Below are 56,501 nucleotides of genomic sequence, written 5' to 3'. Positions count from 1 at the left end.
CCCTTCCATTATTTATTCTGAATTTCATCCTTGACTTTTCATAGTTGGTCTTTCACTTTATAAATAGGGTGTAAATATCATGTTTTGGCGTGAAATTTTTTCTTTTTTTTGGTACTCTTAAAAGACTAAGAGAGGGGTTTTCGGGAGAATGAATCGTAAATGGTTATTTTGGATTCCTGTATTACTATGGATGGGGATTATTTTCTATTCTTCAGCACAGCCATATAAAAAACAAGATATGCGCTCGGATATTGAGCAATATATAAATGTTGAGTTTGTGAAAGAGCATTTTTCATGGGTATCTATCGATTATGGGGGAGGTACACCTGTTAGTATCGCAAATAAAGGTGTAGGTGGATTTGTTGAGTTTTTCCTTCGTAAAGGTGCTCATTTTATGGTGTTCTTTATGCTCGGTTCATTGACGTATTATGCTTTTCATCGATCGGGTTATTCGAGAAAAAGGTGCTTTGCATACGCCCTCCTTTTCGTTGCGGGGTATGCAACATTTGATGAAATTCATCAATGGTTTACGGGAGACCGTACACCGATGTGGCAAGATTCATTGCTTGATACGTGCGGCGGGTTAACAGGAATTATAATAAGCAATTGGTTTTGGCATAGAAAAAGGAGCTAATCTCAGTTAGAGATTTGCTCCTTTTTCATTTATCCCGCTATTTGTGGGAATAGAAACATCCACCTTATCCCGCATTAACTGCCCGTAAAAGCCCGATTGGTGAAGGCTAATAATCAGTGGGGGATGAACAAAACCCCACTGATTAAAGTTTCACTTTATACGCCAAGTAATTCTTTTAGTTCGTCGGTTGATAGTTCGGTCATCCAACTATCGCTTGTAATGACGGCGTTGTTTAATGATTGTTTTCGTTCTAACATTTCATCAATCTTCTCTTCAAGTGTTCCCGTTGTAATAAGCTTATGAACGTGAACGAAGCGTTTTTGACCGATGCGATAAGCACGGTCTGTTGCTTGGTTTTCTACAGCTGGATTCCACCAACGGTCATAGTGAATAACATGGTTGGCGGCAGTTAAGTTTAATCCTGTTCCGCCGGCCTTTAACGATAAGATGAAGATGTCATACGTTCCGTTTTGGAACTGCTCAATCATCTTGTCACGCTCTTTCTTCGGTACGCTCCCGTTTAAGAAGAGGACGCGCTGACCAAATGTTTCTTCTAACATACTTTTTAGCATGTTCCCCATGCCAATGTACTGAGTGAAGATTAAGCAACTTTCATTTTGGTCTTTTATATTTTCGATGAGCTCCATTACCGTTTTTGTTTTCATAGAGCGCTCGACGATATTTTGTGGTTCTTCTTCTTTCAAATAAAGGGCTGGGTGATTACAAATTTGTTTTAGCTTGTTCAGCATAAGTAATATAAATCCGCGTCTTTCAATTCCGCTTAATCCTTCTACATTTTGTAATGTATCTTGAACAAGTTGTTCATATAAGGAAGCTTGTTCGCCAGTTAGTGGACAATAAGCTTTCTGTTCTTGTTTATCTGGTAAGTTTAATGCGACCGTTTGATCTTTCTTCGTACGACGCAGTAAAAACGGCGAGATAAACCGCTGAACTTGCTGGATTTTTCCTTCATCGCGGTCCTTTTCAATCGGTGTGACGAAGCGGCGCTGGAATTGTCCTAAGCTTCCGAGATACCCATGATTGATAAAGTCGAAAATAGACCAAAGCTCAGCAAGTCGGTTTTCCATCGGTGTACCGGTTAAAGCAATTTTGTGATTTGCTTGTAGGTTTCTTACTGCTTTCGACTGTTTCGTATGTGGGTTTTTTATATTTTGTGCTTCGTCTAAAATAACAGCGTCCCAGCATAACGTACTAAGTTCTTCTTCATCAAGCTGAGCTAATGCATAAGAAGTTAATATAACATCTGCTGATTGAAGAAAATCTTTAAATGACTCATCCTTAGATCGGTTACTTCCATAGTGTAACTGAACACGTAAGCTTGGTGCGAAACGCTCAAATTCTTTTTGCCAATTTCCAAGGACTGATGTTGGTGCCACAATTAATGCAGGACCTGTTTGGAGATTGTTTTCTTTAGCGTATAGTAAGTAAGTTATCGTTTGAATACTTTTTCCGAGTCCCATATCATCGGCTAATAATGCTCCAAATCCAAGCTTTCGTAAGTATAGCAACCACTCAACACCGTGTTGTTGATACGGGCGGAGTGTTGCTTGTAGCGAAGATGGTACATCTACTTTTGGAATATCTCCAATGTGTAGAAGTTTTTGGAAAAGCTCTTCGTAATATCCATCTAGCTCGATTTCAATATCGGTAAACGGACTATCGTCTTCTACAATTTCTGTTTCTGCCGTATTAGATAAATGTTGCTGCAACACATCTTTCATTTCAAGTCCATATTTATCGGCACGGTGCATTAGTTTTTTTACTTCTTCAATAAAGGCAGGATCAAGTCTCATCCATTGACCATTTAAATTGAAAAGACGTTTGTTTTGTTCAACGAGTTCGAAAAATTCGCTTTCTGATAAATCAATTCCGTCCGTTGAAATGCGCCAGTCGAAATTAACGAGCGTATTCATGCCGAAGAAAGACTGTGTTTGTGCTGTACTTTGCTTCAGCTGTACACGCAACCTCGGTTTTGTTGCTTTTAAATTTTGCCACCATGATGGTAGTAAAATTGTAATACCTGCTGCCAGTAATTCATTACTTGCTTCGGTTAAGAAGTTCCAAGCTTCCGTTTCAAAGAGTTCTTCTCGGAACTTGTCGTCCTCTTTTAGCCACGGTACGAGCTTACTGAATCCTTCTTGTGTTTCAAGGATACGTTCTTCGTAATCGTGCCATCGTTTTGGTAAGGAATCGATACTTTCATATACATATATGCGATGTGCACCACGTTTTGGTGTAACGATTGTTTCAAGCTTCCACATTTCAAGTTCTTCTTGCGGTTCTTGTAGTCTTAAGCCGACTGTAAATGGAAGATCATCTTCAATGTAACCAATTTTTCGAAGCCAATCTTCTTCATGTAGTGCTGCTTCCAATTGCCTTTTCGTAAAGTCGTAATGTTCGTATAGTCTCTTTGCATCTTCCCATCCGTCATTTGAGCGAGCATCTTGCAAAATACTTTCGTTCACAGCGGCAGAGAAAAGAGATGCTAACATGTCATCTTCAATTGAAATATTCTGAACTTTCCAAGATGGCTGCTGAGACCAATGCTTCATGTCAGGTGCGAAGCTGCCGCTGACGAAAGCGTCCCATAATTCACTTGCGTCCTTTGTAAGTGCCGTAATAGGACCGTTCATTTGCATATTTGCAAATGAATTCATCGGTTTATTTGCGATGTATTCAAATGCCTGTGCATTCGTTAACATAACGCCTTGTTTTCCTTCATACGTTGCTTCTTTTAAAAACGTTCCGTAGAAAGAAGTAGAGTGCCATGCGAATGCATTTTTTTTCCAAGTTGCTACGGATAAGAGCGTACCGCTATCATCTTCTCCCCAAAGGAACCAACCTTGACTAACGTGCTGGAGCCTAATTGTTACTTCAGTTTGTATGATCATCGATTAATTTTCCTCTCCGTAATTCCTCTTGTAGTGCACGCAGACGTGAATGTAAGTTAGCGATATGAATAATGAAAGCATCCCATTCATCAGTTCGCTTCAGTCGTTTATAAAGCATACGTAATTTCTTTAAGTAACGAACGGCACGTTTATATGATTTGCGATTTCGCTCTTCAATTGCTTCAATTGCGGCATGGTGATAAAGAGGAAGTGCTGCTTCGGGCGCTTCTTTTTCAATATCTTTCAATGGTTCTTTCAAAAGTTCGATTACTTCGAATCCATATAAGAGCTGAAGTTCCGTCCATGCATGGTATTGTTTCTTCGCAAGTACATATTGTTCATAATTTGTGAAACTATACGGTAATAGTTCTTGTAAAATCATTTCTAATCCCGCTTGTTCATTCGTATGCGTTGCATATGTCTCATACATCATCACAAATAATCGAACGATATCTTGTATGAAGACGGTATTCTCTTGTTCCGTTATCGTTTCTTTTACTTGTTTATAAGTAAAGGAAAGCCAATCTTTAGCACGGTCCCACTCCATCGCACTTAATAACTCTTCTAACCAATAGAAGTAAAGGCTCACAACAGAAGAAGGCTGTTTTTCCAGTAATTCCATTGCCGATACATCTTCACCGTTTAAAAAGAGCAGGTGAGAAGATGCTAATGCTTTGGAAAGTGGATTGATTTTAGTATCGATTCGTTTTTTTTCTTCTTGTAGCTGCTCTTCTGTTCTTAACAGTTCACCCCATACGTGACGATAAATGAAGAATCGCTCTTGTGTATAGGCATCGGTAGAGAAGAATGCTTCATGTATGAGCCGCGCTGTTTCTTCTAAAATCGGTTTGGATTCTTCTGGAATCGCCTCTGTTTTTAGGTCCCTAACGGTAGATTCAACTTTATCAACGAATAGGCGAACGACGTTAACTGGTTGGTGATAAGAATATAGTTTGTTTGCTTCAAATTCTTGAATTTCTTCTAATAATTTTTGAAAGCAATAAAGTGCCGCGTGCAACTTAAATAATTCATGAATAGCAACGATGCGCGGAGCTTTCCGTTCTAATTTTGTATAGAAGTCTGTAAAAAGACTCATAAGAAAATACATTTGTTTATAAGTGAGCCGCGCTTGTTCTTTTTTAAATGATTCATATTCATTTTCAAAGTATGTTTGCCAACTTTTATAATCCATTTCTTCAAAAGCTGATGATTGCAATACTTGTCGTGCAGTTCGAATAGGAGGAAGAGAAGGTTTTGTATTATTTTTGAATAAAGTTAATACATCTCCTACTTGCCCAAAACTAGAAGCTGCAGATAGTAACACAGCAAGCATATGCTGACATTGCGTTGGTGCGAAGCAATCGCAATAGCTTTCAGTGACATTACGAATCGGGATGTGAACGCTATATACACTGCCTTCAGCATTTACAGTTCCGGATAGCGTATAGCCATCAAAGTCAACGTTATAGACAACACCACTACGATATAGTTGCCGAGCTGTAGCGACATGCTCTTGATCAGCAACTTGCTGTGGATCAAGCCCTTGAACGAACTCATTCGCAATCATCATAATTTCATCTTTCGTAATTGAGTCTTGCAGCATAATATTCCTCCGTACACAGATTTCTTTCCTTTACCATTATAAACAAAAAATGCTCAAAACAGAAAAAATGAAATTCTAATTACACAATTAGAATTTCATGGTAATATATATAATGTTAATTTTGTATATTACTATGTAATTAAAAGGAGAGAATTTGTTTGTCAGATTTACAATCGAAGTTTGGTAATGGCATGAATAAGTTGCAAGAGGGAATTGAGCAAGGAAAGATGAAGTTGCAAGTAGCACAGGAAATGGCGCAATTAAAGAAGATTACACAAGAGAAGTTACAAGAAAAAACTGAAATTTTACTTGAACTTGGTCAAACGGTATATATGCAACTTCGTGATGATGAAGTTCGAGTAGATTTGTTGAAAGCTATTGTAGCACCAGTGCAAGAGCTTGATGTTGCTATTTATAACACGCGCAGACAAATTTCTAATTTACAGAGACAAGAACAAAAAGGACAGTGTAGTTGCGGTGGTCCATTATCATTAAATGATAAATTTTGCGGGCAGTGCGGTAAAGAAAATGAGTTACTCCTTCAATCAAAAAATATTGAAAAAGAAGCATGTTCTTCATGTGGTGAACAAATTGCAACGGAAGCTACATTCTGTCCAGCATGTGGTATGAAGCAAAGTAAGGAGTGAGGAACATGTATTGTAAAATTTGCGGTTTAGAACAGCCTGAGGCAGTAAACTATTGTACACATGACGGCTCAAGTACGGATAGTATAGATAGCCATGTTATGTTAGTCCCGCAATCTTCGAAGTATTGCCGAACATGTGGACAGGAAAGTAAAGAATATGCTACATATTGTGAGAAATGCGGTGATTCTTTATTAGGAGTCGCCCAAAAAGAATCGAACATGAAATTACCAAATGCAGGAGCGCAATTACATGTAAATGCATCAGGAAGTATGCTGAAAAAAGGATTATTCGGTGGTGCTTTTGCAATTGTATGTATGTTCATTGCAGGTTGGATTGGCAGTTTAATAATAGATTCTGCTATAAATGATGTAGTGGAGACAGCGGTTAGAAATACGGATGGTATGTTGAATATGAATACCATTAATCAATCATTTATTGGTATAGCACCATTAATTTTAATGTGTCATTTAATAGGTATTGAAATTAGCGGGAGCGGGGCATACACGATGTCATTCCTTCTTCATATCCCATTATTCATCTTGGTAACTATTCCGGCACTTATATTAGGTGGAAGTGGATTTTTTGTTGAAAGAAAAAACCTTCAATTAGTTGGCGAGAGAAGTTCATGACATCATGTGTAATTGGCATGATATACGGTATTTTCTTATGTATTGTAAGCTTTATGGCAAGTTCTTCTACATCTATTTCTTATTTCTATCAAACGATGACTATTGATGTTGTATATTCTCATGTTGTTAGTTTATTGTTTGGTATTATATTTGGCCTATTATTCAGCTTTATTGGTATGAGTATTGAAGCAGGACCGCATCGTATGCTTTCTTCTACTAGTCAGTTTGTCCCGTATGTAACGTCTATTTATTATAGTATAGTGACTGTTTTGAAAGGACTACTTATTACATTTGGTATTATACTTATTACGATTTTATTTAGTAGTTCAAAATCAATGGGTCCAATTGATTTTCCAGAGAAGGCGTATAAAGTATTACTTTCTTTAGAAGCAACACCTTTCATGTGGAATATGGCCCACCTTTCTCCAACTGAAATTGAGTGGGGGAATATGGAGAGAGAAATGCATAGATATTCAGTCGAAAAAGGGCCGCTGCATGTATCGTATATGTCAGGCATATCAATACAGGGTACGTCTTTAAAAGACCTGGAAATCGCTAATGGTGCTAGTGCTGATCGTATAAAAGATATTGATGATTTTAATTCATATTTACATTGGTGGGGATTATTAATTCTTCTACCATGTATTCTACTAGTTAGGGCTGGAATGAAATTGGCTCAATATCGTATGCGAAATATGTACGTAACTATAGCAGTGTTTAGCGCTGTTTATACAGTGATGATGCTTTGTGTAAATGGATTAGCAAAAATTCATATTACAGCTTCAGGAAGTAAGGAAATTATGAAGGAGTTCGCTGGAATTTCTGGACCGATATTATCTATTCAAAGTAACACGCTATATTTAATAGTAGGTAGTTTTCTTATTTCTTACGTATTAAATTAGTAAAAAAATAAGGGGGAGAAATACTTGAAGTTTTGTGGAACATGCAATAAATAAGTTGCGGATCATTTGAACTTTTGTCCTGATTGCGGAAGTAAAGTAGAAGAAATTGCTGATCAAACAGCTTCTTCTCACTCAGAAATGCGGAGAGAAACAAAGTCAGTGAAAAGTAAGAAGAACATGTTTTTACTTATAGGTTTTGTCATTGTTTTTGCTATTTTGTTTGGCGCATATAAATTCGGTGCTAGCAAGTTTTCGAAGGAAAAGCAAGTAAATGCAATGATTGAAGCATTCCAAAATAAAGATGTGAATGCAATCGATGAGATTTTGAAAGTAGACGATCCAACCTTCAAGGTTAAGACAGAAGATATTAAGGCGTATATCCGTTATTTAAAAGAGAATCCTTCTTATAATAAAGAACTGTTATCATATTTGCAAAGAGAGACAGTAGATCAAAAGTTAGCAAGTGATAAAGCATCTTTTAAAGATGGGAAAATTATAGAAGACGGGAAAGAATGGTTCTTGTATCCGAAGTATAAGTTCAGCATGAAGTCGTATTACATGAATGTTAGCACAACTGCAAAGAATGCTGAAATATATGTGAATGATAAAAAAGAAACAGAGCGTTCTAGTGACAAAACTTCGAAAGAATTAGGTCCATACTTCCCGGGTGCTTATGTTGTAAAGGCAAAGGCGAAGACGGAACTTGCTGAATTAGAGACAGAAAAAGAAGTGGATTTAGCAGATGAAAAGAATGGGACAGTAGAAGTGAATTTATCACTTGAAGGAAATTATGTAACCATTTCGTCTGATGAAAACGATGCAACTGTATTTGTTAATGGCAAGAAACGCGGAAAGTTAAATTACGGAAGTTATAAACTTGGTCCTGTACCGACGGATGAAAAGGTAGAAGTACATTTGGAGAAAAACGCTGAATTTGGTGTGATGAAATCTGAAAGTATTAAAGTTGGAGATCAAAGTACATATTACTTAAAGTTCCCAAAAGAAGCTTCTAGTTCAGCGGTTGGAGATTTTGTACAAAATCATATTTATAATAACGTACGTGCAATTGCATTAAACGATTTTAGTTTAATTGAAAATGATTATGATAAGAGCGGGAAATCGTATAAGGAAGACCGTGATTACTTACAATATCTACACAAAAAAGGAATTACAGAAGATTTATTGACAATGAATATTCGCAATGTAGAACGTCAAAGTGCGACGAAATATAAAGTAACGACATATGAAGAATATCATATTCGTTACGGTGACGGCTCTGTAAAATTCAAGAGCTTTAATAATGACCATATCGTTACTGTTAACGGAAATGGAAAGATATTGTACCATTCTCTTGGAGCGAATAATACGCTGAAATCAGAGGAAGTATCTGGTCCGAATCGTTAATATAAGAAAGAGGCTGTTCAATTTTGAACAGCCTCTTTCTTTAGGTAGCTTGCCGTTATTGTCAATCTTTGTCGGTAAATCGATATTCCATGTTGAACCGTTGATATAATTTTCTCTACTCGTGTTCATGAAGGGAAAGTAAAAAGGATATCACCTAATTGGAAAATCCTACTAGGTGATATCCTTTTTTGCAATTAGAAGCGGGCTTCCTTTAATATCGCTTGTACATATGGATCATTTAATATTTGCTTTATGAGCGGTAGCATTTCTTGCTCGAATGGAATATCAATAGGGAATGGCTTTTGAGAGCCTGGTTTTATTCCGTATTGTACGAGTTTGTAATGTGTATTTTCTTCAGACTTGAGCACAATTAATTTATAGCGATTGTCATCGTTTGTTAGTGAGAAGTCAATTGCGATTGCATCATATGTTATATCATCTTTATATATGTACGGCTTTGGTGTACCGACCCAGTCTACTTTCGCTTGTACATTCATGGACATAGCCTCCTTATAGCTATTATAAAAAAATAAAAGCCAGCTCTCAATAAAGAGAACCGGCTGTAATTTAGCAGTCATTGGTTATTTTAAAATTTTCACTTTAACAGTTTTGCGTCCCCATTTGTTAGCAGCGCTATCTGATCCAAGTAGAATGTCGATACGGTTACCTTTAATTGCACCGCCAGTATCACCAGCGATTGCTTCTCCATAACCTTCTACCCATACTTTAGATCCTAATGGGATTACTTTCGGGTCAACAGCGATCATTTTCATGTTTGGGTTCGCTGTTAGGTCATGACCCATTGCAGTTAATACACGGCCGCCGTATGTGCCACCGTTTTCGCTCGGATGAGCTGTATATGCTGTAGCTACAACTGTTAACTCACGACCATTAGAAGGTTCGCTGGTTTCAGCAGCTTTCACAGCAGGCTTAGCAGCTGTTTTTACTGGTGCAGGTGTTTCCTGTTTCTCAATAACAGGTGCTGTACCTGTTAAGAAAGGAACATGAACATAAGCTGTTTTCCCGTTATATTCAAATTGTAACCACTCATTTTGTACTTGGTTCGTTGTTTCGATCATATCGTCTTTCTTAAGCGTTCCAAGAATTTCTGAGTTTGTGTTCGCTTCAGCACGTACATTTAATACGTTAGCTGTTACATAGTAAGAGTTCTTTGTAAACTCTGCACTTACGAATGCGTCTTTACCATCTAATTTGATTTGTGACCATCCGTTTTCTGTATTTAGAACATCTAATTTATGACCATTCTGTAATTTACCGACAACTTTTGATTCAGTAGTAGGGTTTTCTCGTACGTTTAGTACGTCTGTTGTTACAACAGTTTCTGCATTAGCAGATGCGGTGAAAATCCCAAGACCAAAAACTGCTGCTGTTGCTATTCCAATTAATTTTTTCATGATAGCCTCCATTGCGTTTGTTTTCGTGTCCTCATTATAGCAACAGATTTTTTCGGATTTTGGGAAAACACACAATTACAAACCATTCGTAATAAGTCGTTAACACTTTGTAATATAGCTAGAATGAGAGGAAAGCGTTTTTCATTCCATATAATTAGTAGGTTTCTAGTTATATTCAAAATATTTAATACAACATATTTTTTTCGGTGCAAATAAAAACATTACAGGAGTGTTACATAATGATTACTATACAGTTACATTCCTTGAGTATTTTAACGTTTTATGGGTAATATAGTTATATAAACATAAACATCTCGTTTGTGAAGTTATAAACACGCGCTATATACTAGCAAAAAACCGCATAATTGTTACAAGAAGAAAGGGTTGTAAAGAATAAATCTGCCCTTTTTTAAAACTGTAACACATCCTTTTTTGGGAAAATCTCTTCCCATCCGCATTTTTCTCACACAATTTGACAGTAGTATTCCAATCTTGTAGCTCTTGCAGAGTGGAAAGGTTGTACGGAAGGTAAGGCTGTCCATAAGAACTCTAATTGGTGAAGGCAAACTTGAGAGAGCCGAAAGAAAATCACCACAAAAAACTATGGTTTTCTATCCGATTTAACATATCGGAATTTATGATTTTTACAAGAAATGAAACATACGAAGGGGGATTTGATGAGGAAACTGACGAAAACATTTATTGTCTCATTAACATTATGTATTGCATTTACACTTTGGGGGATTATTCCCGAATCTATTATTGGAAAAGGTAGCTTAGGAAATGTAACGACTGTAATTCAAGCTGCGTTAGTTAGTAAGTTTGGATGGTTCTATATTATTTCCGTTTCTATTTTCTTAGGAATTGCTATTTTCTTAATTGTTTCTAAGTACGGTTCGATTCGTTTAGGTAAAGATGATGATGAACCTGATTATAGTTATATGACATGGTTTGCTATGTTATTTAGTGCCGGTATGGGAATCGGTTTGGTTTTCTGGGGCGTCGCAGAACCGTTGAACCATTTATACACACCTCCGTTTGGAGAGGGTGCGACTGAAGAGAGTGCACGTCTTGCACTTCGTTTCTCATTTTTCCATTGGGGATTACATCCGTGGGGATTATATGCACTTGTAGCATTATGTATTGCGTATTTTACATTTAGAAAAGGAAGAGCAAGTACAATTAGTGCGACAGTGGGTCCGCTATTTAAAGGCGGTGAACATGGCCGTATTGCCCATATGTTTGATGTTCTAGCTGTATTTGCGACAGTGTTTGGTGTGGCGACATCATTAGGACTTGGGGCAAAGCAAATTGCGGGTGGTGTTAGTTATTTAACATCCATTCCAAACTCATTACCGACACAGCTAGTAATCATCGGAATTGTAACTGTTCTTTATATGCTATCTGCGCAAACGGGACTCGATAAAGGAATTAAATATTTAAGTAATGCGAATATTATTTTAGCGTTTGCACTTATGATAATTGTATTATTTGCAGGTCCAACAAACTTTATTATGAATTATTTCACTTCAACAATCGGTTCATACATTCAAGAATTGCCAAGTATGAGTTTCCGTTTAAGTCCATTAAATGAAGGTGGAAATCAATGGATTCAGTCATGGACAATTTTCTACTGGGCATGGTGGATTGCATGGTCACCATTCGTAGGTACGTTTATTGCTCGTGTGTCACGCGGGCGTACAATTCGTGAATTTGTTGTTGGTGTGTTACTCGTACCAACAGTAATTGGTGCGCTTTGGTTCTCTGTTTTCGGAGGAACAGGTATTCACATGGAGCTATTTGATGGTGCAAATATATATGGACAAATTAAAGAAATGGGCACAGAAGTAGGATTGTTTGCTATGTTAGACCAGATGGGTAGTATAGGACCGGCTTTATGTGTGTTAGCTATTTTACTTATTTCAACATTCTTTATTACATCGGCAGACTCTGCTACGTTTGTTCTAGCGATGTTAACGACACATGGTAGCTTAAACCCACCAAACCGTATTAAAATGGTTTGGGGTATTGTTCTAGCGGCGTTAGCTTCGATCTTATTGTATGTCGGAGGATTAGAGGCGCTGCAAACTGCGTCGATTATTGCGGCCTTCCCGTTCGTATTTGTTATTTTCTTTATGATTGCAGCACTATTTAAAGAGTTGCAAAAAGAAGGACGTATGAAACAACATTAATAATAGAAGAAAAAAATTCTGTATATATAAATAGTATTAGGACTGTCGAATGTCGGCAGTCCTTTTTCACTGTTCTATACTATTGTAGGAAAAGCATTACTTTGTTACGGAATACTATAGATATCGGTAATTCAAAAAGAAAAATCGATATAGTTCGACAATATCCGATATTTTACACATTATATTCATATTTTTGACAAAAATATGTCGGAAATGTGTTGTTACTTTTATGTATATGTGCTATATTATTTCCTGTAAGCGATTTCAAATAGTTTTAAAGCGCATTCAAGGGGGACAACTAGAATAATGAAACGTTACGAAAGAAAGTGGAAGCATATTTGTTTGAAACGTGTGGCACATCGAAATGCCCAAGAAAGCACGGAACCAAAGACCGAAACTCGTAAAGAGCATCAAGAGAAGCAATTGGTTCTACAAAAATAGCAATCACTTTTTCGTATATAAATGAAGGTCGATCGTTCGTTGGGGGATGGACGTGAAATAACTTTCAGCTAAGGGGTATTGTCTGATATATATAGTATTACGGTAAAAAATAAGCACAGAGCATACGGCGCTCTGTGCTTATTTTTTAATGAAATCTATTTTTCTTTTTTAAATCGTACTGTTTTATCCCAACCAATTACTTGTTTCTTGCTCTTTGCACGTAAGTAAAGAATGAGACTGCGAATAAACAAATACGTAAAGAGCTGTGCGTACGTAAAGTACATAATGACGCTTATGAAAATATTGGTCGGTGTAAAGGTTCGTTCGACGCTCTGGGCACTAAATAATTGAGAAACATATGTAATATATGCGACATACCACATAAATAGTAATGGAATGCTATATTGAATTTGGAATATCCCGAGCAGTCCAATTATAAACCAAACGTTTGAAATGATTAGGAATAGCCAAAATACGACATACACTAAAACTTGTTGTAAGGAATGGACGAGAAGTTTCCCTTTAAAAAAGCTTAATGAAGAAAACATTTTTTCTAAAATGTATAAGTTTCCTTGAAGCCAACGTGTCCGCTGTTTAATAAGAATTTTTAAATGCTCAGGTTCTTGTTCCCATGTAATCATTCCGGGACGATTGGTAAGAGATAGCCCTTTTGGGTAATCCTTAATGTTAATTCGGCATCCTCTGCAATTGCATAAGGATCATAGCCGCCAAGCTCTTCTAATGCAGAACGACGAAGAAGCATGTTTGTTCCGGTCAGTGAACCTGTTTGGAATAATAGCCAGCGTCCAGATTGCATAAGGAGCTGGAAAATCTGAAATTCTAATGAAATCATTCGTGTAAGCCAATTTCTTTTCTCATTTACTGTACGAACGTGTCCAACTGCTCCAACGGCATCCTGGGTTGTTTCAGCATGTTCTACGAGCATTCGCAGTGCATGTGGTTCAGGTTGATTATCTGCATCGTAAACACAGAAATATTCACCATCCGAAATGCTAAGGCCGTAGTTTAATACACGAGATTTTCCTTTCGGTTCGCCAGGTGGTACACGAATGTGATGAATATGAGCATAAGCTTTGTCGAAATCATCGCCAATTTCAGGTGTTTCATCTTGAGAGTTATCGTTTAATAAATAAACGTTTAGTTTGCCTGGGTATTCAATCTTTGCCATTGCTTCTAATGTATCTTTAATAACGACGCCTTCATTATGGGCAGGTATTAAAATATCTACACTTGGATAATGTTCTAGCGTACGATTTTTTCGTTTACTATTTCGATGAATTAAGCCCGCAATTGTTAAGAAAGAGTAATAAACGAGTAAAGCAGAGAATAGAAAGGCGGTAAAAATCAATACATATTTAATTGAAAATGTGATGCTGATCCAGAAAACAAGTACACAAAACAAAATAAATAAAAGAAGCATAACGAGTGTCATCATAATGTGATATGTCCCTTTGCATTGATTTGTTCTCGTTTTATTTTAATATCTTGAATTGCTTCAGCAGCAAGCCATTGCTCCATTTTTGGATGTAGACGGTTCATTACAATTTCAGCACCGGCTTCATTTGTGTTTTGTAATAAAATGACTAATGTGTTACTGTCATATTCAGCAGCAAGGTCAAAGTCAGTTCTGACTGTATTAACTAATAATGAAGCTACACGATCCATGACACTTTCCTTCGTATATTTACTAAAGGAAGTGAAATCGAAGAAAATGATAATGCCTGTTTCATTACGACGATTCATCGCAGTTGTTAATAAAGCTTGTCGTCTTTCGAATTCTTGTCTTGTTAATAATTTTGATTCTCCAATGTATTGCTCAAGCACTCTCACTCGTTCAGTTAACTCTTTATTTTTAAGGATAACCTTTTTTAATAGATGGGTTGAAATATAAACAATGAAGAAGTTAGCTGCCATCAGGAAGTGGGTAATAATATATTCCCATTGATCTGATGTACTCCATAAGTGAAGCCACGCTTGATAAAATAAATAGAATACTGAAATGATTGTTCCTAGTATGAAGAAAATAAATGCTGTTTTATCAGCTAAAAATAGGAATAGTACATTTATGATGACATATATAATTGTAAAAATGAGCGCGTGCTCATATTTCGTCACATGTACAGTAGTAAAATAAAATAAAATTTGTAAAATCCACATAGAGAGGACTTTATAGGACTTATCTTTCACGAAACGTTCCTCCTTAAAGCTAATTCGTGCTGGATATTTGTAGTATGCACAATTATTAAGAAATGGACCATGTAGCTGGAAGTCTTTTTTTAGCGAGCGACATCAGGTAGTATCCCTCTTGTACAAGAAAAAATAAACAGACATACTAATTATTGTAACATAGCGTCTATACATCTATACATAAAGTATTTAATATATACGAAAATTATATTTATGTTATATAAAAAAGCCTCCTCTTTAAAAGAGGAGACTTTACATGAGTTTATCCCGCTATTTGTGGGCAGTAAAACTCCCACCATAAAATTCGGCTGGAGCAAAGAAGTTAGGTGGGAGTTCAACTGCCCGAAAACGCCCGATTGGTGAAGGCTAATAATCAGTGGGGGATGAAGAAAACCCCCACTGATTAAAGTTTCACTTTATAGGAACATCATACCTGCAACTGCTGCGTTTAAGAAGTTCGCTAGTGTACCAGCGATAACTGCTTTAATCCCTAATTGTGCAATTTGTTTACGGCGAGTAGGAGCTAACGTTCCTGTTACACCTAATTGAATTGCGATAGAAGAGAAGTTTGCAAAACCACAGATTGCAAATGTTAAAATCATATTTGTTTTTGCAGAGAACTCTGCCATGTGTGGTCCTAAGTTTGCATATGCAACGAATTCGTTGATTGCAAGTTTTTGACCGATGAAACTTGCTGCTTGTATAGCTTCGCCGGGTGAAACCCCGATTAAGATTGCAAATGGTGATAATAAGTAACCGAAGATTAAATCAAGGCTAAGTTTAATATCGAACCAAGAACCAACCCATCCTAATAAGCCATTTAATAAAGCGATTAATGCGATGAAAGCCATTAGCATTGCAGCTACGTTAATAACAAGTTGTATACCTTCAGATGCACCGCGTGCAGCTGCATCGATAACGTTTGCGTCTTCACGCTCTGTTGAAAGTTGAACGTTATTATCTACTTTTTCTGTTTCTGGCATAATTAGTTTTGCGATTAATAAACTTGATGGAGCTGCCATAATTGCTGCTGCTAATAAATGTTCTAATGGAATTCCCATTGCTGCATATCCGACAAGAACCGATCCGGCAACAGCTGTCATACCACTTACCATAATAGTGAAGAATTCACTGTTAGTTAAACGTGCTAAGTATGGTTTAATTAAAATTGGTGCTTCTGTTTGTCCTAAAAATACAGTTGTTACTGCATTTAAGCTTTCTGCTTTAGAAGTTCCAAGAAGCTTGCTTAATGCACCACCAATGATACTAACGAATTTCTGCATAATACCTAAGTAATATAAGATTGCTACTAATGAACTAATAAATACGATTGGAAGTAGTGCTTGAATAACGAAAACAAATCCCCAAGGGCCTTTTGCGTTGACTAAATCCCCAGCAACGAACCTAATTCCCTCGTAAGAAAAATTAATTAATCCTTGAACGCCGTCAGCAGCAACTTTTAAGCCTGCTTTTCCAGCATCCCATCGTAATACGATAAATGAAAATGTCATTTGTAATGCTAGCGCGATTAAAATTGTGCGCCAATTAATAGCTTTGCGGTTGGAAGATAGTAAGAAAGCAATTGCTAATACTCCAATCACGCCGCCAATTCCCCATAAAACATTCATGCAGTGTATGCTCCTTCCTCATAGTAAAAAAGTGTATAAACCAGTTGTCTATACTTTTGCGAATATAACATCTTAAGTAACTTATCATAATGGACATCGGAGGTCAAACGTCTAACGAAAAGTTTAAATAAAAAGAAAATTCTTTGAAAAAACACATATAAAATGAATAGACATGAAATATGTTATGTTTTTTGTTGAAATATATTCATTATGATAACGTTTTGGACAATTTTTATAGAATATGGTGTATGAAATAGGAGAATGAACGCATAATTTTTTCGTAGAGAGAATGAAAGGGGATTACTATGTTGAGTCTTTTAAAAAGAGCCTTCTAGTAAACTAGAAGGCTCTGAAACTATAACTTAAGGTGCTTTCGTATACCCTAAGAAATGGCTTTTCCAATAAGAGTTGTTTAATGAAGCGATTGCTACACCTTTATCTCCAGATTGGATGAATGATCCCCCGCCAAGGTAGATACCCATGTGAGAAGGACCTGCTTTATAAGTATCTTTGAAATAAATTAAGTCTCCAGGTTGTGGACTTGAAGTTTGTGGTAAGCTGCTCCAATATCCAGCAACACTTTGACGGCTAATGTTATGACCAAATTTCTTAAATACGTGGTAGATGTAACCACTGCAGTCAACACCGTTAGCAGAAGTACCGCCCCAAACGTATGGTACGCTTTGCATAGATTTCGCGTATGCAAGTAGAGAAGAACTATCACCGCTATTATTAGTATTGTTGTTGTTATTGTTTTGATTGTTATTTTGGTTGTCGTTAGGCTTATTATCTACTGCGCCACCAACTGGTGTTTTAGATAGGAAACGTGTTCCGATGTAACCAGTTTGACCGTTGTAGTTAATTTTGCTCCATCCAGAGTTTTCAGAGATTACTTGAACCTTCTGTCCTTGTGGAAGTGCGCCTATGATTCTATAATTTGTACCTTCGCCGCTACGTACATTTAGTGCAGAAGCATTAATGTAGTAGTCACCAATTGCACCTTGATCAGGTTGTTTCGGTTGTTCAGGAGTAGCAGTGCCACCTTTAACGAATTTTACAAATTCGCTACTAACATAGCCTGTTTTTCCTTGGTAGTTTACTTTAAACCAGCCGTTTTCAGATCCAACTACGTTTAATGTTGTACCATTTAACACGCCGCCAATTACACTATGGTAAGCAGCAGGGCCTGTACGAACACGTAGAGATGTTGCGTTAACAACGTAAGTACCGCCAGTTTGAACAGTTCCATTATTATTTTGCTCTTGGTTGTTACCTTGAGTGACGTTTTCGTTAGAACCGCCTTTTGTTACGTAGTCTTTGCTTAAGTAAGCTGTTTGTCCTGCGTAATTGATTTTGAACCAATCTTGAACTTCGCCTACAACTTGTACTACTTGTCCTTGTTTAACAGAACCTACAGTTGGATGAGAAGTGCTAGGACCTGTACGAACGCGAAGGGAAGATACATTTACTGTATAGTTTCCACTTGCTGGTTGAACAGTTGCTTCATTGTTACTATTGTTGTTATTGCTTGTAGAGCCAGTATTTGAAGAAGCGCCTGATACAAATTGGCTACTAACATAACCAGTTTGTCCGTTATGGTTGATTTTCACCCAACCATTTTCTTCTCCAATTACGTTTAAAGTTTGTCCTTCATATACACGTCCTGAAACAGAACTAGAAGTGTTAGGAGCTGTACGTACACGTAATACATCAGCAGTAACTTTATTGTTTCCGCCTGTACTTACAGTGGTATTTGTTTTTGCACCATTTTTTGATACAAACTCGCCACTGACATAGCCTGTTTGTCCATTATGGTTAATTTTGAACCAACCATTTTCTTCTCCAATTACGTTTAATGATTGACCATTATAAACGCGAGAGATAACATCGTGAGAAGTACTTGATCCTGCACGAACATGTAGTACGCTAGCATTCACCGTATAGGATGAACTGTTTGATGCGGAAGCTTGGACAGTTTGTGTAGCAGCTTTTTGTGTATTTTGTTCAGGGGCAGCTTGAACACTATCAAGTGTAGGAGCTGCTCCTCCTGCTACAGACACTGCCGCAAGACCGGCAAGGTATTTTTTCATAATTTGTCGATTCCTTTCTGTCTGTAATGTAGTGAAGAAATATTTACCAACTGTTAAAAATTCTAAAGAGCATGTCGATTACTGTCAAGACTTATGTGGTAATCTGAATATGACAAAAAGGTTACAAAAAAAAATCAAGGTATAAATCTGCACCTTGATTTCCATTTAAATACATATATTTGATGTGGAAAATGAGAAGATTATTCGTATTTAGGAAGATGTGCTGTTGGATTTTAAAAGGCTTTGAGAAAATGACCTTTGTAGTAATTTGGTGATAGGGCCAACTTGACCATCTTGAATCGCAGTTCCATCGAGATGGGTCATCGGTAAAATTTCAATAGTCGTTCCCGTAAAGAAGCATTCATCTGCTTGATAAACATCGCGAACGCTGAAAAGCTCTTCCTTTACAGGAAGTTGAAGAGTGTTAGCTAAAGAAAGGACGTACTGACGAATAATGCCGTTTAAAATAAGGTGATTGGCTGGATGCGTATACAGTGTTCCGTTTTTTATAAGAAAGAAGTTAGAGTGGCTACCTTCAGTTACAATACCATTTCGTACGAGAAGTGCTTCTTTACAACCTTTGCGTTCAGCTTTCGTATAAGCTAATACATTTGGTAATAAATTTAACGATTTAATATCACAGCGGAGCCAGCGTGTATCAGGTTCTGATATAGCACGTACACCGTATTCAATCCATAAAGATGGTCTTTCTTTTTTTGAAATATAAGCATAGATTGTCGGAGATATGTCATATGAAAATGCATGTGCTCGAGCTTGTACACCACGAGATATTTGTAAGTAAATTGTTCCGTCTTCGTGGAAATTATTGTTTTCAATTAATTTGTAGAGTAAGATGATGAGTTCGGCTTTTGAGAAAGGAAGTGATAATTCTATTTCTTCAAGGGATCGATATAATCTTGTTAAATGTGGGTCTAATAAGTGAAAGTTTCCGTTATAAAGGCGAATAACTTCATAGACGCCATCACCAAATTGTAAACCTCTTTCTTCAAGTTCTATGTACGCGCGATGTTTTGTTGTATCAATAACTGCATCATTCCATAGTACAAATCTTTCGTATGCCAATTTTCGTCCCATCCTTTCGTTAGTACATGAATAAAAATCACTATAGTAATTTTTATGTAAGCAATTCTCTACATATGACGTATATGTATTTGTAAATCACAGAGAAGTAGTGGTGATTTATCCTGCATTAACTGCCCGTAAACGCCCGATTGGTGAGGGCTAATAATCAGTGGGGGATGAACAAAACACCCACTGATTAAAGTTTCACTTTATAGCATTTTGTATATACAAATTCGGAAATGAGAAATAAGAATCCTGCTTTTTGAAAAAAAAAAGCAACATTCGTATGGAATGCTGCACAAGGAGGGTAGCTATCATTCATAGGGACATCGTCTTTAAAGGTTTCATTTATGCAAACAAAACACTTGGAAAGACAATTATAAGAAAGTTGAAAACAAATGATGCACACATTTCTCTAAGGGATCCTATTGAAGATGAGAGATAAGAAATATGTGGAATCTTATTTACATATTTTATTATAAAGATGTTTCGTTAATGTGGTGTAAATATTAGGTGAAGGTTATGTAATTTTAAAGTTAATGAATAGGAGAGGAAGGATAGCAGAAAATAAAAAAAGAGGCTGAGATTACTCAGCGCTCTTCTTTTCTTCTTTAATAGCTGTCTTTACTTCACCAGTTTTGATCTTGTTACTTTCAGAGAAGCGAAGTAAGTCACCTTCAATGATTTTGTCAGACATGTTCAATTCATTTTGGGCACGATCAATTAGTGGTTGAGATTCTTCTTTCGGTAATTGCACAACTTCGCCAGTAGTACGGTCGTAGAATGTACTGTTCGTGTACATGTACTTATCTGTAACGAAGCTACCGTCACGAAGAACAACGAATCCTTTATTTTCTGGTGAGAATACATCATGACCGAATTGAATTTGATTCGTAGAATCTACACCAAGTAAGTTTAGAATTGTTGGCTTAATATCAATTTCACCAGTTGGTTTTGAAGTTGTTTTACCTTCTTTTTGACCTGGAACGTGAATAAACATCGGTGTTTTTTGTAAGTTCATATGGTCAAATGTAGTGATTTCTTCTTTTCCTAAGAACTGTGCCATTGCACGGTTATGGTTTTCAGAAATACCATAGTGATCACCGTAGAATACGATAACTGAGTTGTCGTAAATACCTTCTGCTTTTAGACGCTCAATAAAGTGTTTCATTGCTTCGTCTAAATAGCGAGCAGTTACCATGTAACGGTCAAATACGCCATCACCAGAATTGTATTCATCGATTAATTTCGTACTGTCATCATAAGTGAATGGGTAATGGTTTGTTAAAGTAAGGAAGCGAGTATAGAACGGTTGCTTCACTTCTTTTAACATATCGATAGATTGATCGAAGTATTCGATATCTTTTAATCCCCAATTTAATTTTGTTTCTGGCGTAATTTTGTAGTCAAGCTCGTTGTAGTAACGATCATAACCAAGTGCCGGATACATAATGTTACGGTTCCAGAACGTTGCGTTATTCGCGTGGAATACTGATGTGTGATATCCTTGCTGACGCAAAATTTCTGGAGTTGCTGTATATTCGTTATTACCGTGTGTGAAGAATACAGCACCACGGTCTAGTGGATACATTGAAGTATCTACTAAGAATTCAGCATCAGACGTTTTACCTTGCCCAGTTTGATGGAAGAAGTTATCGAAGTAATAACTTTCTTTCGCAAATTGGTTTAGGAATGGTGTAACTTCTTGTCCGTTAACTTGCGCACCAATTAAGAATGTTTGTAATGATTCAAGAGAGACAACAATTACGTTTTTCCCTTTTGCAGTACCAAACATATTTGGATCTGGTTTACTTTGTGTTGTTTTCACGTAGTTTTCTGTTTCTTGTAATTTACTACCATCAGCAAACGCTTTTTGTGAACTTGATTTTGCTTGTAAGCCAAGATCGTATGCTTGGTGTACATATAATCCTAAGTTTTTAACAAGCATAACGCGGTCGAATGAACGTGTTAATAGTTCTGGACGCTCAGCTTCTGCAAATCCTAGGTTTACGCAGAAAATAGCAACCGTTGACACGAAGTATAGAGAACGCATCGGACGCGCTACACGTTCTGTCGGTGCAAAATCTTTCTTCTTCTTCAATAGAACGAAGAATACGATAATATCCGCAAATGCAAGGATGATTTTGTAGTTAAATAATTCTTTCACACTAGAACCTAAACTTCCGAAATTAGACGTTTGTCCTAGTACTGGTAAAGTAACGAAGTCATTGTAGAATCCGTAGAACATTACGTTACCAACAAGAATGAACGTTAAGATAAAGTTAATTCCTAGTGCTATATAGTTACGTTTTTTCCCTTTTGCAAATAATGCAAGACCCACAAACAGTAATGATGCTGCTAATGGACTAATGAATAAAATGAATTCTTGCATGAACGATTCAAGTTTTAAATCGAAGCTAGTGCGTGTAATGATGTAGGATTTTAGCCATACGGCCAAAGCTACGAATAAAGTAAAACGCACATTTTGAAATTGTGATTTCATGGTTTCTTTCATTCATTTCCACCCTTTCTCTATCAGGCTTGGTCGATTTTGGAGCGAAAAATGTTAAAATAAAAAATACATAGTTTTCTTGGCCATAATTAGAGTTTCTATATTCACCCATATACGACTTTAACTATGCATACCCTTTTTGGTTTCTTGTGCTGCTCATAAGCATAACGTCATTTCTGTATTATACAACAAAATTCATTTCTGAGAAACACTATAACATTTTACATTTTTTGTATGTGATTTGTCACTACCAGAGAAAACTTTAACATTCGTTTATATGCCCGTCAACTAGAAAATATAACAAAAATAGAAAAGAATGTTAAGCGGAATTGAAAGTTTTTTGGTTGAGAAATATGGAATGGAAATCTTTAAGTGGTTGTCTAGAAAACTATTATATGAAGGAAAATATGAAAAAATTAACGAACACTTGTTCTTTTTGGTTTTGTTTGTTACAATGAAATTTCATTGATAGATTATGTGTAATTTTGATGAACTTTTACTGATAACATAACATATTGTAGCTTATTTCTTTTGAAAATAGGGAGGCTTTTGAATGAAACAAAAATTTTCAGTTGAAGCGTTTTGGAAGAAAATAAAACATGTTGCGAAGCAGGCAGGGCAGTCGGTAATCTATGCGAGTTTATTGTTGTTTTACGTGTTGCAAAGACCGGATGTTCCAAAACGAGTGAAAATTATTGTAATCGGAGCACTTGCTTATTTCATTGCACCGATTGATGCCATTCCAGATTTCATTGCTGGAGTCGGTTATACGGATGATTTAGGTGCGTTAATGGCCGCACTATTACAAGCATCGATATACGTAAATGAAGATGTGAAAGATAAGTCACGAGTGAAGTTGGCAGAATGGTTTGGTTCGGATATAGACACATCATTTATCGATCAAAAATTAGATCAATAGGTGAGAACTGTCATAGGATGACAGGGCGAACGTAAGCGAGGAAGTGCATTATGCCATCAGGAAGAACGCATACGAAAATAAATTTAATATCCCTTCCGGTTGTTTTGTTTATGCTCTTTTCGTATGGATTAACAAGTTTTGATTTTTTATTAACTTTTGCAATTGGCTTTTTAGTAGGTACTTCATTTTTAACACCGGATTTAGATACGTACAGTAATGCGTATAATAAATGGGGATTCCTCCGCATTTTTTGGTATCCATATAGGAGCGTAATGCCCCATCGTTCCTTCTTCACACATACGATTATAATTGGTGATATTATTCGTATTGCATACATGTTAATCGTGTTTTCTCCGTTTTTATTCCTATTAAATATAATCGCATTCGGTGGAAATTTAATAGAAATTGCGAAGGAACACGAGGTTGAAATTGTAACGTTTGTAATGGGGGTTGTTGTGGCGAGTACGCTCCACATTATAGCGGATAAAGTGAATACGCGCCGAAAGAAAATGATGAGAAAAAAGAAGAAACGCAGAAGATAAAGTGAAACTTTAATTAGTGGGGTGTTCATCCCCACCGATTATTAGCCCTCACGAATCGGGAAAAGGACACTTGCAATTTGCAAGTGTCCTTTTTAATCAAACGTTTGTTTAAGATTAAGCTTTTAGTACTTTAATACCTTTTACGATGTTCCAAACGAAGTAATATAAGCTAACGATTCCGCAAATACATAAGACAATCATTGCACCGATTCCAAGTGTTAGATCGGGCTGATCAGATCCAAGGCCCATAATACCCAAAATAGTTAAGCCAATTAATGTAGCGATACTTGGGATAATGTGTGTCCATAGCGCACGTTTCGCGTGTGGTTTTGTTTCAGCATCGCCCACAATCCAAACTATAATTGGGAATAAGATAGGGGCAAATAGTACACTAAAGTACGATAAAGCAGCTAATATTTTGTTTCCATTCATATATATCACCTCATAAATAATGTCCGTTGTTATACTATTATTATGCAGTAATTTTTGCAAGCTTACTATCGATGAACATTACAAGAACGTGACGTTTTTGTAAGATTTTTTGTTAAATGATAAAATTTTCAAAAAAATATTTTTTAATGGAAAATGATATGATAAAGTATAAAAGAAGTTATTGAAAACGTTTTCTGAAACGTTTTTATTTTTAGACTCAAAGGTATGATGACCTGATAGTCTATTGATGAGGTTATTCTATTTAAAAGGGGATTCTTTAGGGGGAGAGAACAATGAACACATGGACACAAGTTTATGATCCGTTCGGGAACATTTGGATTTCTGCGGCGGTCGCACTTATTCCGATTATCTTTTTTTTCTTAGCTTTAGCAGTTTTCCGCATGAAGGGGTATGTGGCAGGATTTATTACAGTTGTACTTACAATTTTGGTGGCGTTATTTGCATATAAAATGCCATTCACAATGGCAATGGCAGCGACCGGATACGGTTTCTTATACGGGTTATGGCCGATTGCGTGGATTATCATTATGTCAGTATTTTTATATAAAATTTCTGTGAAAACAGGTCAATTTGATGTCATTCGTGCATCTGTATTATCAATTACGAATGACCATCGTTTACTCGTTATCTTAATCGGGTTTTCATTTGGAGCATTTTTGGAAGGGGCAGCAGGATTTGGTGCACCAGTAGCGATTACGGCAGCACTTCTTGCAGGTCTTGGGCTAAATCCTTTATATGCAGCAGGTCTTTGTTTAATCGCAAATACTGCACCAGTAGCGTTCGGAGCGATGGGGATTCCGATTACAGTTGCTGGACAAGTAACAGGCATTGATCCGCATAAAATTGGACAAATGGCTGGGCATCAATTACCGTTTTTATCTTTATTTGTTCCGTTCTTTATCGTATTTTTAATGGATGGCTTTAAAGGAGTAAGACAAACGTGGCCTGCTTTATTTGTTGCGGGTAGTTCATTTGCAATTACACAGTTTATTACAGCGACGTTTTTAGGGCCAGAACTTCCGGATATTACGTCAGCGCTTGTAAGTTTAGTAAGTTTATCGCTATTCTTAAAAGTTTGGCAGCCGAAAGAAATTTATCAGTCTAAAGAAGCGAATAGTGAAGTAGCAGCAACGACGACGGCGACATCTATGCCGAAACTAACGGTAGGAAAAGTAGTAAAAGCATGGTCTCCGTTCATTATTTTAACTGTGATGGTAGTCATTTGGAGCCAAAGTTTCTTTAAAGCATTATTCGCTCCAGGCGGCGCTTTAGAAAGTCTCGTATTTAAATTTGAAGTTCCAAGCTTGCACAATTTAGTAATGAAGGCAGAGCCGATTGTAAATAAACCAACACCTTATGAAGCAATCTTGAAATTAGATATTTTATCAGCGACTGGAACAGCAATTTTAATTGCTTGTATCATTTCTATCTTTATTTTAAAAATGAGTGCAAAAGATGCAGTAGCAACATTTAAAGAAACGTTAAACGAACTAAAAATGCCAATTCTATCTATTGGATTCGTATTAGGATTTGCATTTATCGCAAACTATTCTGGTTTATCTTCTACATTAGCGTTAGCACTTGCAGGAACTGGCGGACTATTCCCGTTCTTCTCGCCATTCTTAGGATGGATTGGCGTATTCTTAACAGGATCAGATACGTCAGCGAACGCACTGTTCTCGAATTTACAAGCAATTACAGCGCAGCAAGTCGGTGTATCTGAAGTGCTTCTTGTTGCAGCAAATACAACGGGCGGTGTAACAGGTAAAATGATTTCTCCGCAATCAATTGCGATTGCTTGTGCGGCAGTTGGACTTGCTGGGAAAGAGTCAGATTTGTTCCGCTTTACATTGAAGCATAGTTTATTCTTCGTTACTATTGTTGGGATTATGACGTATGTGCAGGCTTATTATTTAACTTGGATGATTCCGTAAACAACAAAAGAAATAAACTTTGCATTTTTCAGATTATAGTGTATGATGGGAAAGTATTGAAAATTAAATCAGTGATAAACTAGGGGTGCCTAACGTATGCGTAGGCTGAGAGAGAAGCGTGTGAACTTCTTAACCCTTTGGACCTGATCTGGCTCGTACCAGCGTAGGGAAGTTAACGGCTTTACATAATTATGTCTTTATGAGCCAGGTCCTTATTCTTTTATGGACCTGGCTCTTTTTATTTTGGCATGCGCTGGCCATATCTCGTCCTTGTCACGAACAGGGGGCAATAAAGGTTATGAAACAGTCTGTTTCTGCTGAGCAAATTGAATTGAAATCGAGTTTACCAGGAAGTAAGAAAGTGTATGTGGATGGAACACGTGAAGGTATGAAAGTACCAATGCGCGAGATTGAACAAAGCGATACGAACGGTGTTCAAAATCCACCAATCCGTGTGTATGATACGAGTGGACCTTATACAGATCCAGAGTATAAAGTGGAGCTGGAAAAAGGGATTCCAACGCCGCGCCACTCTTGGACCTTGGGGCGTGGTGATGTGGAAGCTTATGAAGGACGCGAAATTAAACCTGAGGATGACGGTGTGAAAGTGGCTTCAAAACATACACCTGTTTTCCCGCAAATGGATCGTAAGCCGCTTAGAGCGAAGCAAGGTGCAAATGTTTCGCAAATGCATTATGCGCGTAATGGCATTATTACGTCTGAGATGGAATATGTTGCGATTCGTGAAGGGGTAGAGCTTGAATTTGTTCGTAAGGAGATTGCAGAAGGTCGTGCGATTTTGCCGGCGAACATTAACCATCCTGAAGCGGAACCGATGATAATTGGACGTAATTTTCACGTGAAGGTAAATGCAAATATCGGAAACTCTGCTGTATCGTCTTCTATTGCAGAAGAAGTAGAGAAGATGACGTGGGCGACTCGCTGGGGTGCAGATACGATTATGGATTTATCTACAGGTAAAAACATTCATACAACACGTGAGTGGATTATTCGTAATGCTCCGGTACCAGTTGGAACTGTGCCGATTTATCAAGCGCTTGAAAAAGTAAACGGAATTGCAGAAGATTTAACGTGGGAAGTATATCGTGATACGTTAATTGAGCAGGCGGAGCAAGGCGTTGATTACTTCACGATTCACGCTGGTGTATTACTTCGTTACATTCCAATTACTGCAAAGCGTATGACAGGTATTGTTTCGCGCGGTGGTTCAATTATGGCGCAGTGGTGTTTATTCCATCATAAAGAAAACTTCCTATATACTCACTTTGAAGAGATTTGTGAAATTATGAAGCAGTACGATGTTTCGTTTTCTCTTGGAGATGGATTACGTCCAGGTTCTATTGCAGATGCAAATGACGAAGCGCAGTTTTCTGAGCTTGAGACACTTGGTGAATTAACAAAAATCGCTTGGAAACATGATGTGCAAGTTATGATTGAAGGACCTGGGCATGTACCGATGCATTTAATTAAAGAAAATATGGAGAAAGAACTTGATATTTGTCAGGGTGCGCCGTTCTATACACTTGGGCCGTTAACGACAGATATTGCACCAGGTTATGATCATATTACTTCAGCGATTGGTGCTGCGATGATCGGCTGGTTTGGAACGGCGATGCTTTGTTATGTAACCCCGAAAGAACATTTAGGTTTACCAAACAAAGATGATGTTCGCGAAGGGGTTATTACGTACAAAATCGCTGCGCATGCAGCCGATCTTGCGAAAGGGCATAAAACGGCTCATCAGCGTGATGATGCACTTTCAAAAGCACGATTTGAATTCCGTTGGCGCGACCAATTTAATTTATCTTTAGATCCTGAACGCGCGATGGAGTACCATGATGAAACGTTACCAGCAGAAGGGGCGAAAACAGCGCATTTCTGTTCAATGTGTGGCCCAAAGTTTTGTAGTATGAGAATTTCACATGATATTCGTGAATATGCGAAAGAAAATGACTTAGAAACGACAGAAGCAATTGAAAAAGGAATGAAAGAGAAAGCGGTAGAATTCAAAGAAACTGGTAGTCACTTATATCAATAATACGTTACACCTCTTTACTTGATTGATCACACTGTACCTAACTTAAATATAGAAGAAGCCCCCTTTGCTAAGACGGTAGCAAAGGGGGCTTCTGTCGTCTATCCCGCTATTTGTGGGCAGTAAAACTCCCACCTCAAAATTCGGCTGGAGCAAAGAAGTTAGGTGGGAGATAAACTGCCCGTAAACGCCCGATTGGTGCGGGCTAATAATCAGTGGGGGATGAACACCCACCCACCTTATAAAGTTTCACTTTATAAGGTGAAGAATAATTGTACCCAGTAGTATAAGAGGAATAATGTGACGACTGTTGTGAGTGGGATTACGATGAGAGATACGCTTAAATAATCTTTCCATTTCACTTTAATTTTGTTTTGTCTTAAGATATACATCCAAATGAGGGAAGCTAGTGTACCGATTGGTAATAATAGTGAACCGATGTCACTACCGATGATATTTGCGAGATAGATAGTTTTTAATGTGACTGGATCTAGTCCCATTTCTGTTAATGTGATTGTACCAATCATAAGTGCAGGGTGGTTATTGAAGACGTTAGAGAGGAGGGAAACGAGTCCGCCCATTGCAAAGCTGGCATAGAGTAGATGCTGACTTACAACTGGTTCGAGCCAACTTACAAGTGCCGCTGTTAACCCTGCGTTATGAAGCCCGTAAATAATTACATACATAGAGAAAGCGAAAATTAAAATGTGCCACGGTGTCTTTTTCAAAATATCGACTGGGTTTGTTCGTAAGTAGTACCATCTCCAGATGAGAAGAACGAGTGAACCGAGTACGGCAACAATTTCGATTGGAATCGATAAGAAGGATGCAACGAATAGAAGACAGCGCATAAGGAAGACGAATCCTAATACTTTTAACATGAATTTCGTACGTTTTTGTTTCGTATTAACAGAATTTTGTCCTTTTAACGGATGGAAGTTTTTCGTGAAGAAAATTTCTTCAATATCATATGAAGAAACAGGTAATCTTTCTGGAAGTTTTTTCTTTAAAACTGTATACATGAGCCATGACATAAACAGTAGTCCTAGTGTTGCAGGTACAAACATCATAGCGGTATGCATATAAAGAGTCATGTGGACGATATTTAATGCAATTAAGTTTACAATATTACTTACACCAATTGGTGCACTAGATGCAGTGGCGATTAAAGCACCGCTTAATAAATAAGGGATTTGTTGATGAGGTTTTAATTGAAGGTTTTTCAGAAGTAAAATCAAAATCGGTGTTGTAATTAAAATACTACCGTCATTATTAAATAAAAGAGTCATAAGAAAACATAGTAATTGAATGTACCAGTATAGGCGTCGTCCGGAACCTTTCGCTAAATTTGCGAGTTTCGCTGCGGACCAGTGGAAGAAGCCGAAGCTTTCTAATATAACCGCCATAACGATGGTCGCTAATATCGTTATAGAGGCACCGCCGATTTTACTTATAATGTCCATGACGTCTGGTTTTGATACAAGTCCAGTAATGAGGATAATGCTAGCGCCGACTGCTGCCGGCCACGCCTCATTTAAACCGCGAGGTCGCCAAAAGATAACAATCATCGTTAAGAAGAATACAATAATAGTAATCCATATTTCAATGCTCATATTTAACCTACCTTTCTATTTTCCCTTGAACAAATGTAGCTTGTCTCAAGTTTATATAGCATTATATTCAAAAGAAAATAAGAAGAACTAGGCATCTACCTTAATCTAGTGAATATGTGTATTTAGAGCAATAAGGCAAGTATAAGGAGTAGTGTAATAACTATTAGGAGAGGAGTCTAATAAATTAGGGGCATTCTATGTGTGAATGCCCCTAATTTACTATTTTTCCTTTAAAAATGTTCGATCTTTTAAGAATAAATTCCAGAAGAAAATAAATCCTGGTAGTAAAATTGCAATCCCGATTGCGTAAAGAATAAGAAGTGCATAGAATGTTTCGACCGTCGTAAAGCTTGTAAATACAGTTACGTCCGGGTAAATGATATAAGGTAAATGGGCGACGCCGTAAGCGTAGCTTGCAAATGCATATTGAGCGACGACAGCTAAAACTGCAATGCGAGGAAAGCCTAGTGTGCCATATTTCTTATTTGTCCACCAAAGGGAAGAGTATCCGATAACAAATAAAATGATAGAGACTGTAAACCATGGGAATTGCTTTATTAGTCCTTGCATAAGCCAGTGTGTTTCAGGGTCCATTACAACGAGAGCGATAATAGCAGTCACGAGCGTTGCAGGACCAAGTATGATGGCATTTCTTCTATAAATTCGGTACGTATCTTCAGAACCTTGTTCCCTAGCAAAATCAGCAAGAAAGAGAGATGATAGAAATAGTTCCGAAGTTAGTCCGAAGAGCATATAACAATAAATAACGGGACTAGAAAGAAGTTTTCCGTAAAGGAGCACTTCTTTTCCTTCAGACATCGTAATATAGGCACCTTCTGTAACTGGCAGAACGGTAATTAATAGAGCTGGGATTAAGAGCCCGGTAATACCTGAAATAATCCGAAGAAGGTGTTGATATTTTGGCAGGGAGTAAGCAAATACCATAAATGTACTACGAATCGCAACGAGTACTAAAATTAACATAACTGGTACAAACATAACGGTTGCAAGGGTAAAGGCCGCTTTTGGGAAGAAACCGAGAAAAGCAACGACGACAAAGACAAGAAACGTATTCGTTACTTCCCAAGTTGGTGATAAGTACCGATTAGCAAGCTTGGCAGCAAGCGTCGGGTGTTTAGCGTATACCATGCCCCAAAAACCAGCTCCAAAATCAATAGATCCTAATATGCTATATACGAAAATAAGAGCCCATAAGATGATGATTGCAATGCTTTCCTCATGCACGAGAATCGCCTCCTTCGTGATGTAAATCATTCTTTAACGGATGTTTCTTAAAGAATGTCCGTAGTACAAAGACGGTTAAAATACCAAGTCCGATATATAAAATGATGAATAAAACAAATAAAGGACCGACGAAATCAGCGCGCGTAGAAGCATCTACCGTGCGTTGCATGCCATAAATTGTCCATGGCTGACGACCACTACAACTAAAAATCCATCCGAATTCAATACCGAGCAACATAACGGGTCCACAGGCGGCAGCTCCCCAAAGAAGCCACTTCGGTAACTCTACTCCTTTTTTTCGGTAAACAAAGTACCAATATAAGAGGGCAATAGCTGCAACTGCAAAGGTAAAGGCAGCGGTGCCGACCATTAAATTGAACAGTGTATGTGTGTAAAATGGTGGCCATGTTTCTTGCGGGAATTCCTTTAGACCTTTTACAACGGTGTTAGGGTCTAGTCCCACTAATAAGCTAAGCATGTTCGGAATTTCAAGGGCATAGTTTAGTTCAAGTGTGTTAGGGTCCACAACCCCGCCAATCGATAAAGGCGCGTGTGATGTCGTTTCAAACAAAGCTTCAGCAGATGCTAGTTTTTCAGGTGAATGTTTATGTAAGGCAATAGCAGATTCATGTCCTGAAAGCCACATCGTAGCACCTGTGATAAATGTAACGACAAGCCCTAACAGTAATCCTTTTTTATGGTAAGCAATTTCACGAGCACTTAAATTTTTCTTTAATAATTTAAATCCAGCGATAGAAGCAATAACAGCTGCTCCAGTTGTATAGGCCGTAATAACGACGTGGAATGCACTTGTGCCAAAGCTCGGATTAAAGAAAGCTTTCCACGGATCAACGTTAAAAACTGAGCCATCTGGATTCATTGAAAATCCCGCAGGTGTATTCATCCATGTGTTTGCCGATGTAATAAGCACGGCGGATGCAGTGGCGCCAATCATAACGAAAAATAGCGAGATTAATCTCATAACTGGAGGTAGTTTATCAGCCGCATATACGTAAATAGACATGAATAAAGCCTCTAAAAAGAAGGCGAAAATCTCAATTTGAAACGGAACGGAAATAACTTGCCCAACAATTTTGGCGAAACCAGGCCAAAGAAGTGAAATTTGTACACCAACAATTGTTCCAGTTGGAATTGCTACACCGAGAAGGATAGCAAAAGCCTTTGTCCATCTTTTTGCCATAATGGCATAGTCGGAATCTTTCTTCCAGTGATAGAGTATTTCACTTATAAAAATCATTAAAGAAAGCCCGACTCCAAGCGTTGCAAAGATAATGTGGAATGCTAATGAAGAACCAAAAAATGCCCTTGCTAATGTTACGGTATCCATATGTATACTCCCCTTCTTTTTGCCATTATTTTCTGATTGAATTGGAAAATTTATTCAAAAAACTACCAAAAATATATATGTATTTAAAAAATGAGTACGGTAATGTGATATTTAAATATTCTAAAAAGAAAGAAATTGATATTTGGTAATATTTTATTTGTTTTTTAGGGCTGAATCTTTTATAATCTTTTATGCGAACGTAAGTTCTGTTTCCGGGGTGAAGAAGTTTATGTGAAATGGAGAGGGTGTTTTATGTATCCTGAAGTCATTAAAAAGATGGCATTTTCAAGAGAGCATAGAGATTTATTATTAAGGTTGTATAATAAAGAAATTACGCGTCGTGAATATGATCGACTTGTGGAATCGCTATATAGACCTTCTAAAGAGGCTTGCGAAGGATAAGGTGAGAGAGACAATCTAAAGGATTGTCTTTTTTATATTTGCGTATGTTCTGGTAAAATTAAGGTTAGCCTTAAAAGGAGGTGAAAAGCTTGCGAAAACGTTTATATATAGGGATTGGGGTTATTTTCTTAATCGCTTTAGGTGGAGTTGTATTTTGGTCAGCTTTACAAGGAAATCGTACCGAGCATTTTATTTTACGACATATGGTGAATGAAAATGGAACACTTGCAACGTATCGCTTAGAGGATACAAAGGCAGGTAAGGGTGAAGCGAAGGGCCGTGAAGCTTTATCAGAATCTGCAGGGTTATGGCTACAATATACACTTGATAAAGATGATCAAGCTTTATTTGATGAACAAGTGAAGGTTATTCAAAATAACTTTGTACACAAGGATCGCATCGTTATATGGAAAATCTCTGAAAAGGGAGAAATGCAGTCAGCTACTAATGCACTTATCGATGATCTTCGTATTATAGAACAATTATATCGTGCTTATGAAATGTACAAGGAAGATCGCTATAAAAACCTTGCAGATCAATTGAGTGATTCTGTACTTCGTTATAATAAAAAAGGTAATTATTACGTTGATTATTACGATGCAGATACAGGAAAACAAAATAACTTTGCAACAACATCTTACATAAATCCGCATGCATTCTCTTATATGAAAAAGTATGGAAAAATTTCTGCACAGCAGTATCAGGAAGTTGTTCAGCTTTTAGCGGATTATCCAAGGCAGGGCTGGGCATTCCCGAAAGAGTATAAAGATGATGGGACATTTACGTACGATAAAGAAGTGAATCTTATTGATCAATCATACGTTGCTTATCATCGTAGTTTAGGCGGTCTTTCATCAGATGCTTATTTGGAATTTATAAAGAAGAAATTTCGCGAAGACGAAAAGTTATATGGTCGTTATAACTTAGAAACGGGAAAACAAGCTGTGAACTATGAATCACCAGCATCTTACGGATTAACAATTTTGTACGTACTACAAACAGGTGATACAAAGTTTGCGAAGGAATTGTATGAGCGGATGACTACATTCCGAAATGATAATGTATTTAGTAGATATTATGGTGGATATGTAACAGGTGAGAATAATAATACACATATTTTTGATAACGTATTGCCGCTTTTAGCGGAAATGGAATTGGATAAGAGTAAAAAATAGAAGGTGCCACCCTATGGGGATGGTACCTTTTATTTGTGTCGTTATTTGTTTGTAAAGCGATATAATTTTACGCCCTAATATTGGAGAAGTAATCAATCACGAATTCACGAAATTGCTGGGCGGTGTTTGATAAATAGCGCTTCTTCGACCAACTTAAGCCGATAGTTCGTTCGCAATTAGGTTCAATAATACGTAACTTATTTGATGCTAAAGTAGAGTTTTTTAATAAAGTTAAACTTGGGACAAAGGCGATGCCAAGACCTTGCTTAATGAGATCGCTAATCACGGTTGGTTCATCTACTTCAAAAGCGATATGTGGAGTGAAACCAGCTTTTTTACAAAATTCATCTGTTAAGTGGCGAAATCCGTAACCAGTGTTCATACTAATAAACGATTCGTCTTTTACTTCATGCAAATAGATACTTTCGCGGTTTGATAACCGATGTCCTGAAGGAACAGCTAAGAAAATTTCTTCTGTGATAAGTGGTTCCCAAACCATTTCCTCGCCTTCAATTGGTACAGAGGAGATACAAAAATCAATTTCCATATTATCTAGTTGCCGTTTCATAGAAGGAGTAGATGCGAGAAATTGTTGGAATCGAACGTTAGGGTGTTCTAGTAAAAAAGAACCGAGTAACTCGGGTAATATTCTTGGAATAGAAACTGCAAGTGTAATAGAGCCTTGTTGTAATTCAGCTAAATCTTTAATTTCGCGTTCCCCTTCACTTAATTCATGAAAAATGCGTTCTACTCGTTTTAAAAATACTTTGCCGAAAGAGTTTAATGTAATCTGTCGACCTTGGCGATCAAATAAGGGGACGCCTAAGTCCTTTTCTAGTCTAGCGATTGTTTTACTGAGTGAAGGCTGCGCGATATGCAATTCTTCAGCTGCTTTTGTCATATGTTCTATTCGTGCGACTGTCTGAAAGTATTTTAATTGAAGAAGTTCCACTTCGAATCTCCTTTCTATAGACCAAAAGGAATGAATTGATAATTAAAGATGTATTATACAGTATGGAAAGTGACGTGTATAGTAAATCTGTTAAACCATTCGAAGGGTGTTAAATTAGGAGAAGGAGTATGTTTCATGAAGGGAATTCAACTTATATTTAAAGATTGGAAGGCGATGTGGAACCATAAACATGGACGTATCGCTTTAATTTTTTTATTAATCGTTCCTTTAATTTATTCAGGATTCTTCTTAGCTGGATATTGGGATCCGTACGGAAAATTAGATAAATTACCTGTTGCAGTTGTTAATTTAGATAAGGGTGCTGTGATGGATGAAAAAACAATCCAGGCTGGAGACGATTTTGTTAAAAATTTAAAAGAGAATAAGGAATTGGCGTTTCATTTCGTATCAGAAAAAGATGCTGATGAAGGGCTAAAAGAAGATAAGTATTATATGGTGGTTACGATTCCGGAGGAGTTCTCTAAAAAGGTAAGTACACTAATGGATGAGAAACCAGAGCCGGCGAGGCTGCAGTACAAAGTAAATCCAGGGAAAAACTTTGTAGCAGCTCAAATTGGAACGACAGCTGTTGAAAATATGAAAACAAAAATTTCAAATAGTATTACGAAATCTTATACAGAAGGTGTCTTTTCAAAGTTTCAAGATTTGGCACAAGGGTTGAGTGATGCAAGAAATGGCGCTGAGAAGTTGCACGAAGGAACGACGGATGCGAAAAATGGGGCGAATCAGCTTGCAGATGGTATTCATCGTTTAAATGATGGAACAGTGAAGTTAAAAGAAGGAAGTGATAAGCTTGCCTCTAGTCAATCGGCCTTAACTGGGGGAGCAAATGAGCTTAGTCAAGGAGCGACATCACTTCATAATGGTATGGAGCTGCTAGCACAGGGTGAGAAGTCTTTACAATCAGGAGTTAGTGAATTAAGTGCTGGTACAAATGAATGGGTGAACGGAAGTGAGAAACTTGCTGAAGGGCAAGTGAAAGCGGACAATGCAGCAAATAGTGTAAAACAACAATTAGAAGAGTACGTGAAAAGTCATCCAGAAGTGCAGCAAGATCCTGCTTTTCAAAAGATCATTGCTACTTCTAACGGATTAGCTAAAGCAACAAACACTTTAAATAATAGCCAACAACAATTGACACAAGGCGCGCGGAAGCTTACTGATGGTCAGCATAAGATTGAGGAAGGCATGAATACATTCGGAGTTAAGTTAAACGAAGCTACCGCTGGAACGAAAAAGATAGCAGATGGTACTTCGAATTTAGCTGATGGATTTACGAAGTGGGGAAATGGATTTACATCATTACAAGAAGGTGTAAATCACCTTGCGAGTGGCGGAACAGAGCTGAATCATGGTGCTGATAAGTTAACGAACGGACTTGTTAAACTTGACGATGGTGCGAAAGAACTTTCTACGAAATTGGGAGAGGGCGCAGAGAAGATAGCGGATGTTCGCAATGATGATGCACGCAATACGATGTTCTCAGAGCCGGTTCAATTAGTGAAGTCGACAGTTTCTGATGTGCCTAACTACGGTTCAGGTATTGCACCATACTTTTTATCACTGGCATTTTATGTTGGCGGAATTATGGCATCGAATATTTTACCTCTTGGCCGTAGACAAAATATGAAGGTAAGTGGAACAGTACATTTTATTAATAAACTAGGATTGGTATATTTAATTGGACTTATTCAAGCATTACTTGTGGATGTGGTAGTGTTAGGAGTTATGAAATTAGAAGTTGCAAGTGTATCACTCTTTGTTTTATCAAGTATTGTTATTTCCTTTACGTTCATGACATTTATTCTTATGTTAGTAACGGTATTCGGCATTGTTGGGAAGTTCGCAGCGGTAACGCTTCTCGTTCTTCAATTAGCGACGAGCGGAGGTACTTTCCCAGGAGAGTTAAATATAGCTGTGCTTAGCAAAATTGGACAGTTTCTCCCAATGTCTCATTCTCTTAGAGGATTACAAGATGTTATCTCTTTAGGAGATTGGTCGCAATTACGAATGCAAATTTTAATTTTATTATGCTATCTCGTTGTTGCTGGCGGAATCACATGGGTTACGAGTCATATACAGCATAAGGAAACGAATGCAGAGCAAGTTTCTTAAAATGAAAAAAGCTATCCGATTTTTCCGGATAGCTTTTTCTTATTTCTTTTCCATAACCGCAAAGTAATTACTTTCATTATCAGCGAAGTTAAAAGCTCTACCTGTAGGTAAATCTACAACTTGTCCAACTGTAACATTTTTCTCAGAAAGATCTTTATACAGTTGATCTAAGTTATTAGAGAAGAACATAAGTGAAGGGGTATTTAAGTTTAATTCAGGTTGCATCTTCGCAATTAACGCCTTATCGTGAAGGACGATGCTTGTTCCAGCTTCTTTTGCCGGCGCAATTTCAATCCAGCGAAATCCTTGACCGTTATTTTCTTCTGCAACGATGTGGAATCCTACTGTTTCTGTCCAGAATTGCACTGATTCATCTTGATTATTTACATATAACATAATTTGTCCAATTTGATTAATCATAGGTGTCTCCTGCTTTCTTTTCTTATATGAAATACTATCCCGCATTAACGGGCAGTAAGACCCCTACCTCAAAATTCAGCAAAAGAAAAGAAGTTAGGTGGGGATCGGGCTGCCCGTAAATGCCCGATTGGTGAGGGCTGATAATCAGTGGGGGATGAAGAACCCCTCCACTGATTAAAGTTTCACTTTATTATATCAAATATATGGTTTAAATACTTTTTCATGATTTTTCCGAATGGCAATCTTCGCCCATCTCATATTTGTCGTAGGGGAAGGCCCTGTAACCCACGTGTGAAATGGTAGTATGCTACCAATGACCATTGCTGAAATAGAGATTGTGGTCGTTAATATAAATAGTAATAGGCTATATAATATTGTGTTTTCTTGCAGTGCGAATAAGGAAAGAAATTTTGTACATAGTTGCAAGAAGAAAAAATGAGCTAAATAAGCGCCATACGTGTAATTCCCGATAAAACGTAAAGCTTTATATAAGAAACCACGTCGCTGTACAATTGTAATAGATAACACGTACAGTATCATAATTTCACAAACAATATATAAAAACATGGACGGTTTTAAATAAGTAGAAACCGTTAAATGAATAGAATTGGCGCCGTAAAAACTAAATAACTCATAATTGATGAATAAAAATAAGATGAAAAATAAGATTGTTATAAGCGGAATATGTTTCATGACAAATATACGCCAAGTTTTTAATGATACAGCAGCTATTCCTCCCATGACGAAATAGAATGAGTAGAAGAAGAAGGAACGATCTGTATAATGTAAAATGGTTGAACTAGTCAGTTTCTCTCCATTAAAAATGTAGTGAGAAGAGTACCACATTAAGAAGAAATATAGACAAGCGAAAATGGTCATATATTTATATATGTCTTTTTTATTTTCTGTTCGTTTTTGAAACCAATAAAATAGTGTGCATAGTAACGGGAACAATAAGTGAATTTGGAACATCATAATAACGTACCAAAGATGAGGTGCAGCTGTTCCGAGTAATAAACTTTTTATTCCGCCTTGTAGTGTAATGGTATCGTTTGTTGTTAATAGGTAAAGAATAGACCAAAAGAAATAAGGGATGAGTAAATGTGTGGATTTTTCATAAATATACTCTGTATAAACGAGTTTCTTCGTATATTGCCGAATTAAATGGAAGCCGACGATAAATATGAATGCAGGTGCTGAAAATTTTGCAAGATTAAATAGCATGCCCATAATGAGGGATTGCTCGAGTAAGACATTTCCTTGATTCATTGTATATAATAAGGAACTTTGCAAAACGACAGCAAGAAATGCAATGCTTTGCAAAACTTTGAATTCTGGTGCGCTTTGAGTCATTGTATCCATCTCCTTTTCCATACATGATTATAGTACGGAGAATGGATAATGGATGTGGAATATTTGTGAAGATTATAACAAAATTGTGGCGGGATGGGATTATATCGACGTTTCGACAAATAACAACAAGAAAGAGGATGCTCCAACGAGCATCCTCTTTCTATATATTAAGCAAATTTATTTTTGATCCAGTTTTTCCCTTCTACAAGACGAGCTGTCATTACGGCACAAGCGTTATCTCCTGTTACGTTTAACACTGTTGCAGGAGGATCGATGATTGTACTAATTGCGGCGATAATTGGCAATGCTTCTGGTGGGAATCCGTATAGAGAAACGATTAACATTTCACCAATCATACCCCCGCCCGGAATAGCACCCATTACTGTTCCTACTAATAGAGAAACAACAAGTGCAATTGCTAATGTTTTCGGTCCTTCAAATTCCATGTTGAAAATACCGAATAAGAAAGCAATTTTTAATACCCCGCCTAAAACAGATCCGTCTTTATGAAGTGTAGATCCAAGAAGGACAACTGTTTCACGAACGTCCGAAGAAATACCCATTTTCTTCGTTGCTTCTAAGTTCGCTGGAATACTTGCGGCACTACTACAAGTTGCAAGTGATGTAACTGTAGGAGAGACCATGTTCTTCCAAAATATTTGTACACCTTGTTTGCGACCTGCAAGGTACGCATAGAATGTAAAGAATACAAAGAAGTAAATAAGAGAAGCTGGATAGTATACCATTGCTGCTCGGAAGTAAGTTCCAAGAAGTTGTGGTCCGAATTCACCAACTAATGCTGCGAAGTAGGCAGCTAGTCCGATTGGAGCGTAGTACATAATGAAAGATACGACCTTCATTGAAATTTCTGCACCAGCTTGTAGGAATGTAGCGAATGGTTTCCCTTTTTCACCAACTGCTGAAGTTGCAACCCCCATTAAGATAGAGAAGAAAATAAGAGCTAGCATGTTCTCGCGAGATAGTAACTTTGAAAAGTCTGATACTGTTATGATACCGACAATTTGATCAGCAACACTAACTGCTTTTTCAGCTTTATCAGGCTGCGTTAGTTCTAATACAACACCTTGTGCTGGCGGGAATACTTTCACGATAATAATCATAAAAATAGCAGCTAAAATACTTGTAAATAAGAAAGTTCCAGCCATACTAGACATAATTTTACCGAAACGTTTTAATCCATCCATATTAGCAATAGATGACGCGATGCTAAAGAACACTAACGGTACAACAATCGTAAACATTAAGTTTAAGAAAATGTCACCAAGCGGCTTTAAAGCAACTGCATCGGCACCCATGAAATAACCAATGAAACCACCAATTAGGATAGAAGATAATAAAATAAGCGGAAAGCGATATGCCTTCATAAATATATCCTCCTATCGATTATAAAAAATCATACTGAATCATTATAGCGAGTTAGAGACTTCTTTACTAGGAAAATACGGATAGATGGAATAGCGTGAAAACCGAGAAATTTTTGTTTTTAAGCTCGGCATACAGTTAGAAATCTAGACATATATATTTGTAACCTAGTGGTGGCAAGGGCTACACCATAACTTAGGTTTGGAAAAAGGGGGAGGGGAGCGAGATGAATATTTTACTTTGCTGTGCAGCGGGAATGTCTTCCAGTTTGATTGTTACAAAAATGGAGAAAGCAGCAGAGGCAAGAGGGATACAGGTAAAGATTTGGGCAGTATCAGGTTCAGAAGTGCGAAATCATATTGATACTGCAGATGTACTTTTACTTGGACCGCAAGTACGTTATTTATTACCGAAAATGAAAGAATTATGTAAGGAGAAGGGAATACCTGTTGATGTCATTCAATCCGTCCATTACGGACTTTGTAATGGAGAGGCTATCTTACAAGCAGCTTTGTCCATGAAACCATGAGGAGAGTGGGATAGATGATAAAGTTTTTAGAGAAATATGTGATGCCAGTGGCAGGGAAGGTTGCAGAGCAGAGGCATTTGCAAGCGATTCGTGATGGAATTATTTTGACGATGCCTTTCTTGATTATTGGATCTTTCTTTCTAATTATTAGTGCTTTACCCATACCCGGGTATAATGATTTTATGGCAGGATTGTTTGGGGAGAGTTGGCAAAAAGCTTTGGGGTATCCAGTTAGCGCAACATTTAATATAATGTCTTTAATAGCCACTTTTGGAATCGCTTACAGACTTGGTGAGTATTATAAAGTGGATTCTTTAGCATCTGGTGCATTATCACTTGTATCATTTTTGCTTGCAACACCGTTCCAGGTTATGTATATGATACCAAATACAAAGGAAAGTGTACTTGTAGATGGGGTTATACCAGCTGCGCTAATGGGAAGCCAAGGTTTGTTTGTGGCGATGATTATTGCAATCATATCTACTGAAATTTATAGATTTATTGTACAAAAAAAGATGATTATAAAAATGCCAGAGACAGTTCCACCAGCAGTAACACGTTCATTTGCTGCGCTTATTCCAGGTTTTATTGTCGTGACGGTTGTTTGGATCATTAGATTGATTTTTGAACATACGACTTTCGGTAGCATTCATAATGTTGTAGGGAAGCTTTTACAGGAGCCTCTTAGCGTGCTTGGGGGCTAGTCTTTGGGGCGCGGTAATCGCAGTTATTATTGTCCATGTACTTTGGGCTTGCGGAATTCATGGCGCTGCAATTGTAGGTGGTGTAATGAGCCCGATTTGGTTGTCGTTAATGGACCAAAACCGAATTGCTTTTCAGGCTGGGCAAGATGTACCGAATACGATTACTGCGCAGTTCTTTGACTTATGGATTTATATGGGCGGTTCTGGCGCAACACTTGCTTTAGTTGTAGGAATGTTATTATTTGCGCGAAGTCAGCAATTGAAAAGTTTAGGCCGATTGTCGATTGCACCTGGTATTTTTAATATTAATGAAATGGTGACTTTCGGAATGCCGATTGTAATGAATCCACTTTTACTTATTCCATTTATACTGGTTCCAGTCGTGTTAACGGTTGTTTCTTATTTTGCAATGGAATGGGGATGGGTTGGACGTCCGAGCGGAGCTGCTGTACCTTGGACTACACCTATTCTTTTTAGTGGATATTTAGGATCAGGCGGGAAAATTTCAGGAGTTGTTTTGCAGCTCGTTAACTTTGCAATTGCATTCTTTATTTATTTGCCATTCTTAAAAATATGGGATAAACAAAAAGTAGCGGAAGAAAAGGGGGAGTAAAGAAATAACATGGATACGATAGAGACGAAAGCTTTTCATTTAATCTTGCATGGAGGAAATGCGAGAAGTTGTTCAATGGAAGCAATTGATTGTGCGAAGCGCGGTGAATTTCAGGAAGCAGAAGCGAAACTACAAGAAGCTTTAAATGAATTGCAAGAGGCGCATCGCTTACAAACAGAGCTCATACAGAAAGAGGCTGCCGGGGAAAAAACCGAAGTTACCCTTCTGATGGTGCATGCGCAAGATCATTTAATGAATGCAATTACGGTGAAGGAATTGGCGAGTGAGTTTGTAGAATTATATAGGAAGATGTCGGTGGATGAATGAACCTTGCTTAGGCAAGGTTTTTTTATGTATGTGTCCGTACCATCAGTGGAGTGTTTGTTCCACTGATGGTATTTACAATCCTCCTTTTTACGGATGAGTAAGAGTGATAATTAATCGGCAGTAACAATCTCTCCTATACCACGAATTAATTTTTTTATATGCATCTCATTTGGTCTTAATATACTTACGATATAATCAATCGCTATTTGCGGTTCAACGGTCGTACCGCACGTATAACAGTCGATGGCTGCAAAGTTTTTTTCTGGATAAGTGTGAATTGAAAGGTGGCTTTCGGATAGTAAAACTAAAACAGTAACGCCATGCGGATCGAATTCTTTTGTACTTACGTTTAAAATATGGGCACCAGAGCAATCTGCAGCGTTAACTAAATGATATTCTAAAAAGTGAACATCATCTAATAGGGAAAAGTCCACTCCCCATAAATCTACTATTATATGCTTACCAAAAGTAGAATATTCCATAGGGTAGCACTCCTTACTATAATATTGTCAAAACTCCATTTCCTTTTTGTAACATTGATGTAGGATAAGATTCGATTCTGAGTTTAAAAGAGCGAGATTACGTTGTTCTAAATATTCTTCTTTAAATTGAAACAAAGGAGAAAGAAGAGAAGGTAATGTTCGAGGAGTTGGTACTACATATAATTGCTCAATTTGATCGAGTACATAGGCAGAATTAGCAGCAATATGAAATCCCCAGTCAGTTCCGAAAGAAGGAACGATTGTATGATAACTTTTCACAGTTAATCCAGCATGTTCAATAGTGTTACCGATGCTCCAATATACTAGAGGTGCATCAGCAGGTGAATTAGATTGGCAGACGAATGCTCCATCTTCTGTTAGGAATGTAGCTATAAGGGCAAAAAGCTCACTTGTATATAAAGTGCTTAGCACTTCTGTCGATGGATCAGGAAAATCAATAATAATTACATCATATAAAGAGGACGGAGATTTCAAAAATTCTTTTGCGTCACATACATGTACATTTGCACGATCATCAAAAAATGCTTGTTGATTTAAAGAAACTAATGCTGGAACATTGCGAGCCATCGTAATCATTTCTTCGTCTAAGTCGACGAGGTCTACATGTAGAACTGTTTCATATTTTAAAACCTCTCTTAAAGCAAGACCATCGCCACCGCCTAAGATGAGAACGCGTTTTGGGTCTATTACCTTTGACATAATCGGATGAACAAGTGCTTCATGATATATTTGCTCATCAACGGAACTAAATTGTAGTTGGTTGTCCAAATAGAGGCGAACATCGCTGACTTGTACTAAATTAATATTTTGATAATTACTCTTTTCTTCAAATAAATTTGTATGTTCCCCAGCTTGTATTTCTTTTAGAGAAATTTCATCCCATATATCTAAGTTGTGTGAGTTTGTTTCGATTATAGGTTCTAATTGTGTTTGCTTATTGTGTTTGTCTTGCTTGTCCTGTTTGCCTTGTTTACCAGTATGATTCTGTTTATTTTCTGTTTCTTGCTCGTCTAGTTCAAATTTGTCAGAGTCTAATTCAGAGGGCTTGTCTTTTTTATAGCATGCTATTCTATAAATCTTCACTTTGTTCTGTTTTCTATGTTTTGGCATAGGGATCCCCTTTCGAATTATGTTATTTTATTCTATGTAATTTAGTAGAGTTTGCTTGGACAACAAATAGAAGAGTGTGTTCAAGAGGAGTTTATTTTTTTTAATAGATTTTCACGCTAAAAAAATTTTTTAGTGTTTTTTTGTTTTAAACACAACTAGACAACTAAACACTAATCTATTTTCATACAGTTATGTGTTAAAAGTGAGGTGTTTTATAACACACTGTGTGTTTTTTTGGGGACACACTGATTGAAAGCGGTAACACACAAAGAAATCACTCGAAAAAACGCTGATTTTAGGCGTTTTGAAAAGTTGGCACGGTAATTGCATTAATAAATAGCGTAAAGAAAAATAAAAAACATAAATTTTTTATACCACACAAGGGGGATTTATAAATGAATATTTTATTATGTTGTTCAGCAGGGATGTCTACAAGTTTACTAGTTACAAAAATGGAAGCGGCTGCAAAAGCTCGTGGTCTAGAAGGTAAGATTTGGGCTGTATCTGGGGATGCAGTAAAAAACAATATCGATCAAGCAGACGTACTATTATTAGGACCGCAAGTTCGTTACATGCTTTCTACAATGAAAACGCTTGCCGATGAGAAAAACGTTGGAGTCGATGTTATTAACCCAATGCACTACGGCATGATGAATGGAGAAGCAGTTTTAGATCACGCATTAACACTAAAAAAATAATTAGGGGGGAAGCGAAATGCAAAAGTTTATTGCATTTATGGAGAAGTATATTGTTCCTGTCGCTGGTAAAATCGGATCGCAACGTCACTTAGCTGCGATCCGTGATGGATTTATTGCAGTTATGCCACTTATTTTAGTTGGTGCATTGGCATCACTAATTAATGGTTTTCCGTCTGAAGCTTTCCAAGAGTTCATGAAAGGTTTGTTTGGTGAAACGTGGAAACAAGTTGGCGGTGGAATGTGGACTGGTTCTTTCGCAATTCTAGCACTAATCATAGCATTTACAACAAGTTATAACTTAGCAAAATCTTACGGCGTTGATGGTTTGTCAGCAGGTATTATTTCATTTGGTGCGTTAATTATTCTTACGCCAACAACACCGAAAGAAGGCGGATTGAACTTAGCTTGGACAGGGGCACAAGGGCTATTTGTAGCAATTATCGTGGCACTCCTTGTTACTGAGGTATTCCGTTTCTTTGTACAAAGAAACATTACTTTTAAAATGCCTGATGGAGTACCACCAGCAGTTTTAAGATCTTTCGCAGCTATAGTTCCAGCATTTGTTATCTTAACAGCAGTTGCAGGTATTCAATTAGCAGTGAAATTAGCTGGTACAAGTGTTCATGAATTTATCTTTAATACGATTCAATCACCACTGCAAAGTTTAGCAGGGACATTACCAAGTGCAATTGTCATTGTACTCCTTGTTCATCTTCTTTGGTTCTTCGGTTTACATGGGCCAAATATCGTTGGTGGTATTATTGAGCCATTATACTTACCGGCATTAGAGAAAAATATGAAGTTATTCCAAGGTGGTACATCTGCATTTGATGTTCCAAACATTATTACAAAACCATTCTTTGATACTTTTGTATATCTTGGTGGTTCTGGTGCAACATTAGCGTTCTTAGTGGTCGTATTACTTGTAGCAAAAAGTGCACAATTACGCGGTGTATCTCGCTTATCAATTGGACCAGGTGCATTCAATATTAACGAACCAGTAATCTTTGGTACACCAATTATTTTAAATCCAATTTTATTCTTACCGTTTATCCTAACACCAATTGTATTAGTAATTACTTCTTATACAGCGTTATCTATTGGTTGGGTACCAAAAACAGTTGTGATGATTCCATGGGCAACACCACCAATTATTAGTGGTTATCTTGTAACAGGTGGACATCTTTCAGGTGCAATTCTACAGTTATTCAACTTTGTAATTGCGATGGTAATCTACTATCCATTCGTTGTATTATCTGACCGTTCTGTTGTTCGTACTGAAAAAGCAGCAGCACAAGGAAATAACAACTCTGTACCTATGTAACATAGTAATTGTTCTCACAGGTAACATTATCTGTGAGAACAATCACCTTTATATCATGTTCAGAAAGATGAGACCCATCTACAAGAACACCAAACTATCATTAATAAAATAATAATTTAATAGAAATGTTCAAACTGAAGGGGTATTTAAATCGGTTGAACCATAATAGAGAGGGCGGTAATTATGATGACTACAGCAGAACAAATTCCATTCCAATTGATTTTAAATAGTGGTAATGCACGAAGCTTTGCAATGGAGGCACTTCAATTTGCCAAACAGGGGAAAATGGCAGAAGCTGATGAAGCGATGGTAAAAGCGAAAGAAGCGATTAATGAAGCGCATCATTTCCAAACAGAGCTCATACAATCAGAAGCAAGAGGGGAAAAAACAGAGATTAGTGTTCTTTTAATTCATGCACAAGATCATTTAATGAATTCTATTACAGTAAAAGAATTAGCGGCAGAATTTATTGACCTTTATAAAAAGCTAGAAGCGAAAGGGGAATAAAGCATGACTGGAATTAAAATTACTACAATCGGCGGTGGCTCTAGTTATACACCAGAGTTAATTGAAGGATTTATTAAACGTTATGACGAGCTTCCTGTTCGTGAAATTTGGTTAGTAGATATTGAGGCAGGAAAAGAGAAGTTAGAAATCGTTGGTGACTTAGCGAAACGTATGGTGAAAAAATCAGGTTTACCAATTGATATTCATTTAACACTTGATCGCCGTGAGGCATTAAAAGATGCTGACTTCGTAACAACGCAGCTTCGCGTTGGTTTGTTAGAAGCACGTGCAAAAGATGAAGCAATTCCATTAAAATATGATGTAATTGGTCAGGAAACGAATGGTCCTGGTGGTTTGTTCAAAGCGCTGAGAACGATTCCTGTTATTTTAGATATTTGTAAGGACATGGAGGAACTTTGTCCGAATGCATGGTTAATTAACTTTGCGAATCCGGCTGGTATGGTAACAGAAGCTGTACTTCGCTACACGAACATTCAACGAGTAGTTGGTCTATGTAACGTTCCAATCGGAATTCGTATGGGTCTTGCAAGATTACTTGAAGTAGATGCAAGCCGGGTACACGTTGATTTCGCTGGTTTAAATCATATGGTATACGGATTAGATGTATACTTGGATGGCGTAAGTGTAATGGATCGTGTATTAGAACTTGTAACAGATCCAGAAAAGCAAATTACGATGGAAAACATTGCTGCGCTTAACTGGGAGCCAGACTTTATTCGCGGTCTTCGTGCAATTCCATGTCCATATCATCGTTACTACTATAAAACACGTGAAATGTTGGAAGAAGAGAAAGCAGCTTCGATTGAAAAAGGTACACGTGCAGAAGTAGTAAAACAATTAGAAGATGATTTATTCGAGCTATATAAAGACCCGAATTTAGATATTAAGCCACCACAATTAGAAAAGCGCGGTGGAGCTTATTATAGTGACGCAGCATGTAGCTTAATTACGTCTATTTACAATAATAAAGGTGATATCCAGCCTGTTAATACACGAAACAACGGAACAATTGCAAGCTTGCCACATGATTCGGCTGTTGAAGTGAACTGTATTATTACGAAAGAAGGTCCAAAACCAATTGCGGTCGGAGATCTTCCAGTACCAGTTCGCGGTTTAGTACAGCAAATTAAATCATTTGAGCGCACAACAATTGAAGCTGCTGTTACAGGGGATTATCATAAAGCGCTGCTTGCTATGACAATTAACCCACTTGTACCATCAGATAAAGTTGCAAAACAAATTTTAGATGAAATGTTGGAAGCACATAAAGAACATCTTCCACAATTCTTTAAGAAGATAGAGAAATAAGAAGCGGCGCTGTTTAGCCCGCTTTTTTTAATTCTAGTAGGAGGTATTGCGATGATTAAACTAATTGTAAATGCAGATGATTTCGGTCTTACGGAAGGTACAAATTACGGAATTATTGATGGACATAAAAACGGGATTGTAAATTCAACGACGATGATGATGAATATGCCAGGGACAGAGCATGCCGTACGCTTAGCGAAAGAGTATAAAACGTTAGGGATAGGAGTTCATCTCGTATTAACGGCAGGAGAACCGCTTCTTAAAGACGTTCCATCACTTGTAAGTAGCGATGGATTGTTTCATAAACAAAGTGTTGTATGGGAAGGAAATATAAATCCAGAAGAGGTAGAAAAAGAATGGACTGCTCAAATTGAGAAGTTTTTATCTTACGGATTAACACCAACTCATTTAGATAGTCATCATCACGTGCATGGATTACCGCTTTTACACGACGTTCTTGAGAGATTAGCAAGTAAATACAATGTTCCAATTCGTCGTTGTGAGGAAGAGCGAGCGGTGCACCCATTTTCAGATGTATTTTACAGTGACTTTTACGCTGACGGTGTGACGGAAGATTACTTTGTGAAGTTAAAGGAAAGAGTACAGGATAAACAAACGGTAGAAATTATGGTGCATCCAGCTTATATTGACCCAGAGCTTGTGAAACGTTCTTCTTACGTAATGGATCGCGTGAAAGAGTTGCGTATTTTAACGGAGAGTGAGCTTCCTGAGGGAATGGAGCTTGTGAAGTTTTAATAGGAAAACGACGGCTAAATGGGGCCGTCGTTTTTTGTGCTTACAAAATGGATAGAACATATCCACCGAAGGCCCCGATTATAACGATAACCCAAGGTGGTGTTTTCCAAAAAGCGAGTAAGCAAAATAGAAGAGAAGCAAAAACGAAATCTACAGAATTCATAATTGTACTCGTCCAAATTGGATCATAAAAAGCTGCAAGTAAAATGCCGACAACGGCTGCGTTTACTCCAAGTAGTGCACCTTGTATGTAAGATACTCTCCTTACACTGTCCCAAAATGGTAAAACGCCAACAACGAGCAGGAAGGCAGGAAGAAAGATAGCGATCGTTGCAACAACTGCTCCGGCGGTTCCATTTAGCACTGCTCCTATATAAGAAGCGAATGTAAATAGTGGCCCTGGCACTGCTTGTGTTAATCCGTATCCAGCAAGAAATTGTTCTTTTGTCATCATCCCGTTTTGTACAAACTCACTTTCAAGAAGAGGAAGTACGACATGCCCTCCGCCAAATACAAGTGCACCAGAGCGATAGAAGCTGTCAAATAAAGAGATGAAATAAGAGTATGATCGTAACATCGGTAACAGTATTAATAGTCCGAAGAATAAGACGAGACAAGATATGGCTACCATTTTTGAAATAGGTACGTTTATTTTATGAGCTTGGCTAACTGGCTGGCCACGATATAAAAACCAACCGATGAAACCAGATACTATAATGAGAATTACTTGTGTCCAGCTACTTGGCCATAATAGGGCGATTGCGGCAGTTGCAATTGCGATTGTTGCACGGTTTCGGTCTGGTGTTAACTTTTGAGCCATTCCCCATATTGCATGAGCGACAATTGCGACCGCTACAAGTTTCAGTCCGTGAATCCAGCCAGTACTTCCAAGCTCGAATTGGTTAAGAAATGAAGCGAAGAAAACTAAAACGAGCACAGATGGGAGAGTGAATCCGATCCATGAAATAATGGCTCCTAATAATCCGCCGCGCAATAAGCCAACTCCCATACCGACTTGGCTGCTAGCAGGGCCAGGAAGGAATTGACATAGCGCTACTAAGTCTCCGTAAATTCGTTCATCCATCCATTTTCTTTTTTGCACGTATTCATGATGAAAATAACCAAGATGGGCGACGGGACCACCAAATGAAGTAAGTCCTAATTTAAATGATACGAGAAAAATCTCTATTAATGATTGGAAAGAGTATTTATTATTTTTCAAAATTTCCTCCTAGACTGTTTTTCTAAGTGCATTATACAAGAGGGAGTAAAGCAAAAGAAACGATTTTAATGTAAAGATTGTGTGAATCTTTTCTTCGTAATTAAAATTTGAAAAAGTCATAAATGATTATGTCTAAACCATAAAGTAGTAGAAGTAGTGCTGGGAAATTTATATGAGGAGAATGCCCGTATGACAACACATTTCTTTGCTAGGTTAACAGGGAAGAGGGAAGTACCTCCTGTAAATACAGAAGCTTACGGTGTAACAGAGCTCATTTTTAGTGAAGATTTAAAGAAGTTGCAATATCGGGTCATATTAAAAAATATAAAAAAAATCACGTCATGCCAAATTCATTTAGGAAAAGCGAATCAAATTGGTCCAGTTATTTTAAGTTTGTTTGGTCCGTTAGAGCAAGGGATTAGTGTGAATGAAGGAGTCGTTACTGGTGTAGCTAGAGTAGAGGATTTTGAAGGGCCTTTACAGGGGAGAGCATTTGACAGCTTGTTTCAAGAGATAATGCAAGCAAATGTATATGTAAATGTTAATACGAAATCTAATAAAAAGGGAGAAATAAGGGGGAGAATAAGGGAAGTAAAGAAGTAAGCGAAAAGGCTGTCCAAAAAACATTTTGGAACAGCCTTTTCTAATTATATAGAGTGCTACAATATCCCCTAGTTTAATTTTTTACAGGCTGATTTTTAATGAAGAAGTCCATTATATAAAATACTTCGTCATCTGGGATTTGTATTTCAAATGTATTTTCAATAGGTTGCAATGCTTTTTTTACTTTCATATACATCCAGTACTCATCTTGTCTTCGTTTCTCTTTATCAGGATGAGGGAGGAGACTTTCACCTTTTTGAAGACGGTCAACCATGCAGCTCATATGCAAAATCACACCCATTAAACTGTCGGGAGTTAGCTGTAAAGAAATCAATTCTTGAATTGTATTTAATGCATAACGAATTGTTTTAATAAGTAATGCTCCATCGTTACACTGCATTTGTTGTTCAAGAATATCAGCCATTTTTGCATATGTTTCTTCATACGTAATCAATTCTTGAATTGGTTGAATAGCTGTGTAGTTCACAATGTCTTGGAAATGATATGTTAAGCAAGGTATTTGCATATCGAAATTCGTGACGATACAAATGATATTACGCTCTTTTTTTATGTTCTCGATCATTTTCGTTAAATCTTTTTCATGAACGATGCTAATCGGAATAATTTCAATTAAGTCTTTATCAAAGCGTAAATAGTTCTCTAACATTTTTTGAATTGCTAAAGCACTTCCTTCGCCGGTTAAACAAGCTGTTAAAATCACGGATTTCATTGGCGATAGTGGCTTTTTCTTTTCTTCCTGTACGTTTAAATAGAACGGCGTTAAGTTCTTCACTGTTTCGTATAGTGCATCTAATGAATAGCCAAGCTGAGCTTTTCGAGCTGCTTCTAGTGCGTGTGGTGTACTCGTCATGGAAAGAACACGTACAGGGATTTTGAATTCAGTTTCTAATATATCACCAATATAAGCGAGAGATCCCATATCAACAAGTAAGAGAAGCCCGTTTACATTTTGAAGTGTTTTCATATACACTTTAACACGCTCTAAGAAGTCTTTTGGTGATTCATGCAAGGGCATATCGATACCAGTTACTTCATCGATACCGAGAAGTTCGTTTGCAACGTTTGCCATTTCTGTTGCGATGCCATTACCGTGTGCTAATATTAATACTTTTACTTCTGTTTGTGAGGCAGGAATTGGATCAACAACGAAGAACATTGTTAAAAAGCCAGCTTCATCAATAGGTATTGTTATTTGTAATTCTTCTTCTAATAGCTGAATACATTGCATAGCTACGGAAAAAGCTTCTTTATATTTCGTACGAATTTGATTTAATTGTGGGTGGTGAATTTGTTTCCCGCCCTGTAAACGTTGTAGAGTTGTCTGTACATGTAAACTTAAAGCGAGAAATACTTTTTCATCGAAAGTTTTAGATAAATATTTTTCAGCTAGTTCCGCAATTTTTTCACATACGGAAACGATATTACGATCCACAATTTTAAAAACATTTTCATGACTTGTTTTTTTAGATATTTGGTTAAAGTATTGGACGAAAAAGCTTTGAATATCATTTTCTATTAGTAATTCTAATTCTTCCTCTTCAATGCCGCGTGCTTGAAGTTCTTCATATTTATAATCAATATAATCGTAAATAGAAGAGCGATTTCCTTCGGGTTTTATTGTATGTTTACTCCAACCTTCATCACCTGTAAATACAAATGTTTCATTTGGTATTTGATATAGATGACGGCTCTTTCTTTCAATAAATAATCCTTCTTTCATATACCAAGGTAAATCTGTACTTGAAACACAGACAGAATCACGTTTTTTTGTTACGAAATCAGAATAAGCTTTCGCACAGGCAATTTGTACGTCCGTTTTCAATTGGCCGATGTTATTTGGACAATTGTAAAAGACGAAAGCACGCATTGTATTTGGACTAACATGAATCTCTTTCCTTAGACGAATTGCTTCATTTGTGAAAAATAGTTGCAGTAAAGCAAACCGTTCTTTATGTGTTCGCTCACGAAGTGGTGGAAGCGTAACGGTCATCGGAATACGTCTTGTAAATGTTTTTAGTAAAAATGAATTTGGTTCTTCGGTTGTTGCAGTAATAATCAACACTCGTGCTTTACGTTCATTTTCCGTTTCTCCAAGGCGGCGGTATACTCCGCGATCAATAAATGTGAAGAGCATCTCTTGTCCTTCTGGAGGAAGGCGATGTACTTCATCTAAGAAGAGGATTCCTTCATGTGCTTTTTCAATTAACCCTTTTTGATCACTGGCACCTGTGTAAGCTCCTTTTTTTATCCCAAATAACTGTCCAAGTAGTAGTTGTGGATTGTTTGCATAATCAGCACAGTTAAAGACGATAAAAGGTGCATCTTTTGGAAGTTGTTCCACTTCAATTGCGTATTCGTGCATTAAAGAAGCGAACATCGATTTTCCGACACCTGTTTCTCCAAGTAGTAAAGTATGCATACCGTTTGGAGGATAGAGAATAGAAGCTTTTGCTTTTTCAATTGCAATTTTTAGGCTTGTATTTTCAATAGCAAATGTATCTAATGAAGTGCCCTTTGTTGAATGCGTTTCCAATGAAGTGTTCGTTTCTATATAAAAACGGACAGGGCGTGTACTCGTTTTTAATAAACGATTATCTTTCACAAGCTTGTTTAAATCGCTACTAACATTTGCACGGTCTAACTGTAGAAGTGTAGCGAGTTCTGATGCTGTTATACCTTCTGTATAATTCCCTTTTTGTATTGCGTTAAAAATGAGATCTATTCGTTTCATTTCTATTCACCTCGAAACTTCATCACTATTTAAAATATTACACAAAAATGAGAAGTGTGGGAAGAGAAAAATAAAACAGCTTTAGTACATAGGCACTAAAGCTGTTACAATCTTGTGTCTTTCCAAAAATTCACTTCGAGATGGGAAGATGGATTGTAGGGAAGTAGTTTATATCCTTGTGAGTGTAAATAATCAATTACTTTTGGGAGTATTTGCACTGTGACACTAGAATCATGCATTAAAATAACCTCTACTTGTTCATCGCTTTGATTTCGTACTCTTTCTAGTATTGCGGAAGGATTATCATAGCTTTTCCAGTCATATGTATCAATTGTCCAATCCCACATTTTATACTGGGCCGATACGAGTGCGTCACGGTAATTCTTTTTTAAGTAAGGCATGCTACCGTATGGGACACGAACGAGATGTGTATTTAAATGTGTAACTTGCTGGACGATGCTTTGGGTTTGCTCCATTTCTGCAATTAAAACAGATGGATCGCCAGTATAAAGACGTTTTACATCATGCGACATACTATGGAGACCGATATAATGTCCATCTTTAATCAATCGCTCCATCGTTTTTTTATAATGTGGCACCTTTCCGCCAATAACGAAGAAAGTTGCTTTTCCGTTCTTCTCTTTTAAAATATTTAAAATTTGTGGTGTGTATTTATTTGGTCCGTCATCAAATGTTAAGTACGCAATTTTTGTTGTAGGAGAGGTAGTTTGAGTACTTTGGTGATCTTCTGCTTGAATGTCCGTAGTTGCTTTTGTATTCGATGATGCGTACATAGTAATAGTTAAAAATAAAATTATACATTGAAGTAATCGCTTGATCATAAAATTCACCCTCAGTTTGACAATCAAGATGTAAAAATGAAAATTTGATACTTTTTTCGCTATACGTATATCTTTCTCCAATAGAGGCACTCTCAAACAATCTATATTTTGGAAATGGGGAATAAGGATTAAAAAATAAAAAATAGCATCCTCTTCCTTGGAAGAGGATGCTATTTGAATATTTCATAATAGTAAAGGCTATACTACAATTAGTCTTCGCGCTTTTTCACTTTTTTATAGAAGGAAATAATTGGTTTGTAACGTTCGTGTACAAGACCGATTACTTCAGCAATGATTTCTGTAAAGAAGATTAAAATGAAAAGAAGAATAATGGATAACCATAATGTTGCACTACTGAAAATAATTGCATTTACACTAAAGAAAATACCCAATGCGTAAATAATTAGTACCGTTTTACGATGAGAGAATCCCATTGCAAGCAAACGGTGATGTAAATGCGATTTATCAGGTGCTGAAATAGGCTTTTTATTTACGATACGGCGGATAATTGCAAATGTCGTATCAAATATAGGTACACCTAAAATAATGATTGGAACGATAAAACTGAATAACGTTACGCTTTTGTATAATCCAAGTAACGATATAACAGAAATACAGTATCCTAAAAATAGTGCTCCTGTATCTCCCATGAAAATTTTTGCTGGATGGAAGTTGTAGAATAAAAATCCAATTGTACTTGCTAATGTAATCAGTGCTAGAGGTAATATAATAGCTGCTCCAGTACCCCATGGGCTAGTGAAGGCCATATATGCTAGCGTTGCAAGTACGATAGATGAAATCCCTGCGGATAATCCATCTAATCCATCAATTAAGTTGATGGCATTTGTAATACCTACAATCCAAAATACAGTAATTGGATAAGCAAGCCATCCGAGTTCAGTATCTCCAAGAATTGGAATATATAATACTTGCACTAATAATCCACTTTTGACAATCATGATGGCAACTAATAGTTGTCCACCGAATTTTACCCTCGCAGATAGTTCGTACATATCATCTAAAATCCCGATGATAACAATGATGATAGCACCTAAAGTTATCGATAACATTCTTTGTTCGTACAATCCACCGACAACAAATCCTACGGCTACACCGATGAAAATTGCTAACCCGCCAAGACGAGGCATAATTTTTTGGTGTACTTTACGCGCATTTGGCTTGTCTGTTGCTCCTATTTTGAAAGCTAATTTAATAACTAAAGGAGTAACGACGAGTACAGTGATGAAAGATGCCAAAATGGCATAAATCACTTGTGAGTCCATTAATACCCCACCCTTTATAGTTTAACGTAATTTTTTCAATCGTATTTATCTGAAAATTATGATGTTTATTTACAGGCTCATAACATATGGTATCACAAAAAGATTAGAATTCAATCTTTTTTTCTTTTGGCTGTAAAGGGCAGTGAATAGAATATATGACAATTGGATATGGAATGTTGTGTCCTTTGAGAAGGTTGATCTCATATTGTGGCTTGTAATATGACATTGTACTCTCCTCTCATATAGCAATGACTTTTGTTTCAGTATTATAAGTGTTGCACGTAAATTGAGTAAGTTCCGTGTTAAATTGTGGGAATTTACATTTTGTATATATTGCATCATTTAACTTTACAAAATCTTAAAAAATAATAAAAAAACGATTCATATAATAAAGAAGTGAAAGAGTTTTCTCATTCTTATTGTGAGAGGGGGAAGCACAGGGGGAGTTCTATGTATTCGTATATTTTCTTATGTATATTCCTGTGCGAAAAGAAAATGAAAATTACGATAATAGGTACCGGATATGTTGGATTGATTACAGGAGTAGGATTGGCGAGATTGGGACATTCAGTCACATGTTTCGATATAAATAGTGGGAAAATTGAACGGATTAAACAAGGCGAGTTACCTATTTATGAATCTGGATTAAATGAATTGATAAATGAAGCATACGAGAATAATCATTTAACTTTTACAGCAAGTAAATCAGCGGCATTTAATGATGTAGAGTTTATATTTATTGCAGTTGGAACGCCATCTTTATTAGATGGAACAGCAGATTTAACGTATATTCGTAGTGCTTGTGATGATATTGGAACATATGTGAATAACGATATTATTGTTGTTACGAAAAGTACGGTTCCTGTAGGGACAAATGATGTAATGAGAGAATGGATTGAGGATAAACTACAAGGTAGACATGAATTATATATTGTATCGAATCCAGAGTTTTTAAGAGAAGGTTCTGGTATTTATGATTTTTTTCAGGGTGATCGTATCGTAATTGGAGCATGTAGTGAAGAAGCTGCAAGGAAAGTAGAGAATTTGTACAGTAAATTAAGCTTACAAACGTATATTACAGATATTCGAAGTGCTGAGATGATTAAATATGCATCTAAGAACCTGTCTAAAATCTAGGGTATAATCTATGTAAAAAGGATGATTCCTA

43 protein-coding genes, 4 pseudogenes and 1 riboswitch are annotated in these 56,501 nt (G+C 37.1%); of the genes and pseudogenes, 23 read left to right on the top strand and 24 right to left on the bottom strand.

Going from position 1 to position 56,501, the window contains the following annotated elements:
* Nucleotides 1-148 precede the first annotated feature (148 nt).
* A complete protein-coding gene (locus AB3X49_RS00605) occupies nucleotides 149-634 on the top strand; it encodes a VanZ family protein (protein WP_002068432.1) in 486 nt (161 codons plus the stop codon).
* Nucleotides 635-789: 155 nt separating this feature from the next.
* Here AB3X49_RS00605 and AB3X49_RS00600 read toward each other — a convergent pair whose 3' ends face one another.
* On the bottom strand, nucleotides 790-3,546 hold the full coding sequence (locus AB3X49_RS00600) for a DEAD/DEAH box helicase (RefSeq protein ID WP_367960132.1): 2,757 nt from the start codon (nucleotides 3,544-3,546) through the stop codon (nucleotides 790-792).
* The gene (locus AB3X49_RS00595) at nucleotides 3,530-5,149 is read right to left on the bottom strand and encodes an SWIM zinc finger family protein (protein ID WP_085312821.1); all 1,620 of its coding nucleotides are present in this window, start codon (nucleotides 5,147-5,149) and stop codon (nucleotides 3,530-3,532) included. The genes AB3X49_RS00600 and AB3X49_RS00595 overlap by 17 nt, the downstream gene beginning before the upstream one ends.
* A 158-nt stretch (nucleotides 5,150-5,307) precedes the next feature.
* Here AB3X49_RS00595 and AB3X49_RS00590 point away from each other — a divergent pair, with 158 nt between their 5' ends.
* The 3 genes and pseudogenes from AB3X49_RS00590 to AB3X49_RS00580 all read left to right on the top strand — a co-directional run bounded on the left by AB3X49_RS00590 (nucleotide 5,308) and on the right by AB3X49_RS00580 (nucleotide 8,731).
* Nucleotides 5,308-5,796 carry a zinc ribbon domain-containing protein gene (locus AB3X49_RS00590; RefSeq protein WP_002016260.1) on the top strand — a complete coding sequence of 163 codons (489 nt, stop codon included), beginning with the start codon at nucleotides 5,308-5,310 and terminating at the stop codon, nucleotides 5,794-5,796.
* 5 nt (nucleotides 5,797-5,801) lie between these two features.
* A pseudogene (locus tag AB3X49_RS00585) lies at nucleotides 5,802-7,327 on the top strand (hypothetical protein).
* Nucleotides 7,328-7,393: 66 nt separating this feature from the next.
* The gene (locus AB3X49_RS00580) at nucleotides 7,394-8,731 is read left to right on the top strand and encodes a zinc ribbon domain-containing protein (RefSeq protein ID WP_367960131.1); all 1,338 of its coding nucleotides are present in this window, start codon (nucleotides 7,394-7,396) and stop codon (nucleotides 8,729-8,731) included.
* Nucleotides 8,732-8,925: 194 nt separating this feature from the next.
* On the opposite strand, the gene AB3X49_RS00575 is transcribed toward AB3X49_RS00580, so the two are convergent.
* Both AB3X49_RS00575 and AB3X49_RS00570 read right to left on the bottom strand, forming a co-directional pair.
* The gene (locus AB3X49_RS00575; protein WP_367960130.1) at nucleotides 8,926-9,228 is read right to left on the bottom strand and encodes a DUF3910 family protein; all 303 of its coding nucleotides are present in this window, start codon (nucleotides 9,226-9,228) and stop codon (nucleotides 8,926-8,928) included.
* 84 nt (nucleotides 9,229-9,312) lie between these two features.
* Complete coding sequence (locus AB3X49_RS00570; protein ID WP_367960129.1) at nucleotides 9,313-10,146, bottom strand: cell wall-binding protein EntA; 834 nt, start codon at nucleotides 10,144-10,146, stop codon at nucleotides 9,313-9,315.
* A gap of 677 nt (nucleotides 10,147-10,823) precedes the next feature.
* On the opposite strand from AB3X49_RS00570, the gene opuD reads away from it, so the two are divergent.
* Nucleotides 10,824-12,338, top strand: a complete 1,515-nt coding sequence (gene opuD / locus AB3X49_RS00565) for a glycine betaine transporter OpuD (protein WP_367960127.1) — start codon at nucleotides 10,824-10,826, stop codon at nucleotides 12,336-12,338.
* 306 nt (nucleotides 12,339-12,644) lie between these two features.
* Nucleotides 12,645-12,779 (top strand): hypothetical protein, encoded by a 135-nt coding sequence (locus AB3X49_RS00560; protein WP_002068447.1) that lies wholly within the window; start codon nucleotides 12,645-12,647, stop codon nucleotides 12,777-12,779.
* A 155-nt stretch (nucleotides 12,780-12,934) separates the two neighbouring features.
* Here AB3X49_RS00560 and AB3X49_RS00555 read toward each other — a convergent pair.
* The 6 genes and pseudogenes from AB3X49_RS00555 to AB3X49_RS00530 form a co-directional block, all read right to left on the bottom strand.
* A pseudogene (locus AB3X49_RS00555) lies at nucleotides 12,935-14,235 on the bottom strand (glycosyltransferase family 2 protein).
* Entirely contained in the window at nucleotides 14,232-14,987 is a 756-nt protein-coding gene (locus AB3X49_RS00550) for a dGTP triphosphohydrolase (RefSeq protein WP_367960126.1), read from the bottom strand. The pseudogene AB3X49_RS00555 and the gene AB3X49_RS00550 overlap by 4 nt, the downstream one beginning before the upstream one ends.
* A gap of 416 nt (nucleotides 14,988-15,403) precedes the next feature.
* Nucleotides 15,404-16,615, bottom strand: coding sequence for a NupC/NupG family nucleoside CNT transporter (locus tag AB3X49_RS00545; protein ID WP_105585661.1), 1,212 nt, complete (start codon nucleotides 16,613-16,615; stop codon nucleotides 15,404-15,406).
* Between the two features lie 362 nt (nucleotides 16,616-16,977).
* Nucleotides 16,978-18,705: a C40 family peptidase gene (locus tag AB3X49_RS00540; RefSeq protein ID WP_367960125.1), complete on the bottom strand. Its 1,728-nt coding sequence runs from the start codon at nucleotides 18,703-18,705 to the stop codon at nucleotides 16,978-16,980.
* A gap of 210 nt (nucleotides 18,706-18,915) precedes the next feature.
* Nucleotides 18,916-19,800, bottom strand: a complete 885-nt coding sequence (locus tag AB3X49_RS00535) for a D-amino-acid transaminase (protein WP_367960124.1) — start codon at nucleotides 19,798-19,800, stop codon at nucleotides 18,916-18,918.
* A gap of 574 nt (nucleotides 19,801-20,374) precedes the next feature.
* The gene (locus AB3X49_RS00530) at nucleotides 20,375-22,303 is read right to left on the bottom strand and encodes an LTA synthase family protein (protein ID WP_367960123.1); all 1,929 of its coding nucleotides are present in this window, start codon (nucleotides 22,301-22,303) and stop codon (nucleotides 20,375-20,377) included.
* Between the two features lie 550 nt (nucleotides 22,304-22,853).
* Between AB3X49_RS00530 and AB3X49_RS00525 the strand changes: the two genes are divergently transcribed.
* Nucleotides 22,854-23,219, top strand: coding sequence for a YkvA family protein (locus AB3X49_RS00525; protein ID WP_002089647.1), 366 nt, complete (start codon nucleotides 22,854-22,856; stop codon nucleotides 23,217-23,219).
* A gap of 50 nt (nucleotides 23,220-23,269) precedes the next feature.
* On the top strand, nucleotides 23,270-23,761 hold the full coding sequence (locus AB3X49_RS00520; RefSeq protein WP_367960121.1) for a metal-binding protein: 492 nt from the start codon (nucleotides 23,270-23,272) through the stop codon (nucleotides 23,759-23,761).
* Nucleotides 23,762-23,875: 114 nt separating this feature from the next.
* On the opposite strand, the gene AB3X49_RS00515 is transcribed toward AB3X49_RS00520, so the two are convergent.
* Nucleotides 23,876-24,193, bottom strand: coding sequence for a magnetosome magnetite crystal formation protein family (locus AB3X49_RS00515; RefSeq protein ID WP_367960119.1), 318 nt, complete (start codon nucleotides 24,191-24,193; stop codon nucleotides 23,876-23,878).
* A 293-nt stretch (nucleotides 24,194-24,486) separates the two neighbouring features.
* Between AB3X49_RS00515 and lldP the strand changes: the two genes are divergently transcribed.
* Together lldP and thiC are read left to right on the top strand one after the other, a co-directional pair.
* Nucleotides 24,487-26,148 (top strand): L-lactate permease, encoded by a 1,662-nt coding sequence (gene lldP, locus AB3X49_RS00510; protein WP_367960118.1) that lies wholly within the window; start codon nucleotides 24,487-24,489, stop codon nucleotides 26,146-26,148.
* A 71-nt stretch (nucleotides 26,149-26,219) separates the two neighbouring features.
* A riboswitch (TPP riboswitch) is annotated at nucleotides 26,220-26,335 on the top strand.
* 111 nt (nucleotides 26,336-26,446) lie between these two features.
* Nucleotides 26,447-28,207, top strand: a complete 1,761-nt coding sequence (thiC, locus tag AB3X49_RS00505; protein ID WP_367960117.1) for a phosphomethylpyrimidine synthase ThiC — start codon at nucleotides 26,447-26,449, stop codon at nucleotides 28,205-28,207.
* Between the two features lie 251 nt (nucleotides 28,208-28,458).
* Here thiC and AB3X49_RS00500 read toward each other — a convergent pair whose 3' ends face one another.
* From AB3X49_RS00500 to cydA, 3 genes are all read right to left on the bottom strand, one after another.
* Entirely contained in the window at nucleotides 28,459-29,817 is a 1,359-nt protein-coding gene (locus AB3X49_RS00500) for an arsenic transporter (RefSeq protein ID WP_002166444.1), read from the bottom strand.
* Between the two features lie 219 nt (nucleotides 29,818-30,036).
* On the bottom strand, nucleotides 30,037-31,062 hold the full coding sequence (locus AB3X49_RS00495; protein ID WP_002089640.1) for a cytochrome d ubiquinol oxidase subunit II: 1,026 nt from the start codon (nucleotides 31,060-31,062) through the stop codon (nucleotides 30,037-30,039).
* Nucleotides 31,055-32,410: a cytochrome ubiquinol oxidase subunit I gene (gene cydA / locus AB3X49_RS00490; RefSeq protein WP_002034780.1), complete on the bottom strand. Its 1,356-nt coding sequence runs from the start codon at nucleotides 32,408-32,410 to the stop codon at nucleotides 31,055-31,057. The genes AB3X49_RS00495 and cydA overlap by 8 nt, the downstream gene beginning before the upstream one ends.
* A 252-nt stretch (nucleotides 32,411-32,662) precedes the next feature.
* Here cydA and AB3X49_RS00485 point away from each other — a divergent pair, with 252 nt between their 5' ends.
* Together AB3X49_RS00485 and AB3X49_RS00480 are read left to right on the top strand one after the other, a co-directional pair.
* Nucleotides 32,663-32,812 carry a hypothetical protein gene (locus AB3X49_RS00485; RefSeq protein ID WP_367960116.1) on the top strand — a complete coding sequence of 50 codons (150 nt, stop codon included), beginning with the start codon at nucleotides 32,663-32,665 and terminating at the stop codon, nucleotides 32,810-32,812.
* 89 nt (nucleotides 32,813-32,901) lie between these two features.
* Entirely contained in the window at nucleotides 32,902-33,987 is a 1,086-nt protein-coding gene (locus tag AB3X49_RS00480; RefSeq protein ID WP_367960115.1) for a transcriptional regulator, read from the top strand.
* 67 nt (nucleotides 33,988-34,054) lie between these two features.
* On the opposite strand, the gene AB3X49_RS00475 is transcribed toward AB3X49_RS00480, so the two are convergent.
* Nucleotides 34,055-34,939, bottom strand: a complete 885-nt coding sequence (locus AB3X49_RS00475; RefSeq protein WP_367960114.1) for a LysR family transcriptional regulator — start codon at nucleotides 34,937-34,939, stop codon at nucleotides 34,055-34,057.
* A gap of 135 nt (nucleotides 34,940-35,074) precedes the next feature.
* On the opposite strand from AB3X49_RS00475, the gene AB3X49_RS00470 reads away from it, so the two are divergent.
* The gene (locus AB3X49_RS00470; protein ID WP_002143774.1) at nucleotides 35,075-37,075 is read left to right on the top strand and encodes a YhgE/Pip domain-containing protein; all 2,001 of its coding nucleotides are present in this window, start codon (nucleotides 35,075-35,077) and stop codon (nucleotides 37,073-37,075) included.
* Nucleotides 37,076-37,114: 39 nt separating this feature from the next.
* Here the strand turns inward: AB3X49_RS00470 and AB3X49_RS00465 are convergent, their stop codons facing one another.
* From AB3X49_RS00465 to AB3X49_RS00455, 3 genes are all read right to left on the bottom strand, one after another.
* Nucleotides 37,115-37,495 carry a VOC family protein gene (locus tag AB3X49_RS00465; RefSeq protein ID WP_367960113.1) on the bottom strand — a complete coding sequence of 127 codons (381 nt, stop codon included), beginning with the start codon at nucleotides 37,493-37,495 and terminating at the stop codon, nucleotides 37,115-37,117.
* A 195-nt stretch (nucleotides 37,496-37,690) separates the two neighbouring features.
* Complete coding sequence (locus AB3X49_RS00460; protein ID WP_367960112.1) at nucleotides 37,691-38,848, bottom strand: acyltransferase; 1,158 nt, start codon at nucleotides 38,846-38,848, stop codon at nucleotides 37,691-37,693.
* A gap of 167 nt (nucleotides 38,849-39,015) precedes the next feature.
* Nucleotides 39,016-40,233, bottom strand: a complete 1,218-nt coding sequence (locus AB3X49_RS00455) for a dicarboxylate/amino acid:cation symporter (RefSeq protein WP_002144835.1) — start codon at nucleotides 40,231-40,233, stop codon at nucleotides 39,016-39,018.
* A 224-nt stretch (nucleotides 40,234-40,457) separates the two neighbouring features.
* Between AB3X49_RS00455 and AB3X49_RS00450 the strand changes: the two genes are divergently transcribed.
* From AB3X49_RS00450 to AB3X49_RS00440, 3 genes and pseudogenes are all read left to right on the top strand, one after another.
* Nucleotides 40,458-40,760, top strand: a complete 303-nt coding sequence (locus AB3X49_RS00450; protein ID WP_002089630.1) for a PTS sugar transporter subunit IIB — start codon at nucleotides 40,458-40,460, stop codon at nucleotides 40,758-40,760.
* 14 nt (nucleotides 40,761-40,774) lie between these two features.
* Nucleotides 40,775-42,077: pseudogene (gene celB, locus AB3X49_RS00445) on the top strand (PTS cellobiose transporter subunit IIC).
* A 9-nt stretch (nucleotides 42,078-42,086) separates the two neighbouring features.
* On the top strand, nucleotides 42,087-42,404 hold the full coding sequence (locus AB3X49_RS00440) for a PTS sugar transporter subunit IIA (protein ID WP_002016162.1): 318 nt from the start codon (nucleotides 42,087-42,089) through the stop codon (nucleotides 42,402-42,404).
* A gap of 110 nt (nucleotides 42,405-42,514) precedes the next feature.
* Here the strand turns inward: AB3X49_RS00440 and speD are convergent, their stop codons facing one another.
* On the bottom strand, nucleotides 42,515-42,886 hold the full coding sequence (gene speD / locus AB3X49_RS00435) for an adenosylmethionine decarboxylase (RefSeq protein WP_002143768.1): 372 nt from the start codon (nucleotides 42,884-42,886) through the stop codon (nucleotides 42,515-42,517).
* A 27-nt stretch (nucleotides 42,887-42,913) separates the two neighbouring features.
* The gene (locus AB3X49_RS00430; RefSeq protein WP_003192399.1) at nucleotides 42,914-44,017 is read right to left on the bottom strand and encodes a polyamine aminopropyltransferase; all 1,104 of its coding nucleotides are present in this window, start codon (nucleotides 44,015-44,017) and stop codon (nucleotides 42,914-42,916) included.
* Between the two features lie 395 nt (nucleotides 44,018-44,412).
* Between AB3X49_RS00430 and AB3X49_RS00425 the strand changes: the two genes are divergently transcribed.
* The 5 genes from AB3X49_RS00425 to chbG all read left to right on the top strand — a co-directional run bounded on the left by AB3X49_RS00425 (nucleotide 44,413) and on the right by chbG (nucleotide 48,631).
* Nucleotides 44,413-44,715, top strand: coding sequence for a PTS sugar transporter subunit IIB (locus tag AB3X49_RS00425; protein ID WP_001023565.1), 303 nt, complete (start codon nucleotides 44,413-44,415; stop codon nucleotides 44,713-44,715).
* A gap of 16 nt (nucleotides 44,716-44,731) precedes the next feature.
* Nucleotides 44,732-46,039 carry a PTS cellobiose transporter subunit IIC gene (gene celB / locus AB3X49_RS00420; protein ID WP_012261997.1) on the top strand — a complete coding sequence of 436 codons (1,308 nt, stop codon included), beginning with the start codon at nucleotides 44,732-44,734 and terminating at the stop codon, nucleotides 46,037-46,039.
* A 183-nt stretch (nucleotides 46,040-46,222) separates the two neighbouring features.
* Complete coding sequence (locus AB3X49_RS00415) at nucleotides 46,223-46,546, top strand: PTS lactose/cellobiose transporter subunit IIA (protein WP_000989054.1); 324 nt, start codon at nucleotides 46,223-46,225, stop codon at nucleotides 46,544-46,546.
* Nucleotides 46,547-46,549: 3 nt separating this feature from the next.
* Nucleotides 46,550-47,875 (top strand): 6-phospho-beta-glucosidase, encoded by a 1,326-nt coding sequence (gene celF / locus AB3X49_RS00410; protein WP_367960110.1) that lies wholly within the window; start codon nucleotides 46,550-46,552, stop codon nucleotides 47,873-47,875.
* A gap of 51 nt (nucleotides 47,876-47,926) precedes the next feature.
* Nucleotides 47,927-48,631, top strand: a complete 705-nt coding sequence (gene chbG / locus AB3X49_RS00405; RefSeq protein WP_367960109.1) for a chitin disaccharide deacetylase — start codon at nucleotides 47,927-47,929, stop codon at nucleotides 48,629-48,631.
* Nucleotides 48,632-48,671: 40 nt separating this feature from the next.
* Here chbG and AB3X49_RS00400 read toward each other — a convergent pair whose 3' ends face one another.
* Nucleotides 48,672-49,853 (bottom strand): chromate transporter, encoded by a 1,182-nt coding sequence (locus AB3X49_RS00400; RefSeq protein WP_367960107.1) that lies wholly within the window; start codon nucleotides 49,851-49,853, stop codon nucleotides 48,672-48,674.
* 189 nt (nucleotides 49,854-50,042) lie between these two features.
* On the opposite strand from AB3X49_RS00400, the gene exsM reads away from it, so the two are divergent.
* Complete coding sequence (exsM, locus tag AB3X49_RS00395; RefSeq protein WP_002166452.1) at nucleotides 50,043-50,456, top strand: exosporium regulatory protein ExsM; 414 nt, start codon at nucleotides 50,043-50,045, stop codon at nucleotides 50,454-50,456.
* A gap of 73 nt (nucleotides 50,457-50,529) precedes the next feature.
* On the opposite strand, the gene AB3X49_RS00390 is transcribed toward exsM, so the two are convergent.
* From AB3X49_RS00390 to tagO, 3 genes are all read right to left on the bottom strand, one after another.
* Nucleotides 50,530-53,208, bottom strand: a complete 2,679-nt coding sequence (locus AB3X49_RS00390; protein ID WP_367960105.1) for a sigma-54-dependent transcriptional regulator — start codon at nucleotides 53,206-53,208, stop codon at nucleotides 50,530-50,532.
* Between the two features lie 104 nt (nucleotides 53,209-53,312).
* Entirely contained in the window at nucleotides 53,313-54,050 is a 738-nt protein-coding gene (locus tag AB3X49_RS00385) for a polysaccharide deacetylase family protein (RefSeq protein ID WP_367960104.1), read from the bottom strand.
* A 209-nt stretch (nucleotides 54,051-54,259) separates the two neighbouring features.
* The gene (gene tagO, locus AB3X49_RS00380; RefSeq protein WP_002068377.1) at nucleotides 54,260-55,333 is read right to left on the bottom strand and encodes a UDP-N-acetylglucosamine--undecaprenyl-phosphate N-acetylglucosaminephosphotransferase TagO; all 1,074 of its coding nucleotides are present in this window, start codon (nucleotides 55,331-55,333) and stop codon (nucleotides 54,260-54,262) included.
* Between the two features lie 450 nt (nucleotides 55,334-55,783).
* Here tagO and AB3X49_RS00375 point away from each other — a divergent pair.
* A pseudogene (locus AB3X49_RS00375) lies at nucleotides 55,784-56,449 on the top strand (nucleotide sugar dehydrogenase); the annotation flags it as partial.
* Between the last annotated feature and the right edge of the window lie 52 nt (nucleotides 56,450-56,501).

The sequence above is a fragment of the Bacillus sp. C30 genome (assembly GCF_040838255.1).
Classification (GTDB): Bacteria; Bacillota; Bacilli; order Bacillales; family Bacillaceae_G; genus Bacillus_A; species Bacillus_A mycoides.
Note: the sequence above shows the minus strand (reverse complement) of the source record. Positions and strands in the feature narration are given on the sequence as shown.

What these genes read in the sequence shown, in the direction of transcription:
- AB3X49_RS00425 (WP_001023565.1), top strand. Translation starts at nt 44,413, where the DNA reads ATGAATATTTTATTATGTTGTTCAGCAGGGATGTCTACAAGTTTACTA.
- lldP (WP_367960118.1), top strand. Translation starts at nt 24,487, where the DNA reads ATGAACACATGGACACAAGTTTATGATCCGTTCGGGAACATTTGGATT.
- exsM (WP_002166452.1), top strand. Translation starts at nt 50,043, where the DNA reads ATGACAACACATTTCTTTGCTAGGTTAACAGGGAAGAGGGAAGTACCT.
- AB3X49_RS00485 (WP_367960116.1), top strand. Translation starts at nt 32,663, where the DNA reads ATGTATCCTGAAGTCATTAAAAAGATGGCATTTTCAAGAGAGCATAGA.
- AB3X49_RS00465 (WP_367960113.1), bottom strand. Translation starts at nt 37,495, where the DNA reads ATGATTAATCAAATTGGACAAATTATGTTATATGTAAATAATCAAGAT.
- AB3X49_RS00500 (WP_002166444.1), bottom strand. Translation starts at nt 29,817, where the DNA reads ATGAGCATTGAAATATGGATTACTATTATTGTATTCTTCTTAACGATG.
- AB3X49_RS00560 (WP_002068447.1), top strand. Translation starts at nt 12,645, where the DNA reads ATGAAACGTTACGAAAGAAAGTGGAAGCATATTTGTTTGAAACGTGTG.
- AB3X49_RS00515 (WP_367960119.1), bottom strand. Translation starts at nt 24,193, where the DNA reads ATGAATGGAAACAAAATATTAGCTGCTTTATCGTACTTTAGTGTACTA.
- AB3X49_RS00390 (WP_367960105.1), bottom strand. Translation starts at nt 53,208, where the DNA reads ATGAAACGAATAGATCTCATTTTTAACGCAATACAAAAAGGGAATTAT.
- AB3X49_RS00440 (WP_002016162.1), top strand. Translation starts at nt 42,087, where the DNA reads ATGGATACGATAGAGACGAAAGCTTTTCATTTAATCTTGCATGGAGGA.
- thiC (WP_367960117.1), top strand. Translation starts at nt 26,447, where the DNA reads ATGAAACAGTCTGTTTCTGCTGAGCAAATTGAATTGAAATCGAGTTTA.
- AB3X49_RS00460 (WP_367960112.1), bottom strand. Translation starts at nt 38,848, where the DNA reads ATGACTCAAAGCGCACCAGAATTCAAAGTTTTGCAAAGCATTGCATTT.
- AB3X49_RS00525 (WP_002089647.1), top strand. Translation starts at nt 22,854, where the DNA reads ATGAAACAAAAATTTTCAGTTGAAGCGTTTTGGAAGAAAATAAAACAT.
- celB (WP_012261997.1), top strand. Translation starts at nt 44,732, where the DNA reads ATGCAAAAGTTTATTGCATTTATGGAGAAGTATATTGTTCCTGTCGCT.
- opuD (WP_367960127.1), top strand. Translation starts at nt 10,824, where the DNA reads ATGAGGAAACTGACGAAAACATTTATTGTCTCATTAACATTATGTATT.
- AB3X49_RS00540 (WP_367960125.1), bottom strand. Translation starts at nt 18,705, where the DNA reads ATGAAAAAATACCTTGCCGGTCTTGCGGCAGTGTCTGTAGCAGGAGGA.
- AB3X49_RS00520 (WP_367960121.1), top strand. Translation starts at nt 23,270, where the DNA reads ATGCCATCAGGAAGAACGCATACGAAAATAAATTTAATATCCCTTCCG.
- AB3X49_RS00600 (WP_367960132.1), bottom strand. Translation starts at nt 3,546, where the DNA reads ATGATCATACAAACTGAAGTAACAATTAGGCTCCAGCACGTTAGTCAA.
- AB3X49_RS00535 (WP_367960124.1), bottom strand. Translation starts at nt 19,800, where the DNA reads ATGGGACGAAAATTGGCATACGAAAGATTTGTACTATGGAATGATGCA.
- AB3X49_RS00570 (WP_367960129.1), bottom strand. Translation starts at nt 10,146, where the DNA reads ATGAAAAAATTAATTGGAATAGCAACAGCAGCAGTTTTTGGTCTTGGG.
- AB3X49_RS00430 (WP_003192399.1), bottom strand. Translation starts at nt 44,017, where the DNA reads ATGCCAAAACATAGAAAACAGAACAAAGTGAAGATTTATAGAATAGCA.
- AB3X49_RS00415 (WP_000989054.1), top strand. Translation starts at nt 46,223, where the DNA reads ATGATGACTACAGCAGAACAAATTCCATTCCAATTGATTTTAAATAGT.
- AB3X49_RS00595 (WP_085312821.1), bottom strand. Translation starts at nt 5,149, where the DNA reads ATGCTGCAAGACTCAATTACGAAAGATGAAATTATGATGATTGCGAAT.
- tagO (WP_002068377.1), bottom strand. Translation starts at nt 55,333, where the DNA reads ATGGACTCACAAGTGATTTATGCCATTTTGGCATCTTTCATCACTGTA.
- AB3X49_RS00575 (WP_367960130.1), bottom strand. Translation starts at nt 9,228, where the DNA reads ATGAATGTACAAGCGAAAGTAGACTGGGTCGGTACACCAAAGCCGTAC.
- AB3X49_RS00470 (WP_002143774.1), top strand. Translation starts at nt 35,075, where the DNA reads ATGAAGGGAATTCAACTTATATTTAAAGATTGGAAGGCGATGTGGAAC.
- AB3X49_RS00385 (WP_367960104.1), bottom strand. Translation starts at nt 54,050, where the DNA reads ATGATCAAGCGATTACTTCAATGTATAATTTTATTTTTAACTATTACT.
- cydA (WP_002034780.1), bottom strand. Translation starts at nt 32,410, where the DNA reads ATGGATACCGTAACATTAGCAAGGGCATTTTTTGGTTCTTCATTAGCA.
- AB3X49_RS00455 (WP_002144835.1), bottom strand. Translation starts at nt 40,233, where the DNA reads ATGAAGGCATATCGCTTTCCGCTTATTTTATTATCTTCTATCCTAATT.
- AB3X49_RS00450 (WP_002089630.1), top strand. Translation starts at nt 40,458, where the DNA reads ATGAATATTTTACTTTGCTGTGCAGCGGGAATGTCTTCCAGTTTGATT.
- AB3X49_RS00605 (WP_002068432.1), top strand. Translation starts at nt 149, where the DNA reads ATGAATCGTAAATGGTTATTTTGGATTCCTGTATTACTATGGATGGGG.
- speD (WP_002143768.1), bottom strand. Translation starts at nt 42,886, where the DNA reads ATGGAATATTCTACTTTTGGTAAGCATATAATAGTAGATTTATGGGGA.
- celF (WP_367960110.1), top strand. Translation starts at nt 46,550, where the DNA reads ATGACTGGAATTAAAATTACTACAATCGGCGGTGGCTCTAGTTATACA.
- chbG (WP_367960109.1), top strand. Translation starts at nt 47,927, where the DNA reads ATGATTAAACTAATTGTAAATGCAGATGATTTCGGTCTTACGGAAGGT.
- AB3X49_RS00530 (WP_367960123.1), bottom strand. Translation starts at nt 22,303, where the DNA reads ATGAAAGAAACCATGAAATCACAATTTCAAAATGTGCGTTTTACTTTA.
- AB3X49_RS00545 (WP_105585661.1), bottom strand. Translation starts at nt 16,615, where the DNA reads ATGAATGTTTTATGGGGAATTGGCGGCGTGATTGGAGTATTAGCAATT.